This is a genomic window from Limnobacter sp. SAORIC-690, assembly GCF_002954425.1.
Classification (GTDB): Bacteria; Pseudomonadota; Gammaproteobacteria; order Burkholderiales; family Burkholderiaceae_B; genus Limnobacter; species Limnobacter profundi.
On the sequence record NZ_MQVZ01000001.1, the window covers coordinates 2411712 to 2468481 of the forward strand.

A 56770-nucleotide genomic window follows, 5' to 3' on the forward strand; every position below is an offset into this window, starting at 1 on the left:
TCCAGCATGATCCCGGCGAAGTACATCAGCAGGGTTAATGCGATCCAGCGGCGTAAATAAGCCAGCAAGTGGTGTCGGTTGGCTTTGTTGTGAGCGATTGCCGCAGATCGTTGATACAACTCTTTCACGCTGGCATCGCGAAACAGCCAGTGAAAGAAAAAGTAGCGAAACAGCACGCTGTCTTGGAAGCTGGTCATGCTGAAAACTCCGGTTGACGGTTTCAGTATGCAACGGCTGGCGCAAGAAAAAAGCCCCTGTGTTCAGGGGCTTTTTGATGTGCTGTGAGTCGTGTGTTTGACTGGTTGCCGCTTAGTTGCTGGGCGGCACATAACCGGCAGCTTGTTCGGCACCATCACCAAAGAAGTGCTTTTCCATTTGTTCCATCAGGTACTTGCGGGCGCGAGCATCCGCCAGGCTAAGGCGGTTTTCGTTCACCAACATGGTTTGGTGTTTCAACCAGTCTTGCCAGGCTTGTTTGGACACATTCTCAAAAATTTTCTTGCCCAACTCACCGGGTGCGGGAGGAAAATCCAAGCCTTCTGCCTCTTTACCCAATTTAATGCAGTTCACTGTGCGTGCCATTGTTTACTCCTTTTAACCCCTTGTCGGGATCAATTCTCGGGTTTAATTCTTCGCGGATTAATTGTCTACTTTTGCGTATTTTACAAAATCAAAGCCCCACGCGCGTTCCGGGGTGGCTGTATTGGTAATCCGTTCAACTTCCCTGAACAGCTGGCGATCCCATTGGGGAAAGCTGGCATCGCCTTCAAAGCTTTGATGTATCTCGGTCAGTATCAGTTCATCAACCAGGTTTTGGTCCAGGGCCTGCTGATACAAATTACTCCCACCAATCAAAAATACTTGTTCAAAATTTGAAAGCCAATTCAGTGCATTGGGCAAGTTCGTGGCTGTTGCAATTTGAGTGGCACCGCCCTCGGGTAGCGCTGCGGGGTATGCAATCACGCTGCGTGGCGTGCCGTCTTTGGCAGGTGCGGGTGCCCAGTGTACATTGCCCGACAACACCACATTCAGGCGCCCAGGCAGTGGGCGGTTGATGGATTCATAGGTTTTTCGGCCCATCAGCACCGGGCAGCCCAAAGTAGTCTGCTTAAAGAAAGCAAGGTCTTCTGGCAAGTGCCAAGGCAGGCTGTTGTTGATGCCAATAATGCCGTTTTTGGCCACTGCGGCCACAATGGATACTTTCATGCCTTATACCGCCACTGGCGCTTTGATGTGCGGGTGGCAAGTGTAATTCAGAATTTCGAAATCTTCGAACTTGTAATCGAAAATGCTTTCAGGTTTGCGTTTGATTTGCAGTGTAGGCAGCGGGTGCGGCTTGCGGCTTAGTTGCTCGGCCACCTGTTCCATGTGGTTGCTGTACAAATGGCAATCGCCACCTGTCCACACAAAGTCACCAACCTCAAGGTCGCATTGTTGCGCAACCATGTGGGTGAGCAGGGCATAGCTGGCAATGTTGAAAGGTACACCGAGGAAAATATCGGCACTGCGCTGGTACAGTTGGCAACTCAGTTTGCCGTCTGCCACATAAAACTGAAACAGCGCATGGCAGGGTGGCAGCTTCATGTTGTTGATTTCAGCCACGTTCCAGGCGCTCACAATGTGGCGGCGAGAATCGGGGTTGTTCTTGATTTGCTGCATCAACTGGGAAATTTGGTCAATGTGGCGGCCGTCGGCCGTGGGCCAGCTTCGCCACTGCACGCCATACACCGGGCCCAGGTTGCCATTCTCATCGGCCCACTCGTCCCAAATGCTGACGCCGTTTTCCTTCAGGTAACGAATGTTGCTGTCGCCCATCAAAAACCACAACAACTCGTGAATGATGGAACGGGTGTGCAGCTTCTTCGTGGTCACCATGGGGAAACCGTCTTGCAGATTAAAGCGCATTTGGTAACCAAACACGGAACGAGTGCCCGTGCCGGTGCGGTCCATTTTGTCGGTGCCGTGGTCCAGCACGTACTGCATCAAGTCAAGGTACTGTTGCATGTTGATTTCGCTGCAAATCCGGGGGGTCGTTAGTCTGTCAAGTTTACCTTGTTGGAAAGCCCAAACGTTGCGAACCCGGAAAATTCAAGCCATCACTTTCTGTGCATGCTCATTGATGAACTGAAGCGATGCCAACTTGGCATACAAACCTTGCCGCGCCATCAAATCCTTGTGGGTACCCATCTCCACAATTTTGCCTTCATTCATCACCACAATTCGGTCAGCAGCCATTACGGTAGCCAGGCGGTGGGCAATAATCAGGGTAGTTCGACCGTGTCGGCTTTTCTCGATTGCTTGCTGCACCAGTTGCTCGCTTTCTGCATCCAGGCTGGCGGTGGCTTCATCCAGCAAAAGCAAACCAGCGTCTCGCAGCACGGCGCGTGCAATAGACACCCGTTGGCGTTCCCCGCCACTCAGGCGCACCCCTTTTTCGCCCACATTGGTATTCAAACCCTCGGGCATTCGGCGCACAAAATTGGTGGCCGCTGCGTCGGCCAGTGCCTTGTCAACTTCCTCGGCGGTGGCGTTGGGTTTGCTGTACCTTACGTTGTCTTGCAGGCTGCCTGAGAAAATAACCGCTTCTTGAGCCACATAGGCGCAATTGGCTCGCCATTGCTCCAGGTGCAGGCTTTCCAGTGCCTTGCCTTCAATTAAAATCTGCCCCTGGTTTACGTCGTACCAGCGCAGCAGCAGGCTGAAAAGCGTCGATTTTCCTGCACCCGAGGGGCCAACCACGGCAAGGGTTTCGCCGCGCTGAATACTCAAGTTGAAATCTTGAAGAATGAATTTTTCCGGCGCTGATGGATAGGCAAAATCAACATGACTGAATTCGATCAAAAAGCCACCCTGTTTCGCGGGTGGGGGAAGGCCATGTTTGTGAATGGTCGTGTCGAGATTGAGCAGCTCAACCAGGCGCTCGGCCGCACCTGCTGCACGCTGAAATTCACCGAGTACCTCCGATAACGCAGCGAAACCGGCGCCCACAAAGGCCGCGTACATCACAAACTGGGCCAGTTCACCCGCGCTCATTTCGCCGCTGGCCACTGCCTTTGCGCCCATCCACAACACCACCACCAGGCCTGCGAACGCAAGGCCGATCGCAACAAACAACAAAGCGGAACGGTTCACGGTGCGCCTGCGCGCGGTTTGGTAAGTTTGCTCACTGGAGGTGGTGAATTTTGAAGCCTCGGTGTGCTCCTGATTGAAGGCTTGTACGGTGGTAATCTGGTTCAAAACCTCTTGTGCAATCGCGCTGCTGTCGGCCAGTTTGTCTTGGCTGGCCCGCGACAATTTGCGAACCCTGCGTGCCAATATCACCACCGGCACCATCACCACAACAACCAACAACAGCACAGCACCTGAAAGCAAGGGGCTTGTGAGCAGCAGCATCACCAAGCCGCCCAGTGTGGTCAGGCTGTTGCGCAAAAAGAATGACAGGCTGCTGCCAATCAGGGTTTGAATCAGCGTGGTGTCAGCGGTCAAGCGAGACAAAACTTCACCAACCTTTAAGGTTTCAAAAAACTCGGGGCGTTGCACCAGCAAGTGGCTGTAGACACGGTTGCGAAGATCGGCGGAAATTCGTTCGCCCAGTGTGGTTACCAAGTAAAACCGCACCGCACTGGCCATGGCCAGCACAAACACCAGCACCAGCAGGTATCCAAATGCACTGTTCAAACCCTCGGGGTTTTCACCCGCCAGAAAACCACTGTCGATCAGCCAGCGAAACATGACTGGCATGGTCAAGGACATGGCCGAGCCCAGCAGAAGGGCACCCAGGGCAGCAAACGCCCAGGCCTTGTGGGGGCTGACCAAGGAGGCCAGGGTTGACCCCAGCGTTTGAAGTTTGTTGGTGTTGCTCATGCGGTGAGTGGTAAGTGGCTCAAAGTTGCATGGGGCGATCATACCCTGTCATTTCAAGGTAGCCGCGCCCCCAGGGTGAAGCATTGGCGCTTTTCACGTGTATGGCGCCTTCCCAATACAGGGTGCCAGTGCTGGCGCGCGCGTCAAGTTCCTGATCATCAAACAAGGGGTGAAGTTCAAAGCGTTGATCGTCCAGCTTAAGCGTCTGGGACACCGGGTATTCAATGCCGGTTCGGCTTGACTTCCAGCGTTTCAACACCTCGAATTGAACCTGTTTGAAATTGCGCACTGTGCCGTCCGCCAGTCGAAGGGCTGCATGGGTCCACACAGGCGGTTTGGTGGTGTCGCGATCGCGAATTTGGAATGCCATCAAGGCTTCGCCTTGGCTGCCATGCAAACCCACCCAGTCCCAACCTTGGGCGTTCGGGGCCAGCACGGTGCTTGACCATTCATGGTCCATCCAGAAGGTGCCTTGCACTGGCAATGTTTTGTTCTCCACGCGAACTGTGCCGCTGCTGCGCATGTGGGGCAGGGTGATGTAATAACTCGATTGCTCCGCTTTGGGCCCTTTTTGCGAGTAGCCACCCTGGCCTTGCATCCACGGTGTTTGTGTTTGTTCCATGCGCAAGTCGATAGTCAATTGCGGGGTGTTAATTTTGCATTGCCACTGCTCGCCTTGCGCGGTTTGTAATTGCCAGCCTGGCATTTGGACGTTCAACACCTGTTGGTTTGTGCTTTGAATCAAGGCGCCGCCGCTGCCCGCACGCCGAATAATTTGATCGTGCTTCAACTTGCCTGCCGAAGGCATGGCCAAAGCAGCATGGGCGAACAACAATTGTTTGGGTGAAAAGGCGCTGGGGTTAAGCACATTCACATTGGGCGCAGACCGAAAAAATGTAATTTGCACACCCAAAGGTTCGCCCAATTCCGGGCTTTCAAACCAGCCTGTGAAGTACCACCATTCGGTTCGGAACGCTGGATGTGCGCCATGGTCACGGGGTAGGGTGGGCGGTATGTTTACATTGGGTTGGGCATACACCCGCTGCAAGCCTCGCTCGGCCAGCGCAAAGCCCATATGTGCGAATAGTGGCATGCCCAGCCCGGCTTTCAACAAATCCCGCCGCTTCATGCCCAGTCCTCTTTCAATTGCTCGACCAATCGAGTACCCAGTTTGTTGCGAAGGGCCAGCGTCACGGTGGCGCTGCTCATGGCAATCAGCACCAACACCATGGCGCCCAGGTCGCGCCACGGTGTGAACCATTCCATGGTCCAGTGAAAAGATTGCGGGTTCACCACAAAAATTAAAATGGCAGCAAATGCCAAACCAATCATCAAACCCACCAAAGCAGCCAGGGCCGATGCAATCAGGGCTTCACGTGCAATCAGTTTCAAGATCCAGTTTGGGCTGGCCCCCATGGCGCCCAGCAAGGCGAATTCGCGCTTGCGTTGCAGGGCCATGGCCGAAAACGTAGTGCCCACGCCAAACAGGCCGATCACTACGGCCGCAATTTCCAGCAGGTAGGTGACGGCAAAGCTGCGATCGAAAATATCCAGGCTTAATTGTCGAATTTCACCCGGCTCTGCAAAGTCAATTTTTTGCGCAACTGCTGTGCTGCTGGCAGCCTGTTCAATGCGTGCCACCATCTCTTTTACAGTTACATTCTCTTGTGGCCAAACAGCACCTTGTGTGTCTTTGAATTGCACATTAAATTGCTTGAGCAGTTCTGCCTTGGGCAGCACAATTGCGCCGTGTTGGCGGGTGTAGTCGCGCCACACGCCCATCACTGTGGTGGGTACAAGCACGCCTTGGTCCAGTTGCAGTTCAAGTGTGCTACCGGCTTGCAGGCCATACAAATCGGTCATGGGTTCACTGACCCACACGGGCAATGTGCCTGCTTTGGGCTCGTCGATTGTATTGCCGGTCATGGGTAGGCGCTGTGCAGCAGCCTGAACTGAAATGGGCCGGGCAATCAGTTCAACGGCGGGTCTTTTGGGATTGAGCACAATCGATTGTTGTCCCCAAAATTCAACCAGTTCCACGCCCGGCAGTTCAGCCACTTTTTGCTGAAAGGCATCGGGGAACACCGGGATGCTCGAGCTGCTCAGTTTTATATACAAGGGGGCGGGCAATACTTGCGTAAGCCAGTTGTCCAGCGAATGGCGAAAGCTGTAGATCATCACATGCATGGCCACCACCAAAGCAAAACTCGCAACCACGCCCGACAATCCCACAGCTAGTAAATTCGGAGTACTGGCCAAGCGCGATTTTGCGAGATCTGCCATTTGGGCCAGCTGCGCCGGCGGGCGTATAAAGCCGCGCACCACCAAGCCAATCATTGCGATGCCTCCGAACAAACCAAAAGCTACTGCCAGGTAACCACCCACCGGAATATTTCCGTAAGGGGGAATAAACAAGCAGGCAGCGGCTACCCCGCAAAGCAGCAAGCCAACCCAGTGCGCTTTGTTGGCAAACTGCAGGCCCGCCTCTTCGGTGCCTGCACGCAGGCGTTGGTGCAAAGCCATTTGACCAGTTTGCAAGGCAGGCGACAAACCGCCCAGCAAGGTGGCCACTACCCCAAAACCGGCAAAAAGCAAGGTATCCAAAGGGGGCAAAGCCACTGTGCTTTGCGTGGTTTGAAAGTAACCAGCACCCAAGTCAACACCCAGATAACGAACCACGGCCAGGGACAAACCCCAGCCCAAGGCCACGCCCAGCACACCACCCACCACACCGCAACACATTGATTCAAACAACACCTGCATGCGCAGTGCACCTGCCCGCGCACCCAAGGCCGCCAGCAGTGCCCATTGGCGTGAGCGTTGTGCCACTGCCAGCATTTGCGTAGAGAAGGTTAAAAAGCCACCCGTGAGCAATGCAACCATGGCCAGAATCGACAGGTTGGCACGGTAGGCCTGCGAGACACTGGCTCCTCGTGTGCCCTGTTCACTGGGCGTCTCAAGGCGGCCCAACTCTGAAAACTCATCGCCATATTGCCGTTGAAAACTGGCCGGGGTCACGCCCTCCTGAAGTTTTAAATCGATCCGGGAAATCTGCCCCAGCGTGCCCAAGCGCCATTGCACCGCTGCGATATCCGCCACGGCAAGCAGCTGCCCGCTACCGGCTGCGGGTACCGTGCCCGCAGCCTGCCATTCCTGGCTTGAGTTGTTGTGAAGTGTGGTCAGTGTGTTTTGTTCACCGGGTAGTTGTTCTTTCAGAGCCGGGCTTACAAAAACATAAGTGGAGCTCAGCAAAGGGATCTCGCCTTGTTGTGCGGTGTCGTTTGTTTCATCACTGCTTTGCCCAATCAAGTTGGGCGTGACCGCCGCAGCTGTGAACACATCCAACCCTAGCCAGCGCACCGGTTTGTCAAAACCCTGCATGGGTACGACGATATCGATGACTGGCGATGCCACTGCCACCTCGGGCAAGGCGGCAAGTTGTTCAAGAATTCTTTCAGGCAGCAGAGAACTGTGCGGCAACAACTGCAAATCAGCTTGTCCCGAGAACTGCCGCACGCCGTTGTTAAACTGATCAAGCGCCTGCTTGTGAATAAGATGCACGGCAAACCCCAGCCCCACACCCACTGCAATTGAAATGGTAGTAATTAGCCACTTCACCGGTTGATCACGCAAGGCGCCAGCAAACAGTTGCAGCTTTAAAGCCAGGCATGGTGGCAATGCCATGGTTCAGGCCTTGTTGGCTGCATGGGCAGCCAAATTTTCAACCGGGTTTAATTCAGCCGTAGGGTGCTCGGCCAAATGGTGGTCGGCCAAATTCAGGCGATGATTCAAATGGCTGGCAGCTTTTACAGAATGGGTCACCATGACCAAGGCGCAACCCTGCGCTGAACATGCGTCAAGCAACACTTGCAGCACCCGCTCGGCATTGTCTTCGTCCAGGTTACCAGTCGGTTCATCTGCAAGAATCAATGGCGGGTTTAAGGCCAAGGCGCGTGCAATTGCCACGCGCTGTTGTTCTCCACCCGACAATTCGCGCGGGTAGCTTTTGGATTTGTGACTAATTCCCACTTGATCCAGCAGTTGAATGCACCTTGAGTGGTTGGGTTTTTCGCCCGCCAGCAGAAACGGCAATTCAACGTTTTGTTGCGCGTTTAAGTGTGGCATCAGATAGTAGGCTTGAAACACCAAGCCAACATGCCGAAGCCGTCTGGCTGCAATTTGATTGGTGTTCAAGGTGTGAATTGCAGTGCCAGCCCAATACACCTCGCCAGTGTCGGGCCTGTCCAGCCCGGCCATTAAATGAATCAGGGTGGATTTACCTGACCCCGATTCACCGATCACGGCAAGAGACTGCCCCTGTTGCAATTGAAGACTGACGTCGGTGAACAGCTTAACGCCACCGAGGGTTTTTGAAACCCCCGCCACTGCGAGGGTTGTTGAACTTGTTTGCTGTTGGTTCACCCGAATTACCGCCTTGTGGTGAAACGTTTAAGGAATCGATTCCTTATTCTGCCATGCCGCCTACCACTGTGCTGTAGCCTGCATCCACATAGGTAATTTCAGCAGTAATGCCACGAGCCAAATCGGAAAGCATGAATGCGGCAGTGTTACCCACATCGTCAATCGTCACGTTTCGGCGCAGGGGTGCAGCTTCCTCAACGGCGTGCAAAATTTTGCTGAAACCTTTAATGCCTGCCGCAGCCAGGGTCTTGATTGGACCAGCTGAAATACCGTTCACGCGGATACCCTTTGGACCCAGTGATTCAGCCAGGTAGCGAACCGATGCTTCCAGCGATGCCTTGGCCAAGCCCATGGTGTTGTAGTTGGGCACCATGCGAACAGAGCCCAGATAGCTGAGTGTGAGCAAAGCGCCTTCGCGGCCTTGCATCATGGGATAGGCCGCTTTGGCCAGTGCCGGGAAACTGTAGGCTGAAATGTCGTGCGCAATGCGGAATGCTTCGCGCGAAATACCTTCCAGAAAGTCACCTGCAATGGCCTCGCGCGGGGCAAAGCCAATGGCGTGCACCAAACCGTCCAAACCATCCCAGTGCTTGGCCAGTTCAGTGAACAGGTTTTCAATTTGGGTGTCCTCGGCCACATCCAGCGGAAACACCAGCTTGGAGTTGAACTCGGCGGCCATGTCTGTAACACGGTCAATGAAACGCTCGGTTTGGTAAGTGAAGGCCAGTTCAGCACCCTGCGCGTGGCAGGCCTTGGCAATACCATAGGCGATTGAACGGTTTGACAAAAGGCCTGTGATAAGAATTTTTTTACCGGCTAGGAATCCCAATTTGTATTGCTCCTGAGAATGAGTTGTGAGTTTTCACTTAGTGCCTATCATTTAGGGCCTATTATAGGCAATTCACAGGGCAATCGACTTCAGGGGCGGTTAGACAAAGGCTTGGGGTTGGCCGACAGCTTCTTGGGCGCAGTGCTCGTCAACCCGATCGGGGCCAGGTAGCCCTGAAACTGTTCGGCACAATTTTCCCAGGTAAAAGTGCTGGCGTGCTTCAACGGTACATCGCGTTCAATTTTCAATGCGGCCATGGCAGCGGTTTTCAAGTTCCAGTCCAGCACGCCTGCACCGGAATTGCCAACCACGTCCAGCGGCCCGTTCACAGGGAACGCTGCCACGGGGCAGCCGCTGGCCATGGCTTCAAGCAGCACCAGCCCGAAGGTGTCAGTCATGCTGGGAAACACAAACACATCGGCACGTTTGTATAACTCTGAAAGCGCCGCGTGATTCAGCATGCCGAACCATTTGGCCTCTGGGTATTGTTTCTCGAGCGCCTTGCGTGCCGGGCCGTCGCCAGCAATCCATTTTTCGCCCGGCAGTTCAAGGCTCAAAAATGCGTCCAGATTCTTTTCCACGGCCACACGGCCTGCGTACAGAAACACCGGTTTTTCAATGCTACAGGCATTCAAGCGGTGCAGCAGCTCAACCTGTTGGGCATCGTCGGTAGGCAGGTCGCGGGGGCTGTAACTCATATGCTTGCTGGCTGCCGATTGTTCCGGATTGAAGCGTTTCAAGTCAACACCCCGTTGCCACAATACGCAATTGTTCAAGCCACGGCCTTGCAATGTTTTGATGACCGACAAAGTGGGCACCATTACTGCACGGGATGGTTTGTGAAACCAGCGCAGCAGCGCGGCAGTGAAGCGAATCGGAATGCCCGACCTTGCTTTGACATACTCGGGAAACTGGGTGTGGTAGGCCGTTGTAAATGGCAATTCGCGACCATGCGCCAGCAGCCGCATGGCCAAGCCAATGGGCCCTTCGGTCACAATGTGCACAGCCTGGGGTTTGAATCGGTCCAGCTCGTTGCGCAGGCGCGTGAAAGGCCACAAGGCCAGTCGAATTTCAGGGTAGGTTGGGCAGGGAATGGTTTTAAACAAGCCCGGATGAATCACCCGTACCTCGTGGCCCTGTGCGGTCAGTTGTGCCACCACCTGGCTAAGCGTTTGCACCACACCGTTGACTTGCGGTGCCCAGGCGTCGGTTGCAATCAGAATTCGCATGGTGGTTTACTCCGCTACCGTGTGCGCAAGCGCTTTTTGTTTGCGAACCGGCAGGTCACGGTGTGGCCAGTGAACAATGTCCAGTTTTCCGCAGGGATGCTCAACCAGCGCGGTCAGGCTTTCAACCCAATCGCCGTCGTTGCAGTAAAGCAAGCCGTCCACTTCTTTAATCTCGGCTTTGTGAATGTGGCCACATACCACACCGTCGTAGCCACGGTGTTTGGCCTCGTGAATTAGCGCGTGTTCAAACTCAAGAATGAAGTTCACGGCGTTTTTGACTTGCTGTTTCAAAAACTGCGACAGCGACCAATATGGGTAGCCCAGCTTGATTCGAATATTGTTCAACACCCGGTTCAAAGTCAGCGCAAAGTTGTACAGCGTGTCGCCCAGGTAGGCCAGCCACTTGGCATAGCGCACCACCTGGTCAAACTCATCACCGTGCACCACCCACAGGCGTTTGCCGTCTGCGGTCACGTGCACTGCGTTTTCCATAATCGGAATGTCGCCGAAGGTCATGCCAGCAAACTGGCGCGCGGCCTCGTCGTGGTTGCCGGGAATAAACACCACCTGTGTGCCTTGCGCGCCTTGCGCAACACCTTTTGAATGACATCGTTGTGGCTTTGCGGCCAAAACCAGCTTTTGCGCAGCTGCCAGCCATCGATAATGTCGCCCACCAGGTAAAGCGTGTCGCTTTCATTGTGTTTCAAGAAGTGGAGCAAGGCGTCTGCCTGGCAACCGGGTGTACCCAGGTGAATGTCTGAAATCCAGATGGTGCGGTATTTGTTGGACCCCTGCTCATCAGCGGCAGGATCAACTTCAGAAACATGCTGCTGAGCAGTTGGCTCAACGAGTGGTTCGGTGGTCGCTTTCGCAAACAGTTGTTCGGCAAGTTGCTGCTTGAAATTCAACTGGTTCGAGCGCATTTTTAATGTCCATGTTCTTGTCATGGCACCCATTAAACGCGCTCGATTTGACTACCTTGTGACAGTTATATGACTCTTTTTTGACAGAAAAGTCGATGCCCCGGAAGTTTTATGACTAGTTTTATTTCGCTTCCAGGCTTTTGGGCAGCCACCAAGTGAAGCCATACAGCAAGGTTTTTGACACCACCTCCATGGTTGGCAGGTTTTTGCCGCGCAATCGCAAGAAGGCAATCGGCAGTTCCAGCGTGTGTGCTACCAGCAACAACGCGGCCAGAACCAACAGGAAAGGCATCACAAGGCTGATCAACAAATAGGCTGGAACCACAATCCAGAAGCCGTTCATGACTTTGCGCATGGATTCAAACGATTGAGGGTTTACTTTAATGGCCATTTGTTTTCCTTGTGGGTGGGGGCATGCAAAATTGAATATGACAATAGTTCTTGTCAGAAGTCTTGTCAAGCGTGTTTGGACTTGCCCCCGCAGGCGCACTGGTGTATATTTCGCACTCTTCTTTAGGACCGTAGCTCAGCTGGTTAGAGCGCTGCCTTGACATGGCAGAGGTCGCTGGTTCGATTCCAGTCGGTCCTACCAACATTCCCCCTTGTCTTACAGTTTTGTCTGTGTTCGCCAGCGCACCGACTCAGGCTTGCCTTTTGCCTATGGTGGTGGATTAAACCGTCAAAAGGCAAATTGCAATGAAAATTGCTATCGCAAACCTAGCTTTACTGACCGGCGTTCTTGCCGCTTGCGCCACTGCGCCAACTCCACACAGTCGATCCTATGTAGAAGGGCAGGTTGCCGTATCCAATGCAGAAAACATGCCTGTCAATACCTACGGCAATCATGAATTAACCGTGGCCCGCCAGCGGTTGGAGGCCTCAAGAATAGCCTCTCAAAATGGACAGGCAGACTTGGCTGAAATGCTGGCCATCGAATCTATCGTGAGTTCAGACTTGGCCATTGCCAAAACAAAAGTTGGTGTTACTGCGGCAACCAATCGACAACTACAAAACCAAAGCAACGCCATGCAGCAGGAAATGTTGCGTAACAAAAAGGTGTCACCATGAATAAGTTACCCCAATACACCGCACTTAGCGTTTTGATGCTTGGTTTGCTGTCGGCCTGTGCATCAACCATGGTCAGCTCTGATCGTCAGGTTGAATTGCGCAACAAACTCACAACGCTTCAGGCAGACCCAGTTTTGAGCCGTTATGCACCCGAGGCACGTGCGGAAGCTGAGGTCGCAGTCAACAAAGTAGAGCAGCCGCAAATTAGCACGCAAGTAACCTATCACAACGATTTTGTGGCACACCGGAAAATTGAAATTGCAGAAGCCAAGGCACGCGAGGCTTATTTGTTGGAACAGCAGAAAACAATCAGCGGAAACACTGCTGATGCCAGGCTAGCCTCCCGAACCGCAGAGGCTGACGCGGCCAATCGCCGTGCGGCGCAACTTTCGGCTGAACTTGCCGCCTTGAATGCCAAACCATCACCACGCGGCATGGTTATTACTCTCAGTGATGTTTTGTTCGCCAACGGTCAGTCGAATTTGAACGCAGGTGCCGACAGCAATTTGACTAGACTATTTAACTTCATGAGTAACAATCCAGATCGCAAGTTGATGATCGAAGGACACACAGACAGCGTGGGTTCAGAACAAAGCAATCTGCAACTGTCACAGAGTCGCGCACAGTCGGTATTCAGTTACCTGATCAACCGCGGAATTTCTGCAAATCGGCTTGGTATGCAAGGTCTTGGTGAAACTTCGCCAGTATCCAGCAACCAGTCTGCCGCAGGCAGGCAGCAGAACCGCCGTGTTGAAATCACTGTTCTGAATTAAGTCGCAATAAAAAGCCCGCTACAGATTTGAAACTCTGTAGCGGGTTTTTTTACGTCTGAGTTATTTAAGACGCATGTCGTTTTTCACCGATTGAACACCGGTTACTCCACGGGTTACTTCAACAGCCCGGTTCATGTCTGAGCTGGAATTAACAAAGCCGCTTAGTTGCACCACAGCCTTGAATGTTTCCACGTTTATCTCGGCTGATTTCAAGGTAGGTTCATTAAAAATGGCAGCCTTCACCTTGGTGGTGATCACTGAGTCTTCAACATATTCGCTGGCCTGGGTTTGTTGCTGAGGTGTTACACATGCAGCCAGGAAAACGATTGATAGAAGACCAAAGCTTTTTAAAAGTCGTTGATTTGAAAACATAGTTTTAACTCCGATTGGGATGTTACTGTGTATTTAATGGACAGAAAATACCGATTCTTAAACAGTAGTCACTTACCGGATTTTTCACAGTGCGGTGGCGCACACATAAACAAATAGAGGCTTAAGTGAACTTGCGTACAGACATTTCGCTACGTGAGTGATATTCCTTTGCATTCAAGAAGTAAACAAAGGCCTTGTCGATGTCATTGAATGAGTTTGACCACACCTTGAATTTGAACCTGTTGCTCAAGGCCTTGCCCATGGATGTATTGCATCGAATGTTGTCAGGCCTGGAGCTTGTGGATTTGAAAATGGGCCAGGTGCTTTATGAAACATCGCAGCCGATTGGCTCAGTTTTCTTCCCCACTACCGCGGTGGTTTCCATGTTGTGTGTGCTGGAAAATAAAGACTCCGCAGAAATCGCAATTGTGGGTAACGAAGGTATGTTGGGTATTTTTCTGTTCATGAGCCAGCATGCATCGCCAAGTTCCACTGTGGTGCAGGCCACAGGTCAGGCTTATCGACTCGACGCAGATCGATTCAATTCCGAGTTCTATCGCGCAGGTTCACTGTTCAAATTGATACTGCGATACACCCAGGCCTTGATCACACAAATGACTCAAAATGCGGTGTGTAACCGCCACCACACCATTGACCAACAATTGTGTCGCTGGCTGTTGTTGAGCCTTGATCGAGCGCAGGACAATGAATTTGTCATGACCCATGAGCACATCTCAGAGATGTTGGGTGTAAGGCGGGCTGGGGTTACTGTTGCCGCGGGGAAGTTGCAGGCTGCAGGCTTGATTCAGTACCATCGCGGCAAAATTCATGTGCTCAGCAGGCAAGGTCTGGAGGCGCTGGTTTGTGAATGCTATCCGCTGGTTCGGTATGAATTTGAATGTTTGCTGGGCAGCCAGTCCATTCAATGATCACGCTCATTGCAAAAAGGCAGCAACCGCTCAAATTCGGTTTTCACTACCTTGTAGCATTCGCACACGTTTTGTTCCAGTCGAGGTCGGTCAAGCACCTCGATATGGCCACGGCTGTATTGAATCAAACCATCACGTTGAAGTCGCCCTGCAGCCTCGGTCACACCCTCTCTTCGCACGCCCAGCATGCTGGCAATCAAATCCTGGGTCATGTCCAGTGAATTGCCGGGCAAGCGGTCCAGGCTGAGCAATAGCCAGCGGCACAATTGCTGCTCTACCGAGTGGTGGCGATTGCACACCCCGGTCTGGGTCATTTGTGTAATCAGGGCTTGCGTATAACGCAGCAGCAGATTCTGGGTATGCCCGCCAAGCTGGAACTCCTCCAGCAAGTTGTCGGCTTTCAGTCGAAAGGATTGTCCTTTGCAGCGAACAATTGCGCGGCTTGGGGTGGTGTGTCCGCCCATGAAAAGCGCAATTCCCAACATGCCCTCATTGCCCACGACAGCGATTTCAACACTGGATCCGTCTTCCAAAACGTAAAGCAGTGAAATTATTGCGGTGGTCGGGAAATAGGCGTGGCGCATTTGATCGCCCGATTCATACAGTACATCACCCATATTCAGGGTGACAGTTTCAAGTTTCGGTTTGATGCGTTCGAAATCTGAAAGGGGTAGGGCGTTGAGCAGGTGATTAAGCGGTGGGGAATTCATTTTGCCTTCGGTGTGGTGAAGCGCCTGGCCAGACGATATTGAGCAGCATTGAGCACCTCACCCTCAGAGTGTAGTCCTGTCGGCGTTAACTTGTGTGCGCTACCGAACATACCTTCCTGCCGAACTCGAGGATTATTGGATTGCGGGCGGCTAATTGTATCGGTCTGCGAATTATTGGAGAAAACTCATGAGTCATGAGCAAAAAAGCAACAAAATGGACAAAAAGAAGGCTTTGAGCACGCCGAAGGAAAAGAAGGCAGCCAAGAAAGTGAAGAAAGACATCAAGGAAGGCATTCACAAACCCAAAATTGTTTGATTGAACAAGCTTTTGTCAGCAATCAACAGCTTTTTAGTGAACAGGCATCATTCAAAAGGCTAAAATAGAGGGTTGCAAAGAATTTTATATTTAAGCCCATTCAATCGTAAGGGAAGTACCTATGCCAGTAATCCGCCTGCCTGACGGATCCGAACGTGTTTTCGATCACCCTGTGACAGTCGCCCAAGTGGCGGCCAGCATTGGCCCTGGTTTGGCGAAAGCCGCCTTGGCCGGCACAGTGAACGGCACGCTGGTTGACACCTCTTACACCATTGAAAACGACGCCACCCTGTCTATCGTCACTGAAAAAGACGACGAAGGGCTGGACATGATCCGCCATTCCACAGCCCACTTACTTGCCTATGCCGTGAAGGAATTGTTCCCCTCTGCGCAGGTCACCATTGGCCCTGTGATCGAAGACGGGTTTTACTACGACTTTTCCTACGAGCGCCCCTTCACCCCTGAAGATCTGGAAGCGATCGAGAAAAAAATGACCGAGTTGGCCAGGCTCGATGAAGTAGTTACTCGCGAAGAATGGGTGCGCGATGATGCCGTGCAGTTTTTCAAAGACCAGGGCGAACACTACAAGGCCGAAATTATTGCCAGCATTCCAAGCAATGAAAACATTTCTCTGTACCGCGAAGGCAAGTTCATTGACCTGTGCCGTGGTCCACACGTGCCCAACACCGGCAAACTGAAACACTTCAAGCTCATGAAAGTGGCTGGTGCCTACTGGCGCGGCAATTCCAACAATGAAATGTTGCAGCGTATTTATGGCACAGCCTGGACCAAGAAAGAGGACCTGGCCGCTTACCTGCACCGCCTTGAAGAAGCTGAAAAGCGCGACCACCGCAAACTGGGCAAACAGCTGGACTTGTTCCACATGCAAGATGAAGCCCCCGGCCTGGTGTTTTGGCACCCCAAGGGTTGGGCTTTGTGGCAGCAGGTTGAGCAGTACATGCGCAAGGTGTACGTAGATGGTGGTTACCAGGAAATTCGTTGCCCTCAAATTTTGGACCGCAAGTTGTGGGAAAAATCTGGTCACTGGGACAACTACAAAGAGAACATGTTCACGACTGAATCGGAAAAGCGCGACTATGCGTTAAAGCCGATGAACTGTCCTGGTCACATTGAGGTGTTCAAGAGCGATTTGCGTTCTTACCGCGACCTGCCCATGCGTTATGGTGAATTTGGTGCGTGCCACCGAAATGAAAGCTCGGGTGCCTTGCACGGCATTATGCGTGTGCGCGGTTTCACGCAAGACGACGGCCATATTTTCTGCACTGAAGATCAAGTGCAAGAAGAGGTCACCCGCTTTAACCAGGTGGCCATGCAGGTATATGCCGACTTCGGTTTCAATGAAATCAATGTGAAGCTGGCCCTGCGCCCAGAGGCTCGCTTGGGCACCGATGAAACCTGGGACAAAGCCGAAGATTCCCTTCGCGCGGCCTTGAAAGCCTGCGGTGTTCAGTGGACCGAGCTGCCAGGCGAAGGCGCATTTTATGGCCCCAAAATTGAATACCACATGAAAGACTCGATTGGTCGTTCATGGCAGTGCGGCACCATTCAGGTGGACTTCCAGTTGCCCGGCCGCCTGGGCGCTGAGTATGTGGCCGAAGACAACAGCCGCCGCGTACCTGTCATGCTTCACCGCGCCATTGTGGGCTCTATGGAAAGATTCATCGGCATTTTGATTGAAAACCATGCAGGTGCCATGCCCTTGTGGCTGTCGCCCGTGCAAGTGGTGGTGGCCACCATCACCGAGGCGCACAATGAATACGCCCACAATGTGGTGCAAATGTTGAAAAAACAAGGCATTAGAGTGGAGGCGGATTTGCGTAATGAAAAGATCAATCGTAAAATCCGTGAGCACACGATGCAGAAAACCCCGTATATCGCTGTAATCGGCGATGCGGAACGTGATGCAAACCAAGTTGCCGTGCGCTTGCGCGGCAATGAAAACCTGGGCTCATTGCCTGTTGACCAATTCGTTCAGCGCCTGCTGGGTGAAATCAACAGCCGGGTCTGATTTTATTTAACCAGAAGAAAGAGGCTAGACATCGTAGCAGAAAAGAAAAATCGCATTAACGAGGAAATCCGTATCCCCGAAGTGCGCCTCATTGGAATTGAGGGTGAGCAGTTAGGCATCGTTAAAACACCAGACGCCCTGCGTATGGCTGAAGAAGGCGGTGTGGATTTGGTGGAAATTGCGCCTCAGGCAGTGCCCCCGGTGGCCAAGCTGATGGATTACGGCAAGTTCCGCTACCAAGAGCAAAAGAAAGCCGCGGAAGCCAAGTCCAAGCAAAAACAAGTTCAAATCAAGGAAATCAAGTTCCGCCCGGGAACAGACGACGGCGATTACAACGTGAAGTTGCGTAATTTGACCCGTTTTCTGGAAGACGGCGACAAGTGCAAGGTTACCTTGCGCTTTCGCGGACGCGAAATGGCTCACCAGGACATTGGGGCCCGCCTTTTGGAGCGTGTTCGCACCGATCTCGATGAGATCGGCGTTGTCGAGCAAATGCCCAAGATGGAAGGTCGCCAAATGGTCATGATGATTGCTCCTCGAAAGAAGTAAGCACTGAAGGCCTGAAGTTTTCCAAAAGTATTGCCCAGAACAGCAAACCCGCGTTATAATCGCGGGCTTGCTGCATTGTGCGTAAAACCACAAAGCAACAAATTGCCCACCAGGTCAGAAAAGTGCTTCGTCGAAGCCACCTGCAAGCATGTACAGGAGCACCAAGATGCCCAAGATGAAGACCAAAAAGAGCGCCGCAAAGCGTTTCTTGGTCCGTTCAAGCGGATCGATCAAGCGTGGCCACGCCTTTAAGCGCCACATCCTCACCAAGAAAACGACCAAAAGCAAGCGTCAACTGCGCGGCATGGAAACGATTCACAAATCAGACATCGGTCGCGTGCGCGACATGATGCCTTACGCATAACCGGGAGGAGTGACAAATGCCTAGAGTAAAACGTGGTGTAACGGCTCGCGCCCGTCACAAAAAAGTAATCGCCCAAGCCAAAGGCTTCCGCGGTCGTCGTAACAATGTATTCCGCGTTGCCAAGCAAGCGGTAATGCGTGCTGGTCAGTACGCATACCGTGACCGTCGCAACAAGAAGCGCGTATTCCGCGCCCTGTGGATCACCCGAATCAACGCCGCAGTGCGTGAACACGGCATGACCTACAGCGTGTTTATCAATGGCTTGAAGAAAGCTGCCATTGGCCTTGACCGCAAGGTATTGGCTGACCTGGCAGTGACCGACAAAGCAGCGTTTGCTGCCATCGTGGGTCAAGTGCGCGCAGCGCAGGCTTAATTCACCAGCCAAGTCAAATATTTGTCACAAGTGTAGCCCCTGAGGTTTTTCACTTAAGTTGGCGAAAAGACTAAACAAAACGGAGCTCTCGGGCTCCGTTTTTGTTTTCAGGCGGTACAATTCAGGGCTGTACTCAAAGCCGTTCCAATCTCAAAAAGAATCGACCCAATACCCATGGATGCTTCGCTTTTAGCCATTCTTACCGAGGCCGAACAGGCCATGTCCTCGGCAACCGACCCAGCCAGTCTTGAAAACATCAAGGCCCAGTTTTTGGGCAAGCAAGGCAAAGTCACCGAGCTGCTCAAAGGCATGGCTGCGCTGTCGCCCGAAGAAAAGAAAACCCTTGGCGCGGAAATCAATCAATTGAAACAGCAGGTTGAAGCTGTGTTGAATGCCAAGCGCCAGGCGCTGGCCGATTCCGCCATGCAAGCCAAGTTGCATGCGCAGGCAATCGATGTCACCAAGCCAGGCCGTATGCGTGGAACTGGCGGTTTGCACCCAGCCATGCGCACACTTGAACGCATTGAAGAAATTTTTACCACCATTGGTTTTGATTTGGCCGATGGTCCTGAAATTGAAACCGACTTTCACAACTTCACTGCATTGAACACGCCCGAGAATCACCCCGCGCGTTCCATGCACGACACCTTCTATGTAGAAGGCACTGGCGGTAACCTGCTGCGTACGCACACTTCGCCCATGCAGGTGCGTTACATGCAAACCAACAAACCGCCCATTCGCATTATTGCGCCGGGCCGTGTGTATCGCGTGGACAGCGATGCCACCCACTCGCCCATGTTTCACCAGGTTGAAGGTTTGTGGATTGACCAGGGTGTCAGCTTTGCTGATTTGAAAGCGGTGTTCATGGATTTCCTGAAAACCTTTTTCGAAACCGACGACATCACCATTCGGTTTCGCCCTTCGTTCTTCCCGTTCACGGAACCCTCTGCGGAAATTGACATGGCGTTTACCAGCGGCCCCAACAAGGGCAAGTGGCTGGAAATTGCTGGTTGCGGGCAAGTGCACCCCAATGTATTGCGCCACGTGGGCATCGACCCTGAAACCTACACCGGATTCGCGTTTGGTGTGGGCCCCGATCGCTTGACCATGCTGCGTTACGGCATTAACGATTTGCGCCTGTTCTACGAAAACGACATTCGTTTTCTGCAGCAATTCAATTAAGTTTAATTCGGTTTAAACAAGCCAGTTTTGGATATTAAAAGATGCAATTCACAGAATCCTGGTTGAAGTCACTCGTCAACACACCATTGAACACCCAAGAGTTGGGCGACAAGCTCACCATGGCGGGTTTGGAAGTGGAAGAACTGGAACCGCTCGCCCCGGAATTTTCGGGTGTGGTGGTGGGTTTGGTTCTTAAAAAAGACAAGCACCCCGATGCGGATCGCTTAAGTGTGTGCCAAGTACAAGTGGCTGAAGGCGATGTGCGTCAAATTGTGTGCGGAGCCCCCAATGTGGCCGAAGGGCTGAAGGTGCCATGCGCTTTGCCCGGCGCGGAATTGCCAGGTGGTTTTAAAATTAAACCCACCAAAATGCGCGGCGTTGAAAGCGGTGGCATGTTGTGCTCTGGCAAAGAGTTGGGTGTACCGAGTGATGTAGATGGCCTGCATATTTTGAGCGAAGAATTCCCCGTGGGCGGCAATGTGCGTGAACTGCTCGGCCTGAACGAGATGAAGTTCACCCTGAAAATGACGCCCAACCGTGCGGATTGCTTGAGTGTTTGGGGCGTAGCCCGTGAAGTGGCGGCACTGACCGGTGCAACTTTGAATGCACCTTCATTTGTGCCCGTGGCCGCCACCATCAACGATACGTTGAAAGTTACTGTGGAAAACACCGAACTTTGCGGCCGCTTTGCCGGGCGTGTTATTCGCGGTGTGAACAACCATGCAAAAACGCCTCAGTGGATGGTTGATCGCCTGGAAGGCGCAGGCCAGCGCAGCTTGAACGCATTGGTGGATATTTCCAACTACGTGATGCTTGAACTGGGCCGCCCCAGCCATGTGTTCGACCTGGACAAAGTGCAGGGCGATCTCACCGTGCGTTGGGCACGCGAAGGCGAAAAGCTGAAGCTGCTGAACGAGATGGAAGTGGCCTTGAAGCCGCACATGGGCGTGATTTGCGATGCCAATGGCCCGGAAGCGCTGGCTGGCATTATGGGTGGTGACCACACTGCGGTGAATGAAGGCACTACCAATATCTTTGTTGAAGCTGCGTTTTGGCACCCCGACGCCATTGTGGGCCGTGCACGTGAATTCAATTTCTCGTCGGATGCCTCACACCGCTTCGAACGTGGCGTGGACTTCCAAACCATTCCAGAACATATTGAACGTATCACAGCCTTGATTCTGGAAATTTGCGGTGGCCAGGCTGGCACTGTTGTGGACCAGGAGTTGAACCTGCCCGCGCGCAAGCCTGTAACCTTGCGCCACGCACGTGCGGAAATGGTCATTGGCATGCCATTTACCGTTGAACAAGTAAAAGACGTGTTCACCAAGCTAGGCTTTGAATTCACCGCGGAGGGGCAGGGCGCTGAAACGCGTTATGTGGTCAACCCGCCGAGCTACCGTTTCGACATCAACATCGAAGAAGACCTGATCGAGGAAGTGATTCGTGTGGTGGGCTACGACAGTCTGCCTTTGCGCGCACCCATGGGCAAACTGAAAATGTTGCCTGCCGCTGAAGGCAAAATTGGCCGCCATGCCATTCGCCGTCAAGTGGCTGCGCTGGGTTACCAGGAAGTAGTTAGCTACAGCTTCACGCCCGAACAGTGGGAAGCCGATTTCAACGCCAACACCAACCCGGTTCGTTTGTTAAACCCGATTGCCAGCCACCTTAGCGTAATGCGCTCTACCTTGATTGGCAGCCTGACTGGTGTATTGAAACACAATCTGGGTCACCGTGTAGACCGCCTGCGTGTGTTTGAAGTGGCCCGCGTTTTCGAGAAAGACGACAAGGTGCAAGACGGTGCACAAACTGTAGCTGGCTTCAAACAAACCTGGAAAGTGGGTGGTTTGGCGTATGGCTTGGCTGACCAATTGCAATGGGCTGCCGGCAACAATCGCGCACTCGACTTTTTTGATGTGAAAGGCGATGTAGAACAACTGCTGCACGGTCGCAAGGTGGATTTCGAGGTGTTTGAAGTTGCAAACCCGCACCCAGCTTTACACCCAGGCCGTAGCGCCCGTGTGCTGGTGAACAAACAGCCCATTGGTTTTGTTGGTGAACTGCACCCCAGGTTGGCTCAGGAATACGATTTGCCACAGGCACCGATTGTGTTCGAATTGTTGCTGGATGGCTTGAATACGTGCAAATTGCCAGCTTTCAAAGAAGTTTCGAAGCAGCCAGTTGTGGTTCGAGACCTGGCATTTGTGGTAGAGCAAAATATTGCTGCTGCGCAACTTAAAAAAGCATTCACGGAAGTGAAAGATGACAACCTTGCTTGGCTGAAATCGGTTATCCTTTTCGATGAATTCGTACCGAAAGAAGAAGGTAAGGGCCTGAATCTAAATGAGAAAAGTTTGGCGTTCAGACTGACTCTCCAGGCCAGCGACCGCAGCCTGACTGACGCAGACATCGAGCCTTTGTTGAAAAAAATGATTGACCAGGCAGGCCAGCGTTGTGCGGCCCGCTTGCGATAAATATTGATAAATAGGTAGAACTCACTGTGGATCAATTTGTGTTGAACGACGACCGAAGCAACGAAACTACTGCCCGCACGGACCGCATGGACCTGATTGAAGATGGTCTGGCCTCGGGCTCCCTGACCAAGGCTGAATTGGCTGAAATGTTGTTTGATAGCCTGGGCCTGAACAAACGCGAAGCCAAAGACTTCGTGGATGCGTTTTTCGATGAAATTCGAACCACGCTTGAAGGCGGCGACTCTGTGAAATTGTCGGGTTTTGGCAATTTCCAGCTGCGTGACAAACCCCAACGCCCCGGTAGAAACCCAAAAACTGGCGAAGAGATTCCCATTGCGGCGCGTAGAGTGGTAACCTTTCATCCCAGCCAGAAACTTAAAGCTTTGGTTGAATAATTTTCACTAAATTATTTAAGTACAAGCCAATTACTCAATGCAAAAAACCGTAAACGCAGACGGAGCGCCACCCACAGCCAGCTTGCCGCCCATTCCGGCCAAGCGCTACTTCACCATTGGTGAGGTCAGCGAGCTGTGCGGCGTAAAAACCCACGTGCTTCGTTATTGGGAGCAAGAATTCACGCAATTGAAGTCGATTACCCGACGTGGCAATCGTCGTTACTACCAGCACCACGAAGTGCTGTTCATTCGCAGATTCGTGAACTGCTGTACGAACACGGCTTCACCATCAACGGTGCACGCAACCGTTTGGATCAGGAAAAAAATGGCCCGGCAGGCGACGCGCCGCTGCCCATTTTGATCGATCGGGAAGTTTTGAAAGAACAATTGCTAAATTTGCGCGAAGCCCTGAAAGCCTGAGCGTTTCATGTATAATCCAGCCTTCTCGGAATGTAGCGCAGCCTGGTAGCGCACTTGCATGGGGTGCAAGGGGTCGGAGGTTCGAATCCTCTCATTCCGACCAAAATTAAAGAAAGCCTGGGTTTAACAGCCCGGGCTTTTTTGTTTTTGAGTCGCCTTAATTCACTTGCTTGAATTGTTCGGCTCGTTCAATATTGCCCAGCAGCAGGTCCATCAACACCTTCTCGGGCAAATCCACATGCAAAAAGAAGCCTCACAAATTCAACAAGAGGTTCAGCACCTGTTTTCCCCCAATCCTTTGCCCAAGCCTTTGGCCGATCCCCTCAATTTGCTTCGCCCTGTTGTTGCATTTTTAATTGCAATTCAACTGCTCCTAGGGATTGGTTTGCTTGTTTTCGGCTTGGCGCAAGGCACAGTAGAGTTGTTGATTCAAGCGGGTGTACTTTTTGTAGCGCCCGCCTTTTTGGTCGTTGTGTACGCTTTGGCGTTGCCGAAGCAAACCACAAATATTTTCTATCTGCGAAGTTTCAAGAAAGATGCAAGCAGCTACAGAATTCGAGAACTACTCGAGGTGGTTTTGGGGCGCGGATACAGGCTTTCTGGAATTCGTGACCCGAGAAAGCGCGTACCGCATTTTCTAAAACCACTTTTTCTTGTACCCATGATGTTGGCCTATGCGGGTTCAAAATATTTGAACCTGGAGGCCAAAGAGGACTGGAAGGCAAGGCTGTGGCGATCTCTTGCAGATGCCAAGGGAGTGGTACTCGACCTTCGTGACCTTACCGAGTTTGTGATCGAGGAAATTGAATTGGTGTTGGTGAGCATGCAGCCAGATCGAATTTTATTCATCGTTCAAAACGAGCATGAGTTTGCACAGCTTAAAAACCGCCTGGCCAACAAGGGAGTGGCTGTTGCACCGCTCAGTCATGTGGTGGTTTGGGATGAAGCAATACCGGGTAATGAGGAACAATTTGCCTCTCGGTGTCAAACATACTGCCAACAACTACCTGGCCATGTTGCAGGTTTGGCGGTATCGGCTGCCCCGCTGATTCAAGCTTTTGTAAAAAGTACCCATGCCTTGAGGCTTGAGACAGCAAGTGCCTGGGCACAATACGCTGTGGGCATTGCCATGTTGTTTGCACTGTCGTCTGTGTCTGGTGAAACAGATCGGCTTGGTGAATGGCCTTGGTTGGGTTTTGTACTTGGAACACTGGTGGTGTTGCAGTTGGCCCTTTTGCTAAATCACTTTGTTGGTGTGGTTAAAAAAATGCGCATGGCCCGCCGTTTCAACCCAGCGTACAAGCTTCACCTTCGGGCTGATTTGATGAAAGGCTTGGGGCTTGGGCTTCTGCTGATTGTGATGGCAGCAGGTTTGGTGTTTGCGGGGATTCGCCATATTTACACTGGCTATTTGGACAGGGCAGAGCAAGTTCGGTTTGAAACAAGCTATCGAACACTTGAATTGATCACAATGGATGCATTTTTGAGTGGTGGCCCAGCCATTGTTGATGCACAAACCCTTCTAGAGGCACTGGGGCCTTCCTCGGCCAGTCCATTCAAACTGAATGGTGCAAATTTGGACATGGTGAATTCACCCGGCAGCATTTGGGTGGCGGTACCTCAAACTGAAACTGAAAAAGCGACACTGGGTTTTAGTTGGGCCGGGATGGAAATTGCACCGCGCTGCACACCTGAAACCTTGAGCAAACTGGAACAGGAATTTGAAGCAGATTCATGGGTTTATGAAAACTGCTTGATGAATGGCCATTAGGATTTAGGAATTGTGGACTTTTTTACACCTCATTTTCTGTTGTTCAGGGAACTGCTTTAATTTTGCTAAAAATTCAACGTGTTCTTTTGAGACGAGTGCCCAAATTGGCTGACTGGTCTTTCGGTTTCACGGGGCTTGTCTGGTGTTGGGTTAATCAGGATTTTCTTCCCAACTATAGCTCCCCTGTTGATAAGTCAACACGCCTCCGGCGGCTTCGGTAGTCAACTGCACGCCATAGTCGCCATTTGGCAGTTCAATGTTTTGCCAAAGGCCTTGGCCTTCGCGCTGTTGCTGAAAAATTAAAATACCAGAATCACCAGTAGGCCCCTTGTTGCTAAGTAAATGGCCTGTACCCAGTTTTTGATTCGTTGAGCACTCAGCAACTAGCAATGCGCGTTGGCTATCGTTAAGGACTTGTACAGGCCAATAGAATGCCTGTATATCGCAATTGTGTTGTTGACAGGCTTGCAAGGCATTTCTAACCAGCACTGCGTACACACAGCGTTCTGCGGAGTCGCCGACCTTTCTGCCGATGAACAATTGTGTGGGCTGCACATTGCTCAATATTGAAATTGATGTGTCGGTTTTGTTTGACGACTTCTGGCAAGCGGCCAATGTAAATACAGCGCAAGCAAGGCCAATTTTTCCAATTCGCTGCCCTGCCTCTACTACGGAACCAGTCTTCGGAATTCCATCGTGTGATATTTCACCATAGCGCACCACTCCAAGTGCCCCATGGTCAATTGTGACTTGAAAAGTACCCAAATAGAAATCGCGCGACTCCACTACCCGGCCTGCTGTTATTGCCAGCACGGGAGAACCTAATGGTGCGTATAAATCGCAACCAGCGTGTGTGCGTCCGCTGCCCGTTTTGCGCCAAAGCTTCGTGGCGTTTGCTTGTAAGAGTAGGTTGAGATCCACTCTGGAACAGGCCAGAATTTATTCATCGTTTAGTTTTAGTAAAAAAATTGAGCGTAGAGGCGTTATCGAGAGATGTCAAAAATGAGTATGGCTGTGAGGAGGGGAGCGCATGCTGGGTAGTCCATCGGTGCAGCTTGCAAAACTTAACACTATTTCGTTAAACCACCTTTACGATCACCCACATTAAAAATCCCACCACGCCAACTCCCACCAGCCCGGTAACAATCCCTGCAATAATTGCCAGGCCGTCTCGCGCCATTAGGCCAAGGCCAATCAAAATGAGTGCAATAGCGGGTGTGCCGTTGCCGCCGGGTATTGGCAGGAAAATGATGAATCCCATCAGGGCGATGAAGGGCACCAGCCAGCCGCGGTGGGTGGGGCTGCTCAGCGATCCTAGTCGTGGGGCGCAAATGCGGTCGGCTTTGGTATATATCCAGCCCAGAATTTTGATGAGCCGCGTTGCGGATGCTTTGGACAATTTTACGCGGCATACTCTTTCAGGCAGGCCGTGGCCACTGTCGTTGATCCACATCATGTGGGCAACAGACCATATTCCAAACGAGAACAAAAAGCCGGAAAAGGGAATTGGCAGCAGGGTGAGTACGGCCAGAAAAAGCAGCAGTGCGCCGTGGGCAGACTCGCCATGCATGTCGGCAAGAAAGCGAACAGAAACCTGGTCTTCGTGGGGGTGTTCAACGGCCAGTTTAAGGCGCAGCAGTAAATCATTCATGCTGTGAGTATACCGCTGCGGCATTGCACCGCTTATCGATAGCCTCCATCGGCCATGACAACTTGCCCCATCAAGTAGGGCATGGTGAGCAAGTGCAGTGCACATTGCGCCATTTCATCGGGTTCGGCCCAGCGCTTCATCCAGATTTTTGAAGATTCTTTTTCGCGCACATCGGGGGGCAGGGTGGCGTTCAAGTCGGTGTTGATCCAGCCGGGGGCCAGGCCGTTGATACAAATTTGGTCTTCGGATAATTTTTCCGCGGCCACGCGCACAAACAAATTGTTGGCGGCCTTGGAGGCATCGTAATGGGCAGAAACAGGGTCCCAACTGTTGATGCCGTTGGTGGATGTAACCAATACAATACGCCCCCGAAAGTCGCCATGCAGCAGGTTGTGTTTCATTTGCAGTGCTGCGTATTTGGTGACCAAAAAGCTGCCAGTGGCATTGGTGTTTTGAACCTGGTCCCATTCGGCCTGGGTTTGGTCAAAAAATTCAGTGTTGGGTGATATGCCCGCGCTGTGGATCAAATGATCAAGGGCAATGCCCTCGCGTGCAATGGCTTCAAAAAATGCAGCAACCGATGTTTCTTGCCCTACTTCACAAGGAAATGCTTTGGCCTGAATCTTGGGGTTGACTTGCTGAATTTGCAGCAAGGCGGCTTGCGTTTTTTCAGGTTTTCGGCTGGCAGATATGATGACGTTTCCGCCTGATTTTGCAACTTCGAGTGCACAGGTGAGGCCAATACCGCTGGCGCCGCCGGTGATCACTGTCCAGGTATTGGAAAAATCAAAATGCGCTGCAGCCATGGTGTGCCTCCAGATGTTGTTGGACTTTTAGTGTGGCACAGCGCTTCATTTTTGATGAGACCTAATTGAGGGTAAGTTTAGGTCTAGTTCTACACGTAACCTTTGACGCCCAGTTTGTGGCAAGTTTACGGTGCCTGCGCCGATTGATTCACTGCCATACTTTTTCAAATGCGGAACAAACCCTTTCTGAGAAGAATTCGCTTATTCAATTGCAGCAGCGATTAGAATCGGGTGATGATCGTTACATGGCGTCACATTGAAGCTCTGCTGCTATTGGACCAATTGAATTCATGAAATCAACCACTTTGTTGTCCAGTACTTTGGGCCTCGCCTTGTGGGCCGTCCTGATGTTCGTGCTGGCCTACCCCCACGACTGGGTCACGCTTGCCAACGCGCCTGTGGTGCTTATTCTGGTCTCATCGATTTATTCCCTGTTGTTGCCCTTGTCACTTTCACTTGCGCTTAGCGCGCTTGCTGTGCTTATGTTCAACTACCAAATGGTGCCACCCGTGCACACTTTTCATGTTGACCTTCACGAGCATGGCATTTTGCTGATCACGATGATGGGTGTGTCGTGGTTGATTACCTATTTATTGCGTCGGCAAAAGCAAATTGCGGCGCTTGAACGGCAGCAGGCGCAGCGCACTTGGCAGTTAATGCAGTGGAGCGAAAAACTGCGCGAGCTTGATAATCCGCAACAACTGCTTTCCGATTTGCAGCGGTTGTTGTTGGGTCTGGCTGAGGGCTCTACCCAAGTGTTGGTGGGGTTTACTTCTTCTGAGCTTGAATCGCTGAACGCCACGCAAATTAAAGCCTTTGATGCTTGCTTGCAAGAGAACAAAGCATTGGGAAAAAGCACTGGGCGATATGACAATTTGGAAGACTTGTACCTGCCCATGCGTGGAAAATCGAAAGCGTACGGAGTGTGCGTGTGTGTCGGCGGTGATATTGATTTTAACGAGGCTTTGTGGGTTCGTGATGCGCAGGCATTGCTGGATCAGATGGGCCTGGCCTGCGATCGGCGAGACAATGCGCTGCGTGCCCAAAGTGCACGAGAATCGGCACAAACACAGAAAACCCGCAGCCTGTTTTTAACATCGATTGCGCACGATCAGCGAACGCCGCTGGCCAGCATCATGACTTCCGCTTCGGCGATTCTTGAGCAGACAGATCGCTTGAGCAAAGACGAGATTCGGCATTACGCCGAGTTGATACAAGAGGAAACCCAGCAGGTTGCGCGCCTGACCGACAACACACTGACCTTGGCACGGTTAAGTGGTGAACAAGTACAGGTGCCTATGCAACTGGAATCGGTGGAAGACATGGTGGCGGCTGTGCTGCAACGCCTTAGAAAACGAAAAACCATGTATTTACCCACTGTGAAAGTTGCTTCGGGCTTGCCGCTGCTGAATTGCAACATGGTGCTGGTGGAGCAGGTGTTGGATAATTTGATCGACAATGCAATCAAACATTCGGGGGCACCTGGTTCAGTTGAACTGAATGTTTTGCAACAGCAAGGTGGGGTGGTGTTTCAGGTGTCTGATCGTGGTGTAGGCATGCAAGGCCAGCACAAATTGCAGGGTGATGAATCCCGGGGCATGGGCATTGGCCTACAGCTATGCCATGCCGTGGCGCAAGTTCACGCAGGGTGTTTGAGTTTTTCTACACCTGCAATTGCAGGACAAGGTGTGTTGGCCATATTCACATTGCCCTTGGCTGAGGCACAGGAACAAGGCGCATGAGCATTCGTATTTTGTTGATTGAAGACGACCGGGAGCTGGGCAAGGCCCTGCGCAACAGCTTGAGCACAGAAGGGCATTCAGTGGTCACAGCAGCCAGTTTGTCAGAAGCCAAGGCCTTGTTGGCGAATCAGCCTGCAGGGCAGGCGTTTGATTTGTATTTACTCGATTTGGGTTTGCCCGATGGCGATGGGAAAAGTTTTCTGGAGCTGGCCCGCAGGGCAGGCAGTGCACCTGTGATTGTGATTTCGGCGCGCCCGCACGAGGAGAGCAAAATTGAGTTGCTTGACGCAGGGGCCGATGATTATCTGGTGAAGCCATTCAGCGTGGGGGAGTTGTTGGCTCGCATTCGTGTCGCCTTGCGCCACCGAGGTAATTTGGCGCAGCCAGCCACTCTGCTGTATCAGCGTGATGGTTTGAATGTTGATTTGCTGAAGCGTGAAATTACCTTGCATGGTGCTGAAATTAAGTTAACGCCCACTGAGTATGAACTGCTGGCGCGCCTGGTGCGAAGTGCTGGGCAGGCGGTAAGCCACCGGCAATTGCTGGCTGATGTGTGGGGCCCCGAGTACCTGGAGTACACACAATACACCCGTCTGTATGTAGGCCAGCTGCGTGCGAAAATCGAGAAAAACCCGGCAGACCCACACTTTATTTTGACGGAAACTGGTGTGGGTTACCGCATGTTGGCAGGCACCTAGGTTCCCTCCCGGGTTTCCTTATAACTTCCTTATATGTTGCAGCGCATGATGCAGGCTGTTTACACAGTGTAAGTGCGTTACAACCATGAACAAACCAGAATCAACAGATAAAACCAAGGCCGGCCTGGCTGCACTCACCTTGGGTGCGATTGGCGTGGTGTACGGCGACATCGGCACCAGCCCCCTCTACACAGTCAAAGAAGTATTTGGTGAAAACAGCGGGGTACCCCTGAATCCCGAGAACCTGACGGGTGCTATTTCCGTGATTTTCTGGGCATTGATGTTGGTGGTCACCTTGAAGTATGTGATCCTGATTTTGAAGGCCGACAACAATGGCGAGGGTGGTGGCCTGGCGCTGACCGCATTGGCCTCGGAAGCGGTTCGAAAAAACCCGAAACTGAAAACTGTGTTGCTGTTGATTGGTGTGTTTGGTGCCACTTTGTTTTACGGTGACAGTGTCATTACCCCTGCCATTTCAGTGTTGGGTGCCATGGAAGGGCTTACGTTGATCACACCCACCTTAACGCCCTACATTATTCCGCTCAGTGTGTTGATCCTGATTGGCCTTTTTGCTGTGCAGCGTTACGGAACCTCCGTGGTGGGGCGCTTCTTCGGACCGATTATTGTGCTGTGGTTTGCCACTTTGGGCGCAGTAGGTGTGGTCAATATTGCGAGTGCACCTGAAATTCTGCATGCCCTGAATCCTGTACACGGCATTCAATTCATTCTGGATCGGGGTTGGGGTTTGTTTGCCGCATTTGGCGCAATTGTGTTGGCTTTGACTGGTGCAGAGGCGCTGTACGCTGACATGGGCCATTTTGGTAAAAAACCGATTCGCCTGGCCTGGACGTTTTTGGTGTTTCCTTGTTTGGCCTTGAATTATTTGGGGCAGGGCGCGTTGCTGATTGCCGACCCGGGCGCCATTGAAAATCCGTTCTACCGTTCTTTCCCCGATGCCTGGGTAATCCCCGTGCTTTGCCTGGCCACCATGGCCGCCATTATTGCATCACAGGCTGTTATCTCAGGTGCTTATTCCATGAGCAAGCAAGCCATTCAACTGGGCTTTTTGCCGCGCATGAAAATTCAATACACATCGGCGAAAGAGTCAGGCCAAATTTACATGCCTGCTGTGAACTGGCTGTTGTTGGCAGGTGTGTTATTGGCGGTGTTGATGTTCAAAACTTCGTCTAACCTGGCGGGTGCGTATGGCATTGCAGTCACCTTGACCATGTTGATCACCACCACGCTGACCTATTTTGTGATTCGCCACAGCTGGGGTTTGCCAGCCTGGTTGTCAGTGGGAGCAACCATTTTCTTTGTTTTGATCGACATACTGCTGGTGGTCAGCTGCGCTTTCAAGTTATTCGATGGTGGCTGGTTCCCCATTGTGTTGGGCTTGGCTTTGTTTGTGGTGATGTCTACCTGGTGGCGAGGCCGTAAATTGCTGATGAAAAGTATTCAGAAAGACGGCATTGATTTGGACGATTTTTTGCCCACGCTAAATGTGGATCAAATTAACCGCGCTTACCGCACTGCGGTATACCCGGTGGCTGACCCTGACAAAGTACCCATGGCTCTTCTTCACAACTTGAAACACAACCAGGTGCTGCATGCATCGAACGTGATATTGACGGTGGTGTTTGAAAGTGTGCCCTGGGTTGGCAATTTGAACCGGGTTGAAGTGAAATCGCTAAGCCGTGGTTTCTGGCAAGTGACTGTGCGCTATGGCTTCATGAATACGCCCGATATTCCCAAGGCGCTTGAGTTGACTGATGAAGTGGGCCTCAAAATTTCGTTGTTTGAAACCACTTACTTTCTAAGCCGCGAGACTGTTGTCCCCACGCGAGGTTCGGGCATGGCCAAGTGGCGCGAGCAATTGTTTGCAACAATGAGCCGCAATGCGGGTGGCGTGGTGGATTTCTTCAGGTTGCCTTCAAACGCGGTGGTAGAGCTAGGGACAAGGGTTCAAATTTGATGCAACGGTGCTGCTGCTCCCAATCGACAGTTTTTCAGAAATGTCGATTGGGTCAGTGGGCAACTATGTCTATGCAGCTGGCATTGCGCGCGCGATAGGTGGGTTCACTCGCACCGTAAATGGCATGGTGATCTCATACACTACACCACCTTGGCCAAATGAAACTGTTTCGCCGTTTCGAAGCGCGCGTTGATTGGACACATAAAGCCGGCGTCCATCTGGTGAGAACGCCGGGCCTGTTACCTCGGTTCCACCTGCATCCCCTGGCAAGCGAAGCAGTGGAATGGTGCTGCGGTCAGGCAGAAGTACCATGGCGCGCATGTCGCCTCCGTCCTCCACCACAATCATTTCGCCGTCGAGTGTCATCGACAGATTATCTACACCCATCATCTTGGGTTCAGCCGGGTCTGCGGGCGAGCCGATTGGTCCGTCAGTGGGATCGTAAATGCTTTCAATGGTGCCGTTGGCCACGTCGATGGCCCACACATTGCTATCCACTTTGGTTGAGAAGTATATAAATCCATTGACGAACCACACACCTTCATTGCCTGCGAAAATTGTGGATTCCGGCAGGTAAACATCTGCCTGCGGTCGTCCGTCGTCAATCGCATCCAGCCAAACAATCGGTGTCGGTCCTTGGCGTGCGGCGTCGATGCCTGCAGGCACAGACAGTACCTGTAGTTTGCCGCGTGTCAGGTCAGGGCGGCCGTTGCTGGGCCATTCGTTTTCAGTGTAAACATTTCGATAAAAGCGGTCCTCGCCAGTGATGTCTTCGGTGTGATAAATCGCTCGGCGCTCTACATCAAAAGCCACTTGCTCATGCGCTTTGCGGCCGAATCTGTCCAGGCGGATGGGTTCACCGCCGTCACGAAGTGGGCTGCATTCGAACATATAGCCATCGAGAATTTCCTCACCATTAATCCAGGTACCCCAGGGGGTAGCAGCGCCAGAGCAGTTGGTGGAGGTGTTGCGTTGCACTGGGTAGGCGTCCATTAAATTGCCACTTTGATCAAACCGCAGTGCACTGGCACCCCCGGCAAACGGCAGCAGCAAAGGTATGCCGCCTGGCAGCAATGTATTCACCAAACCGCTTATGGCGTTGGTGATCGGGCTGAGTGCCATCAGCGAATCGCGGCTGGCCAGTCGGCGAATTGCCGATAGCTCTGCAGGTATTTGACCAAATGCTGTTGTGGCGTCTCGGGCTTCGGAATTTGATACATAAATCCAGCCACCATCTTCAGTTGCAAACACGGCACCACCATCGGGGTCTGAATGCCAACGGAAATCGGGCTGGGAGGGTAAAGGGGGCTCGTTAAAAACGGCAACCACCCGAGATGTGAAACCAGCGGGTAATTGAATGCCGTTGGCATCGGGTGGCAGCAGGGGGCCCATGGATGCAAACGGGCTAGTTCGGGGGGCACCCGATCCACTCGGAGCTACGCCTGAGGAGCTCGTACCTGAAGATCCTCCGCCGCAAGCTGTTAGCCATTGTGCGGCAGAAATACTGCCTGCTGTCAGCAGCATGTTTCTAAGAAACACCCGCCGCGATAAGCCCTGCCGCTCGATTGCCCTGAGTTCATTGTGAATACCAGCCATTACCAACTCCGTTTACTTCTGATGCTACAAGTTAGTAATACTCGCTCGAGCAGTGAAAGGATTCAGTGGGCACACCCTAAGTAACAAGTCATGAACCTGTCACAATGGGGTCTGTGGGGTGGATGCTTTATAATTGAGAGCACACATACTGAATATCTACTCAAGCAGCTCACCAACTGAAAGCCGCAGGCTATGTTTCAAAACTCGAATACAACGGTGGCCATAGTGGGTGGCGGCCCTGCAGGCCTGATGGCCGCAGAAGTGCTTAGCAATGCGGGCGTGCAAGTGGATGTGTTTGATGCAATGCCATCGTTTGGCCGCAAGTTTTTGCTTGCCGGTATTGGTGGTTTGAACATTACCCACAGCGAAGACTATGCAAAGTTTTGCACCCGCTATGCGGACAGGCTTCCCCATTTACAAACCACACTTGATTTACTGCCGCCCGAGCGATTGTGCGAATGGGTGCATGAACTGGGCATTGAAACATTTGTGGGTACTTCTGGCAGGGTGTTTCCTAAAGAAATGAAAGCAGCGCCTTTGTTGCGTGCCTGGCTGCACCGCTTGAGAGGCAAGGGCGTGCGCATGCATGTTCGCCACAGGTGGCAAGGCTGGAATGAGAAGGGGCAATTGCAGTTTTCAACACCAAATGGTTTTGTTGAACATTTACCCAGGGCCACAGTGCTTGCCTTGGGTGGAGCCAGTTGGCCCAAGTTGGGTTCTGATGGGGCCTGGGTGCCTTGGCTGCGCAATTCAGGGGTTGAAGTTGCTGAGCTTGAAAGTGCAAATTGCGGCTTTGAGGTGAGCTGGAGTGATTACCTGCGCGAAAAATTTGCAGGCGCACCGTTGAAGTCGGTCGCATTGAAATTTACCAGCCTGCAGGGCCAGGTAATTGAGCGACAGGGTGAAATGGTGATTGGTCAGCATGGTGTAGAAGGCAGCCTTGTTTACACCTTCAGTCGGGAAATTCGCCAACGCTTGAATGCGCAGGGCGATGCAACTTTTGCGCTCGATTTATTGCCTGGGCGCAGCCTTGACCGTGTTCGAGCAGAATTGGCGGGGTGGGCACGCAGCAGTCAGTCAATGTCCAGCTATTTCAAAAATAAACTGGGTATTGCCGGTGTGAAGTTGGCTTTGCTGCATGAAGTACTTGGCAAAGACGAGTTCAAGAATTTGGAAAAACTGGTTTCAACCATCAAGGCACTGCCGATCACCGTTCACGCAGTGCGGCCAATTGATGAAGCCATTAGCACGGCAGGCGGTGTGCGCTTCGAAAGCATGAACAACAATTACATGCTGACCAACAAGCCCGGTACTTTTGTCGCAGGTGAAATGCTGGACTGGGAGGCACCCACAGGTGGTTATTTGCTCACCGCCTGTTTTGCAACAGGAATGGCTGCCGGGCAAGGCGTGTTGCGCTGGTTGAATGAATCAACTACGGATTGATGAAAGTTATCATGTTCTGCCAGCTGAGGCTTTCGGCTTTCTCGTATTTCAGCCCAAGGTCTTCCGCTTCTTTTTGAACCTGCGCCACGCTCATGGTGTGCAATGGTTTGATAGGCACATCCGGGTCAAAGGCGCGGTATTCCACAAACACGATTTTTCCGCCTTTTTTAACAGCTTTCATCAGTGATTGAAGCGTTTCACGTGGGTACTCAAGCTCGTGATACACATCCACCATAATCGCCACATCCAGAATTCGGTCGGGCAGGTTCAGGTTTTTCTCGCTGGACTGCCGAATTTGCATTCGGCCTTTGGGCAAACCCTCTGCCTTCTTTTGCAGCATTTTGATCATTTGCGGTTGAATATCCACAACCCACGCTACACCGTTGGGGCCAATTTTCTCAGCCATCATTTGCGCAATGTGCCCGGTACCAGCGCCAATGTCGCCCACCACCATGCCGGGTTTTAAATTCAATTTTTGGATCAGTAAATCAGTGCGCTCTTCTTGAAGGCGCTGCGGCCGCTCAAGCCAAGGCGCGCCTTGCCAACCCATCACCTTCGAAATTTGGCGTTCGCAATAGGATTTGCCGATGCCATCGGGGTGGGGATTGGGTATGGTGGCGTAGGCGCAGGTAGCCCAGCTTGACGGGCCAAGCAGCAAGCCTGTGAGGAGAATAAATACCCGGAGACTGGAGTTGGTGTGTTTCATTCCCAAATTGCAACATGATTTTCCGTTCTTGAAAAGAGTTCGTCGTGTCGGTGCCATATAACGGCCAGACTTGGGCAATAATCGAAAGGTCTATTACTGCTACAGCAAAGCGCGCCATGATTGTTCGACCCCGCCCCCGTGCGTATCAACTTCTATTCATTCTTCGTGGCTCCGTGGTTCGTCACATTGCCTGGAAAGTGGTGGCCATTGCATTGTTGTCATGCCTTGTGGTGTGGTGGTCCCATGGAGAACCCATAGAGTTTTTGAACGCTGGCCTGGGTACCTTTTCCATTTTGGGTTTGGCTTTATCCGTGTTTTTAGGTTTCAGAAACAATGCCTGCTACGATCGTTGGTGGGAGGCACGCAAGCATTGGGGCGATTTGATCGTGCATTCCCGAAATTTGGCCCGGGAGCTTGCAGCACTGTTTCCAAATGTGGCCCAGCGCGAAGTTTTGGTCAGTTTGTTGATTGGATTTTCCCATGCTTTGGCCGCCCGTCTTCGTGATCAAGATGAAGCACAGGCGGCTTCGAAATGGCTGAATGAATCTGACAAAACGTCGATCCAGATGTCCCGCAATGTGCCCAATGGAGTTCTGCAGTTATTTGATGCACGCTTGGCGGGCTTGTACCGTCAAGGTTTGATTTCTGACATCGTGTATCAAATACTGAGCCAGAAGGTGAGTGCGCTGGCCGCTGTGCAGGGGGCGTGCGAACGCATAAAAACTACGCCAACACCCTTTGCATATTCCCTGTTGTTAAGGCGTACCGCATGGTTGTTCTGTTTGCTGCTTCCTTTTTCACTGGCACCCAGCCTAAATTTTTTGACCCCCTTGATTGTGGCCACCATTGCATACACCTTTTTTGGTCTTGATTACCTGGGCGATGAATTGGAGGAACCGTTTGGACTGCTCGACAACGACTTGCCTTTGAATGCACTGGTTCGTGTCATTGAAGTGGACTTGCTGGAAAGCCTGAACAAAAAGGATTTGCCTCCCAATTTAACTCCGGTGAATTATCTGCTGCAGTAACTGTGTGGATCGCTTGGCAGGTCTATGATTAAAACGAAAAGCAATTTGGAGACAACAAACAATGAACAACTTCAACGGCAAAACCGCCGTGATCACCGGGGCGGCCAGCGGTATTGGTTTTGCATTGGCCAAACACGCCGCTGCACAAGGCATGAGCCTGGTGTTGGCCGATATCGATGAGGCTGCACTTCAAGCCGCAGCAGAACAACTGAGTCTTCCCGCTGATCGTGTACTGGCTTTGCGTACCGATGTGCGTCATGCGGCAGAAATCAAGGCATTGGCTGATGCGGCTTATGGCAAATTCAACCGGGTTCATTTGTTGTTCAACAATGCAGGTGTTGCTTTGGCTCGCACCACGTGGGAACACACCGTGGCCGATTGGGAATGGATTTTGCAGGTGAATTTGTGGAGTGTTGTTCACGGTATTTCGGAGTTCCTGCCCCGTATGCAGCTCAAGGTAGCCCGGCGCACATTGTGAATACGGCATCGGTTGCGGGCCTTGTGTCCAACCCGGGCATGGCGGCCTACAACGTCAGCAAGCATGGCGTGGTCACATTGAGCGAAACCTTGAGTCTTGAGCTGCAAATGACCCAATCGCCCATCGGCGTTTCTTTGTTGTGCCCGGCTTGGGTGCCCACTGGTATTGGAAATTCTGAACGCAACCGGCCCAGTGATGTGGCACAAACCAAGCCGATTGAAGGTTTGACGGCGCAGTTGAACAAACGCATTGGCAAAGCCATTGCTAGCGGGCAATTGACTGCCGATGACATGGCAGTAGAAACGTTCAATGCGATTTCTGAAAAGCGCTTCTATGTGATTCCGCACAGCTACATGTTCCCGGTGATTGAAACCCGGATGAAAGAAATTCTGAATCAGCAAAACCCGACGCTGCCCAAATAAAAAAGTAAAGAGGAGACAAAACAATGAAAGCATTGATGTGCAACAGCCTGGGTTTGCCCAACACCTTGGTGTTCCAGGAAACAGCCGACCCGCAGCCGGGGCCTGGCCAAGTGGTGGTGGACATGAAAGCAGCCGGTGTCAATTTTCCGGATGCGCTGATTATTCAGGGCAAGTACCAGTTCAAACCTGCGTTGCCGTTTGCGCCAGGCGCTGAATTGGCAGGTGTGGTGGCTGCGCTCGGTGAGGGCGTAAAGAATGTGAAAGTGGGTGATCGCGTGATAGCCATGTGTACTCATGGTGCCTTCGCCGAGAAGGTGCTGGTGCAGGCCAAGCAGATCATTCCCATGCCGCCCGCAATCAGTTTCGAAACGGCTGCATCCTTCACTCTGGCCTATGGTACTTCCTACCATGCACTGAAGGGCCGCGCCCAATTGAAAGAGGGCGAAACCCTGTTGGTGTTGGGTGCTGCGGGTGGTGTAGGCCTGGCGGCGATTCAAATTGCCAAAGCCTTGGGTGCCAAAGTGATTGCTGCGGTATCCAGTGCTGAAAAACTGGCCATTTGCAAAGAAAACGGTGCAGATGATTTAATCAATTACAGCACTGAGGATTTGCGCGAACGTGTGAAAGAACTCACTGCCGGGAAAGGCCCAAATGTAATTTTTGATCCTGTGGGTGGCAAGTTTGCCGAGCCTGCATTTCGAAGCATCGGCTGGAATGGACGCTACCTGGTGATTGGTTTTGCAGACGGTGAAATTCCAAGCATTCCACTGAATTTGCCTTTGCTGAAAGGGGCGTCAATTGTGGGTGTGTTTTGGGGCGAGTTTGTGAATCGGCAGTTGTTTGATTTTATTAAAGACCTTGGCGAGATGTTTGCCCTGATTGAACAAGGCAAACTGAAACCGCTGGTGTCCAAAGTGTATTCACTTGAACAGGGCGCTCTGGCCCTGCAAGATTTACTGGATCGGAAAGTGGTGGGCAAAGTTGTAATTACGATTTAAGCAAACCCTGGGCGGCCAAAGTATCGTCAATCAACTCCAGCCGCAGTAGAGGGTTGTCCAATGCCAGCAATTGCAGCTTGGTGGGTTTGTCCAAGGGCAACAGTTCGCACCAGCGATTGGCCACCCAGCCGCAGTCCATCAGCTTGTATGGTTTGCGAAATGGTAACTGTTCCTCAGCAATTTCATTTTCATCGATCGAGTTGATCAACCGTGCCAGGGCATTTGCACTGCCTTGGAGGTAGTCTGGGATTTCCACGACTGGGTCGGAGGGCAGCGTTTGAATCTCACCCATCCACAAACCGTTTTTCTCTTGCGAGGCGTTGAGCAACTTGAAGCGCTGGCTGCCCACTGTTGAAATTTCTATCAGCGTGGGAGTCACAAACTCGTGTTTTTCAATGTTGACCAGTGTGCCAATCTTGGCCAGTTGAATTTTCTCGTCGGGGCGGCGCACCTCATTGCCGTCCAGCAGGCTGACCACACCAAATGGTGTGTTGTCGCGCAGGCATTTTTTCATCAAGTCGAGATAACGAACCTCGAAAATTTGAAGATTTAAAACACCTTGTGGGAACAACACCGTGGTGAGCGGAAACAGTGGCATGGCCGCTTGTGACATGATCAAATTCCTTGGCTGATACTTCTACAACAAACCAAGCATATCAACCCATGGCTTGTATTGCCATCTCGGCACTCAATGCAAGCAAAGTAATTCCCATCAGCAGGCGCTGTGCCAAGAGCCACGCGGGTTTTCGGGCCAGGAAATTGGCCATGCTGCCCGAGAATATCGCCATGCATGCATTGACGCCTGCAAACATCGCGGTGAGTAAACCACCGTAAAACAGCGATTGTTGCAAAACCTCGCCTTGTTTTTCGTCGATGAACTGAGGCAGTAAGGTCAGGAAAATCAGCGCCAGTTTGGGGTTAAGCAGGCTGGTTGTGGCCCCCATGGCAAACAATTTACCAGCATGTTCGCGCGGTAACTGTTCACGAATTTCAAGCGGGGAGCGCCCCCCGGGGCGAATCGCATTCCAGCCCAGCCAAGCCATGTACACCGCACCACAAGCACTCAGAATCCGGGCGGCGTGTTGTTGTGTTTGAAAAAATGCGGTGATTCCGAATGCTGCACCAAACATGTAAAACAGATAACCCACCACAACGCCGCCCAGAGAAGTCAGCCCGGCGCGTCGCCCTTGCGTAATAGAGCGCGAGATCACATAGATCATGTTGGGGCCTGGCGTAATGGACAGCAAACCGCCCACCACCAGAAAGGCATACAGCGAACTCAAGTCTTGCACTTCAAATAGTCCTATTTGGATAACTGGCGAGGTGGATTATTCAATGCTGGATAAATTTCGTAAAACGAATTAAATTGAACTAATTAATCAGAAAAACTGATGAAATGAAAAAACTGGATTTGGATGTATTGAGCATGCTGGTGGCGGTGGCGGATTCAGGCAGCTTTGCTGCGGGCGCAGCATTGGTGCATCGTTCGCCGTCGGCGGTCAGCATGCAAATCAAGGGGCTTGAAGGCCTGCTGGGCAAGGCCTTGTTTTTGCGGGATACACGCAATCTGGAGTTGACCGCGGAGGGCCACACCTTGCTCGGCTATGCCCGACAAATGCTCGCCTTGCGCGATGAAGCCTTTGCAGAATTAACCCGGCCAGCTGTGACTGGGCGTGTCAGTATCGGTGTACCTGATGATTATGCGTCGTCTTTGCTCCCCCCTGTGCTGCGCAAGTTTTCTGCCACCTATCCCCGTGTGGAAATACAAGTGGTTGGGCGACCCAGTCCGCACATTGCAAAAATGGTCAAAGACAATGAAGTGGATCTGGCTGTAATTACACGCACCAGGGGTTGCCCCGGTGTTTTGTTGCGCATGGAGCCCCTGGTGTGGGCAGGGTCCACAAGCAACAGAAACATATGGAAAGAACGTCCCTTGCCGATTGCGGTGTTTGGTGAAGGCAGCACTGCGCGTGCCCATGCGCTTAAAGCATTGCAGCAAGCAAAAATTCCTTATCGCATGTCGTATGAAAGCCCGGCAGTACAAGGCTTGGTCAGCATGGTGGATGCGGGCCTAGCAATCGCACCGCTGGCGCAGTGTGGCATGCCAGCCCACTTGGTTCGATTGGGTGCACTCGAGGGTTTGCCACCTTTGCAGCCTGTGGAGGTGGTGTTGTCACGGAGCCTGAAATCAAAACGCCCGCCTTGTGACTATTTTGCAGAATTGCTGGTTCAAGAGCTCAGCAACTGAGTGGGCAAATCAGAACTTGCGTGCATTATTCAGGTGTTGCAACTTAAACTAAACCTACTCTAACTACACGGAACCTTGCTCATGAAAATTCACCACATGAATTGCGGCACCATGTGCCCGATTTGCAAACGTTTGATCAATGGCAGTGGTGGTTTTTTTGAAAGGGCGAATATGGTGTGCCATTGTTTGCTGGTGGAGAGTGAGCAGGGGCTGATTTTGGTGGACACGGGCGTAGGCACAGGTGATGTGCTGGAGCCCAACCGACGCTTGGGTGCTGGCTTTGTAGCCATGTTGGCGCCGCAACTGAAAATGGAAGAAACGGCAATCGAACAGGTGAAGGGTTTGGGGTTCAATGCCAGCGATGTCAAACACATTGTGCCCACGCATCTCGACCTGGACCATGCCGGTGGTTTAAGCGATTTTCCAGAGGCCAAAGTACATGTGTTTGAGCCCGAGCATCGCCATGCGATCAAGCCGAGCCTTCGTGATTCCCTGCGTTTCAGAAAAGCGCAGTTCGAGCATGGGCCCAAGTGGGTTATTCATTCAAAGCCTGCGGAAACCTGGTTTGGCTTTCAAGCCATTCGCCCCATCGCCGGGATAGAGCTGTTGATGGTGCCCTTGATTGGCCACACGCGCGGCCATGTTGGCGTGGCGGTCAAGAACGGCAACAAGTGGCTTTTACATTGTGGCGATGCTTACTTTCACCGAAGTGAGGTGGCCTTGAAGCACGAAGACCCCATGCCCGCAGGCGTCGCATTCTTTGAAAAACTGGTGCAAACGTTACCGGCAGAGCGGGTGGCCACACAGGCACGTTTGCGTGAGCTGGTCAAAAGCAGTGGCGATGAAGTTGAGCTGTTTTGCGCGCATGACCCCGTGGAGTATGCGCGCTACAGTTGAACGGGATTAACTTTTTGCTTTTCGTGCTGCAGCCAATTGCGCTTGCAGCGCATCGATGCGCTGGTGGTTGTCCTCGGAACCAATGTAACTTCTGAACAACCATTCCTGCGTGCGCATGGACATGTCCAAATCCTGGTTCAACACCACATTGGACAGTCGTTTCGTTTCAGCCAGACAGGCGCGGTCGTATTGCGCCATTTCACGCGCAATTTGCGCAACGGAGCTAAGCAATTCGCCTTCTGGAAACACCTTGCTGACATAGCCCATGCGCTCGGCTTCTGCCGCATCGTAAATACGACCTGTTAGCGCCACTTCCTTGGCACGTCCCATGCCAATGATGCGCCACAGCGGATCCATGATGGGGGTCAGTGACAGCACAATTTCGCGTTGTCCAAACTTGGCACGAGTTGAGGCATAGCGGATGTCGCACATCATGGTCAAATCAAAGCCGCCAGCAATTGCTGCACCACCCACGGCGCATATTACGGGCTGCTCACAAAACAGGATGGCGCGGTAGGCGCGGTGAAACAAAGCGGTGTAAGCCTCGTTGCTAACCTTCTCCAGCTTGCGAATTTCATTCAAATCAAAGCCTGCTGAAAAGTAGCGCTCACCCCCGGTGAACACAATCACATTCACATCCTGGCGCATACCCAGCGCATTGAACATGTGGGTCACTTCCTCCAGTACATCGGGGGCCAGTGCATTGCCTTTGTCTGGGCGGTTGATGGTGACTGTGGCCACGCGTTCGGCCACATCCAGCGTCAAATATTCAAAATTCATTTGTTTTGTTCCGGTTATTTTTATTTCCAGGCGCCATTCGTCACTTTAACCACATAGAAGCCTTGGTAGCCGTCGGTGTACCAGATTTCCTTGCGTTCCGGCACGAATGCCGGACTGGACATGGCCCAGTTGCTGGCTGGTGCGGGCAACGTTAGCACACGCGGTTTCACTGGCGCATTGAAGTAAGCCACTTCGACAGGGTTGGCAGGGTCTCGAATGTCGAAAATCCGCAAGCCTGACAAAATCATGCTGCATGCCACGATGGTGGGGTTCACGCGCGTAGGCATGTTGCAGTAGTGCCCAGCGTACCCGCCTGTGGGGTTCTGTGCGCCGGGGTCACTGGCAATTTCTTCGCGATTGGCGATGTTGTGCACATCGAGTCGCAAGTTCGAAATCACCTTGGGTTTTGATTCATCTGAAATGTCAATAATTCGCGCAGCACCTACATTGGGACCGTTTGCACCCACAGGCAAGGGTCCGTTGTTGCCACCGGAATACTCATCCACCTCCATCACATATTGCTTGCCGTTTCGAGTAAACGGGATGGCGTTTTGTGGAATGGTTACAGTGTCCCAAGTCAGTCGTGAAACTTCACGCACCTGCGGATTGGGCTTGCGGGCCTGAATTTCCGAAATATCCAGAATCAGCATGCCGGCCGGGTCGCCGATGCTGGCGACATAAGCGCGGTTGCCGTCAGGGCTGATCGACAATCCATGTGATGAATATTGCCCGGCCCACAATGGGCGCGGCAGGCTGGGATTGGAAATGTCGAGCGCCACCAGTGTGGAGGTGGAGGGTGAACCCGAGAAGAATGTTTTTCCATCGGGTGAAATACCGCTTTCATGGCCAAACAAACCCAAAGGCGTGGACGATTTCAACACGGGGTTGCGACAGTCTTCTGACACATCGTAAATATCCACAATGCCTGGGCCAAATGCGGGGTTACCCAACACGGCTGCCAACACACCACCTTCCTGGCTGACCACCAGCGATTCATGCGGCGACAGCATGGCAGGCGTAACAAGGCGGGCAGTACGCACAGGCCTGGTGGGGTCGCTCATGTCGAACACATTCACGCCCAGTTCCATGTCTAGAATATTGGTGGGGAACAGCAAGGTGCTGTCGGCAAATGCACAGTCGCGGCCTGCTTTGTCACGGTAGCGTTCCACCTTGAAGCCGCCCACAGTACCTATCACTCGTTCGGGCGCGAAAGAGCCTACCATTTGTGTGTTGCACGAAAAACCGGCAGCAGCCAGACCGGCATCGTGATCAGCTTGTGAAACGCGACCCTGCATGCCTGTTTCAGGCTTTGCGCCCGGACCACATTGACCTTGCGGGGTGGCAGTTACATTCAAACCATCTACCACTTGGTTTGGGTTTGTTCGCCCGCCGCTTGTTGAACTGCTGCTGTCTGAACCACCCAGACAACCTGCTACCAGTGTAGGTAACAACAAGGCAGCCAGTACCACTTGTGTCGGTTTTTTCAACATGATGGGGAATGTCTCCAGTTCAGGATTTTTTGAGTTGTTGTAATTTCAATTGGATCCAGCCAATTTCCATGCCTTGGTCGCGAATCATGGCGCTGGCCAGGGCTTTGACCAGGCTTGTTTCACCGTTGCGGTTTGCAAACCAGGCCATGGGAATTGCGGCGCGGTGGTGGGCCAGCATCAGCTCCAAAAACAAAACTTCTTTCTCAATGCCACTGGCGTTTTTGAGTTGTTCAAGTTGTTCGGGTGTGGCCACACCGGCCATGGCACCGCCATCGGCCTTGCATTGGGCCTGATAAAGCTGATCGTCCAGGTGGCGCACGTTGGTGGCATTTTCAACCCAGGCCATGGGTGGGCCATCCACCATCACGGGTTCGTTCCAGGCTGTTAGCCAGCCTTCCATTACACCCATTTCACGGGTTTGTTTCATGATGATGGATTGCGCCAAAGCCTGAATTTCAGGTGAAGCGGCACCGCGCATCATCATCGACATTTGAATGGCCTGCGCGTGGTGCAGCAGCATGCTTCTTGCGAATCCCGAGTCGATCGGGTTGACTGTGTTGGCCGATTTTTCCGAGAGTTTGTAAGCGTAAAAACCAAAGGCCGCCAGTACAATGGCGGCGCACAATACAAACAGGGCGCGTTTGCGCCTTGAGGCCTGAAAGGGGTGGTGCATGTCTCGCGGATATTATTGGATGTATATGCTATTTATACTTCCAAAAATCCCTTTTGGATGCAGGACTTAGCTGGTTTATTCCTGGTCTAAAATCCCTGCGCGAGCTCGTGGGTAATCATCGCAGCGCTCGCATTTTTGCATTCACTGGCATTTTGCCCGGCCCACAGGGGCGAAAAGTCGCCTGATCCCATGCTTTCTGCCTTGGCCCGCAGTGGCGCAATACCGGGTGTGGCCAATGGAAATTCGGGTGGGAATTCAGACAGGGCACCCAGTTCACGCATCACCCGGTTCACAATGCCGCGTGCAGGCCTGCCACTGAACAGGTTGGTCAATGCCGTGTGGCGTGCAGCCTCACTTTGCAATGCTTTTCTGTGAATGGCGCTGGTGCTGCATTCCGGTGCCAGCAGGTAGGCGGTACCCACTTGCACTGCACCTGCACCCAAAGCCATGGCTGCGGTTACGCCCTTTGAACTGGCAATTCCTCCAGCGGCTATCACGGGTACATTTACAGCTTTGACGATTTGCGGCAACAGCGCAAATGTGCCCATTTGCAGGTTTAAATCATGGTTCAGAAAGTGCCCGCGGTGTCCGCCAGCTTCCAAACCTTGGGCGATGATGAAGTCGCAACCTTGGGCTTGAAGCCAAAGTGCCTCGTCCACCGTGGTCGCGGACGAAATAATTTGTGCACCCATGGCTTTCACGCGCTTCAGCAATTCAGGTTTGGGCAAACCAAAATGAAAGCTGACGTAGGGCGGCTTGAATTCCTCGAGCAGTTCAGCTGATTCCGCATTGAACGGTGTTCGGCCCTGGCCACTTGGAAACTCTTCAATGTTCAAGCCCATTTCACTGTAATAAGGTGCCAGTGCGTTTTTCCATTTCAGGTTGCGCGCCGCGTCTATTTCCGGTGGAGTATGGGCAAAAAAATTAACGTTGTAAGGCCTCTTGGTGCCTTCCTGGATGGCCAGTAATTCGGTGCGAAGTTGGCTGGCAGTGAGCATGGCGCAGGGCAGGGAGCCCAAGCCGCCGGCATTGCTGACCGCAATGCACAGCGCACTGGTTTGCACACCCGCCATGGGCGCCTGCACAAGCGGGTATTGCGTGTTGAAAATCATATTACTTTCAGCTTTAGTCTTTCAGTTCAAGTGCACGGTTCAGGCTAAGCGCAGCCAGTGAGCCCACAGCGCCTGAAAGCAGGTAAAGGCTGACGTATTCCAAACCGAAATGCGCGGCCAAACCCAAGGCCACCACTGGCGCAAAACCCGCGCCCACCAGCCAGGCCAAATCGGAGGTAAGCGCAGCACCCATGTAGCGGTACTTGGCCTTGAAGTTGGCAGTTACTGCACCAGCAGCCTGGCCATAAGACAAACCCAGCAGAACGAAGCCGATCAGGATAAATGCCGTTTGCCCGTTGTCGCCACCGCCCATCATGTGGGGCACGAAGAAGCTGAACAAAGCAATCAAAATTGCCAGGAAGCCCAGGGTGTTCCTGCGACCCAGTTTGTCGGCGATCACGCCACTGAGTACCACAGCACCGGCAGCCAACACCGCGCCTGCAATTTGAATCACCAGGAATTCAGAAATGGAGCGCTCGGAGTGCAGGGCAATCCAGGACAGCGGGAACACGGTAACCACATGGAACAGCGCGTAACTGGCCAATGCAGCCAAAGCACCCACCAAAATATTGTGGCCTTGCGAGCCACAATTTCAGTGACTTTCACGGGTTGTAGTTCGCGCTCTTCGAGCAAGCGTGCGTATTCACTGGTGGCCACCAAGCGCAGGCGTGCAAACAGGGCTACCACGTTGATGGCAAATGCCACGTAAAAGGGGTAGCGCCAGCCCCAGTCCAGGAAGTCGGCTGTCGATAACGCAGACAACAGATAGGCAAACAAACCAGCCGCGATGATGAAGCCGATGGGTGCTCCCAGTTGGCCCAACATGGCGTACCAGCCACGTTTGTTTTCAGGGGCATTCAAGGCCAAGAGTGAAGGCAAACCATCCCATGAACCGCCAAACGCGAGGCCTTGGCCAATTCGAAGCACGGCCAGTAACACAATGGCAGCAGCGCCCAGCGAAGCATAGCTGGGCAAGAAAGCAATACCCGCCGTGGAAATGCCCAGCATGAACAGGGCCACGGTCAATTTGGTTTCTCGCCCGAATTTTTGTTGCACCATCATCAAGGCCACAGTGCCCAAAGGGCGGGCGACGAAGGCAAAAGAGAAAATCAAGAAAGAGTAGAGCGTGCCGGTGAGCGGATCTTCAAACGGGAAAAACACCGCAGGAAATACCAACACCGAGGCAATCGCGTACACAAAAAAGTCGAAATATTCAGAAGCCCGTCCTATCACCACACCAATGGCAATTTCGCCAGGTGTGACGTTGCTGTTGCTGCCATGGTGGCCCGGTGTGACGCCTTGTTCCGCGTGAATTGTACTTGTGCCGGACATTTGAAGTTCTCCTCGAATCTTTGCTTGCGACAATATTATTTTTATTTTCAATGGGTTGAAAGTGGAATTTGCCGACTGGGACAATATGTCCAATGCCCAGCGCCACCCCATGTCAGTAAATTAGCATGAAATCATTTCCTAACTGTGCTGGGTATTATGTTCAAGCCACTGAAACGTAGTCTTTTGTTGCTGGTGCCGCTTTTCCTGCTTGCAGGTTGTAACACCATTGTGATGAACCCCAAGGGGGATATCGCATCGCAACAGGCCGATTTGATCGTGCTTTCCACAGTGTTGATGCTGATCATCATTGTGCCGGTTATTTTCCTCACTTGCTTTTTTGCATGGAAGTATCGCAAGGCCAACTCGCAAGCTGAGTACGATCCTGAATGGGACCACTCCACCAAGCTGGAGCTGGTTATTTGGGGCGCGCCTTTGCTGATCATCATTATTCTGGGCTTGGTCACTTGGGTAAGTACCCACAAACTCGACCCCTATCGCCCATTGGATCGGATTGACGCGAGCACACCGCTGCCAGCCGACCACAAACCACTGGTGGTTCAAGTGACATCGCTGGACTGGAAGTGGTTGTTCATTTACCCCGAGCAAGGAATTGCGACCGTGAATGAGCTGGTAACCCCAGTGAATGTGCCCGTGCGCTTCAAGATTACTTCCAGCACCGTCATGAATTCGTTCTACATTCCTGCGCTGGCCGGTCAAATTTACTCCATGCCTGGCATGGAAACTACTTTGAATGCGGTGATCAACGAGCAAGGCGAGTGGGAAGGTTTTTCGGCCAATTACAGTGGTGCCGGTTTTTCACACATGCGCTTCAAATACCGCGGCGTTAGTCAGGATGAGTTCGACAATTGGGTAGCGCGCAACAAATCGTATGGCAAAGAGCTGGACCGTGCAGCCTACCTTGAACTCGAGAAGCCCACCACCAAGCACCCCGTGGAGTACTACGGCAAGGTGGAGCAAAACCTGTTTCACGCCATTGTGAACCGTTGCGTAGTCGAAGGCACGGTGTGTATGGACACACAAATGATGGCGGATTCCATGCGCAATCGCACCAATTTGTCAGCCGACGAACTGGCAATCCTGATCAATGAAGCCATGTGCACCATTGCACCCAACGCGGACGCGCTTCCACTCATTACTTCATCCAAGAAGAACGGCTATGACTCAGTATCCAATTGAAACAAGCCCGATTTTCGGGCGGCTTACACTCAATGCCATTCCTTACTATGACCCAATTATCATGGGTACGCTGGCGGTAACCATTCTGATTGGTATCACCTTGCTGGCCTTGATTCACAAGAATCGTTTGTGGGGTACGTTGTGGAACGACTGGTTCACCAGCATTGACCACAAAAAAATCGGCATCATGTACATGATTTTGGGTTTGGTCATGATGTTGCGTGGCTTTGCAGACGCCATTATGATGCGTGCCCAACAAGCCATTGCCTTCAACGGCAATGAAGCTTTTTGCCACCGCATCACTACGATCAAATTTTCACGGCCCACGGCGTGATCATGATTTTCTTTGTGGCCATGCCTTTGATCACGGGCCTGATGAACTACCTGATCCCCTTGCAAATTGGTGCACGCGATGTTGCGTTCCCGTTCCTGAACAACTTCAGTTTCTGGATGACGGCCATGGGTGCGGCGCTGATCATGGCATCCCTGTTCGTGGGCGAGTTCGCAATGACCGGCTGGTTGGCCTACCCACCTTTGTCTGGAATTTTCCAGAGTCCGTATGTGGGGGTTGACTATTACATCTGGGCCCTACAAATCGCGGGGGTTGGTACCTTGCTGTCGGGTGTTAACCTGATCGTGACCATCGTGAAAATGCGTGCCCCTGGCATGAGCCTGATGAAAATGCCGATTTTCACCTGGACATCGCTGTGTGCCAACGTGTTGATTGTTGCTGCCTTCCCTGTATTGACTGCCGTATTGGGCATGTTGACCATGGACCGTTATTTGGGCACCAACTTCTTCACGAACGACCTGGGCGGCAACTCCATGATGTACGTGAACCTGATCTGGATTTGGGGCCACCCCGAGGTTTACATTCTGATTCTGCCGCTGTTTGGCGTGTTCTCTGAAGTGGTGTCCACTTTCAGCCGCAAGCGCCTGTTTGGTTATAGCTCCATGGTGTACGCCACGGTCGTAATTACCATTCTTTCCTACCTGGTGTGGTTGCACCACTTCTTCACCATGGGCAGCGGCGCCAGTGTTAACGCCTTCTTCGGCATTACCACCATGATTATTTCCATCCCGACGGGTGCGAAAATATTCAACTGGCTGTTCACCATGTACAAAGGAAAAATCAGTTTCGAGTTGCCCATGATGTGGACCATTGCGTTCATGATTACTTTCGTAATCGGTGGCATGACAGGTGTGTTGCTGGCTGTACCGCCCGCTGATTTTGTGCTGCACAACAGCCTGTTCCTGATTGCTCACTTCCACAATGTGATTATTGGTGGCGTGTTGTTTGGCCTGTTCGCAGCCATCAACTTCTGGGCACCCAAAGCGCTGGGCGTAAAGCTCAATGAATTCTGGGGCAAGGTGTCCTTCTGGTTCTGGGTCATTGGTTTCTACTTCGCCTTCATGCCACTGTATGTGTTGGGCCTCATGGGTGTTACACGTCGCATGAGCCAGTTTGAAGATCCGTCCCTGCAAATCTGGTTCCAGATTGCAGCCCTGGGTGCAGCCATGATTGCAGTGGGTATCGCCGCCATGATCATGCAGTTCTATGCCACATACCGTGATCGCGCCAAGTTGCGCGACACCACCGGTGACCCCTGGGGTGGTCGTACGCTGGAGTGGGCAACTTCAAGCCCGCCCGCAGAGTACAACTTTGCGTTTACTCCCGTGGTGTACGACACCGATGCGTGGGCTGACATGAAAAAGAATGGCTACAAGCGCCCAACAAATGGTTTTGTTGATATTCACATGCCCAAGAACACCGCTGCAGGCTTCATTATTTCTGCAATCAGTGCGGTCATTGGTTTTGCCCTGATCTGGCACATTTGGTGGCTGGCCGCAGGTGGTTCAGTGGCCTTGTTGGTGGCTGTGATTGCACACACATTCAATTACAAACGCGACTTCTATATCAGGGCCGACGAAGTGGCCCGCACGGAAGACGCGCGCACGAAACTGGAGCAAGCCCATGTCTGATTTAGTGATGAATTCAGCGATGAATGCAGCCGGGACTGCATCGGCTGATCCAAGTTCACGTTATTACGTGAAAGATCACCACCCGAAAAACGGTTCCTCGCTGGGTTTCTGGATTTACCTGATGAGCGACTGCCTTATTTTCGCTTGTCTGTTTGCAACCTACGCGGTCATTGGTCGCAACTACGCCGGTGGCCCCACTGGTGCAGAAATTTTCGATCTGAATTTGGTGGCCCTGAACACAGCGTTTTTGTTGCTCAGTTCAATCACCTACGGCGTGGCCATGGTGGGCATGCAAAACCGCAATTTGAAGAAAACCATCCAGTGGCTGGCCATTACGGGTGTGCTTGGTCTGGCGTTTCTGGCTGTTGAAATCTACGAATTTTGGCATTTCATCAGCATTGGTGCCACACCGCAAACCAGTGGTTTCCTGACCGCCTTCTTTGCACTGGTGGGTACCCATGGTTTGCACGTGTTCTTCGGCATCATCTGGCTGGTGGTGTTGTTGTTCCAATTGAACAAGCACGGTCTTATTGTTGAAAACCGCCGCCGCGTGATGTGTCTTTCCATGTTCTGGCACTTCCTCGACGTGATCTGGATCGGTGTGTTTACCTTCGTTTATTTGATGGGAGTATTGCCATGAGCGCACATCCACACAACTCCAACGACCATCACGATCATCACGATGATGAAGATGAAGTGCATGTCAGCATGCGCGATTACACCATCGGCTTCGTGCTTGCTGTCATTTTGACGGTGATTCCGTTCGCCTTGGTCATGGGCGGGGTATTTGAAAGTTCAACCACCACGGCTTTGGTGATTCTGGCGCTGGGTGCTGTTCAAATGGTGGTGCACATGGTTTACTTCCTGCACATGAACAGCAAATCGGAAGGTGGCTGGACCATGCTGGCCTTGATGTTCACCCTGATTATTGTGGTGATCACGCTGGTGGGTTCAATTTGGGTGATGTACCACTTGAACACCAATATGATGCCGGGCATGAATCACGAGGCCATTGAGTCGATTCAACAGTTGAAGTGAAGGAGTGTGGTGCGGGATGAATGATGTGTCAAAGCCCCATTCAGTGCATGCATCCAGTTCAATCAAAAGGCTGCTGGGCTTTGCCCTAGCGGCCTTTTTTTTCACCGTATTCCTTTCGCTCGGCACCTGGCAGGTTTTCAGGCTTGACTACAAACTCGACCTGATTGAGCGGGTTGAAAACCGGGTGCATGCTCCGCCTGTTGATGCACCGAGAGCAGTTGAATGGCCGGCCGTAAACCGCGATACCCATGAATATTTGAACGTGAAACTGCAAGGCGCCTTGCTGCCCCAGTACACCACTCGTGTGCAGGCCACCACCGCATTGGGGGCTGGGCACTGGTTACTCACGCCCCTGCGCCAGGCCAACGGCGAGATTGTGTGGATTAATCGGGGGTACATTCCGGTGAATGAAGCCGACCCCATGACAGTTGATAATACCCAGGGTCAGTTCGAAGTGCGCGGCTTGCTAAGACTCAGCGAAACGGGTGGCGCATTTTTGCGAGAGAACGACCCGGCCGGCAATCGCTGGTACTCACGTGACATTGACGCGCTTTCAAAGCATCACAATTTGAAGTCTGTTGCCCCATACTTCATTGATGCGGGCACGCCACGCAACCTTGGAGAAGAAATTACGGGATTTACCCCCAAAACTTATCCAGTGGATGGATTAACCGTCATCAAGTTTCACAACAGCCATTTGGTGTACGCCTTCACTTGGTATGCTTTGGCCTTGATGGTGGCGGGTATCACCGTGTGGCTGAATCGCAAGCAAGCTACTCAGGCCTAAGCCCGCTTTTTCAGGTTCCCCAGCAGGATTCGTATTTCAATGGCCATTAATTCCGACATTGTTTCCATTCGCCAAGGCGCCAGCGCATTTGATGAAACAAACGTATTGAATGAAACCGGCCACAAAAACATGTTGCATTTGATTCACCTGCGCTGGCTGGCTGTGGGTGGTCAAATCGCCACTATCTTGGTCGCCACCTGGGGCTTTGGCATACAGTTGCCCCTGTTTAACATGTTGGCCGTGATGGTGTGCCTGATCGCGTTCAATATTGGCAGCCATCTTCGCTGGCACGAGGAACGCGTGGTCAGCAATCGCGAATTGTTTTTGGCCATGCTGGTGGATATCGCCAGCCTGACAGCACAGCTTTATTTCACCGGCGGTATTAACAATCCCTTTGTATTTCTGTTTTTGTTGCAGGTTATTTTAAGTGCGGTGTTGTTGCGCGCAGAGTCGACCTGGCTGGTGGTGGCCATTACCACGCTGTGTCTGGCTTTTTTGTCGATTGTTAACAAGCCACTGGTGTGGCCGCTGAACAGCACTTACAAACTTGCCGATTTGTATGCCACAGGCCTGGTCATTTGCTTCGTACTGAACGCGGCTTTGTTGGTTATTTTCATTACACGAATTGGGCGCAACTTGCGCGCTGGTGACGCCGCTTTGGCCAGCCTGCGGCAGCGCGCCGCGGAGGAAGAGCACATTGTGCGAATGGGCCTGTTGGCCAGTGGTGCCGCACATGAACTGGGTACGCCCTTGGCCACCATGTCTGTGGTGTTGGGCGACTGGAAACGCATGCCCCAATTTTCAAAAGACCCGGCCATGCTGGAAGAAATCGAGGAAATTGAAGGGCAACTGCTTCGTTGTAAAAGCATTGTCAGTGGCATTTTATTGTCGGCAGGCGAAACGCGTGGGGAGTCTTCTTCAAAAACCAGCCTGAACGAGTTTTTCGAAAGCCTGGTGGAAGAGTGGGAAAGCAGCCGCCCAGCCCAGTACTTTGAATACACCAACAGCATTGACGAAGAATTCACCGTTGCGTTTGATTCAACTGTGAAGCAAATGGTGTTCAATGTACTGGACAACGCACTGGAAGTGTCACCGAACTGGTTGCGATTTGAAGTGTCCAAGAATCAGGAACAATTGTTTTTAGCCGTCGCCGATCAAGGCCCGGGTTTCAGGGCCGACATTCTTGAACAGGTGGGCACGCCCTACAATTCGAGCAAGGGTCGCCCGGGTGGTGGTCTTGGTTTGTTTCTGGTCATGAATGTGGCGCGCACATTGGGCGGCACACTCACGGTGAACAATCGCAAAGAGGGCGGTGCAGAAGTGGTGATTGCCTTGCCGTTAAATGCCATGATTTTGCAGGAGAACAAATCGCCATGAGCCAAGGTAGCAGTATGGAAAGGCTTTTGTTGCTGGTTGAAGACGACGAGGCATTTGCCCGCGTGTTAAAGCGTTCATTTGAGCGGCGTGATTACAAAGTGCTTCACGCCAGCAGCCAGGAAGAAATGCAAGCGGTACTTTTGAAGCAAACGCCAACCCATGCAGTGGTCGATTTAAAGCTAAGCGGCAATTCTTCAGGCCTGAATTGCGTTCAGGCCCTGCATGCACACAACCCAGCCATGTTGATCGTGGTGTTAACTGGCTTTGCGAGTATTAACACCGCAGTTGAGGCTATTAAACTGGGGGCCTGCCAGTACTTGGCCAAACCCTCGAACACCGACGACATCGAAGCAGCTTTCGGCCATGTGGCGGGTAGCGAACCCGTTGAACTCACCAACCGGACCACTTCGATCAAAAACTTGGAATGGGAACGAATCCACGAGGTCCTGGTGGAAACCGATTTCAATATTTCGGAAACGGCGCGCCGGCTGGGCATGCACCGACGCACGCTGGCCCGCAAACTCGAAAAGCGCCGTGTGAAATAAGCGGCACTGATGGCCGCTGGGGTCAGTTCAATTCTTCTTCACTGGGCAGCACAGGCAGGGCGATTACTTCAATGCCCTCATCACGCAGCTCTTCAAATTCCTCGGGGCTGGCCTGTCCGCGAATGGCGCGAATGGGGGCTTCTTCATAATGAATTTTGCGAGCCTCTTCCGCAAAGCGGTCACCCACGTCTTCCGAGTGATTAATCAAGGCCTGAATGGCCTGGCGGGCCATGACAAAGGCAGTGGCCACATCTACTGAGTTGGGCTTTTGCGCTGCGGGTGCGGCTGGCACATCGGCGCTTTTCGCCTCCCCACCTTTGGACCCAACAGGTGCCTTTCCGCCAATGTTGATCCTGGAGGGCACTTTGCGAATGGCAGATGTGCCACACTCGGGGCAGGTCAGCAGTTTTTGTTCGCGTTGGTCATCAAAATCCTCGTTGGATCGAAACCAGCCTTCGAAGCGGTGGGAGTATTCACACTCCAGGTCGTAAATAATAATTGCCACAATGTTTGAATCTGTCTCTGAATTTGGTTATTTTACAGTGGAATGGTTTGCCTACCGCTGAATTCGAATCTCTTCTAGAATTCGATCAACAACAATCAAGGCCCAAAGAGGTTTGTATGTCCCGAAAAAAGTCACTTGAACCGCATTTGCGAGGCATCGTTGACTTGGTATCTGCCACGCTTGACGAAGGCACGCGTCAGGTTGAGGGTGTGCATCGCCGAATTGCAGACATTCCGTTTTCAGTGTTGAAGAAGATTCGTCCAATTGCGCCAATTTCATCGGCTGTGCACATGGTGGAGAAGAAAATTACCCACTCAGCCTACGACACGGTGCGCCTTGTGGCCAAGGTGGGTGCACAGGCTGTACACAATGTGTTGCCCACAGACCCCAGCAGCCAGGGCATCTCCAAACCCGACTACAAAATCGACCACGACAGCCTGAGAAAGCGGAAAACTGAGCAAAAGGCCGGGCAAAAGACTAAGAAGAAACCCTAGCGTCAAACTGCTTGCACAAGTGAAGTTTAGAGCGTAAATTCTAGATATGAGCATATGCGCATATAAATATTAAGTACGAGGCGCAATGTGGCAACAATGATCATATCCAGGAGACATTTGTGTCGTTTGACATTCCTTCAGGCACTCCGTTGGGCCAAATTCGACGAGCCCCGGAAAATTTTGTCAGTCGCGGTGACATTGCTTTCGTCAACCGTGCCAGCGACACAGACCGCCGTGGTTTTTTCAAGAAAGCATTTGCCGCAGCGGTGGCCAGCAGTGCAGCAGGTGCTATGGTGGCCACGCCCCGGTTTGCCATGGCAGCGCAGGGCGACCCGGCCATTCTGAATTTGCCTGAACACAGCAAAGGGTTGGGGCAACCCGTGGCCACCATGCCTTATGGCATGCCTTCGCAATACGAGAAGAATCTGCAACGTCGTGAGTCCCCGGGCCTGACCCGTGTGGGTGGCTCCTCTGTTTCATTTTGCCCCTTGCAGGGCTTGTTCGGAATCATTACGCCATCAGGGCTTCATTTTGAGCGTCACCACCAAGGTTGGTGGGACATCGACCCCACCCAGCACCGCTTGATGATCAACGGCTTGGTGAAAAGGCAAATGGTGTTCACGGTGGATGAACTCATGCGCATGGAATCGGTTTCCCGGGTTCATTTCATTGAGTGCGGCGCCAATTCGGGTATGGAATGGGCCAATGTTGCGGTGCCCACCGTTCAGTACACGCACGGCATGTTGAGTTGTTCGGAATTTACAGGTGTGCCGCTGATCAAGGTGCTGGAATACTGTGGTGTGGATCTGAAGAAGGGACGCTTCATTTTGGCCGAAGGTGCCGATGGTTCCTCCATGACCCGCACCATTCCCATGGAGTTGGTTGAAAGTGGTGAAGTGTTGCTGGCCTATGGCCAAAATGGAGAAATGCTGCGCCCCGAAAACGGCTACCCCCTGCGTTTGGTCGTACCGGGCGTGCAAGGCGTAAGCTGGGTGAAGTACTTGCGGCGAATCGAAGTGGGTGACAAACCCTACGCGACCAAAGACGAGGCCATTCACTATGTTGACTTGATGCCAGATGGCACGCATCGCCAGTACACCTCGATCCAGGAATGCAAATCGGTAATCACCACGCCTTCCGGTGGTCAACAGTTACTCGGCCCTGGTTTTTACAACATCACGGGGCTGGCCTGGAGTGGCCGGGGAAAAATTACAGCGGTTGATGTTTCAACTGACGGCGGGAAAAGCTGGAAAACAGCCAAATTGCAAGGCCCGGTTCATGACAAATCGCTGACCCGTTTCAACCTGCCTTGGGTGTGGGACGGCAAAGGTGAGGTTTTGTTGCAAAGCAGGGCAGTGGACAGCACTGGTTACGTGCAGCCCAGCTACCGAACTCTTCGCGAAAAACGCGATGACAAAAGCATTTACCACAACAACGCAATTCAAAGTTGGCGCGTGGATGCCGCTGGTGAAGTGCACAACGTGCATGTGGGGTGAAAATGAACAAAATGGAGAACAGGACCAAATTAGTCGGCTTGCTCAGCCATGCTGCGGTGGCTGTGTTGCTGTGTTCGCTGCTTTGGAAAACAGGAGCTGCCCAGGCGTTTGACGGTTTGGGGCGTGTGGCCACTCCCGATGAAGTCAAAGCCTGGGACATTGATGTCCGTCCTGATTTTGTCGGTTTGCCCAAAGGCAGCGGCAGTGTGGCCAAGGGCATGGAAGTGTGGGATGCGCAATGCGCCTCTTGCCACGGCGTGTTTGGCGAAAGCAATGAAATC

At 52.4% G+C, this 56770-nt stretch carries 54 protein-coding genes, 2 tRNA genes and 6 pseudogenes (1 of these 62 running past the window's edge); 35 read left to right on the plus strand and 27 right to left on the minus strand.

Annotated elements, in window-relative coordinates; genetic code table 11:
• The 12 genes and pseudogenes from BSZ31_RS16915 to BSZ31_RS11535 form a co-directional block, all read right to left on the minus strand.
• Positions 1 to 197, minus strand: a pseudogene (locus BSZ31_RS16915) (hypothetical protein); the annotation flags it as partial.
• Positions 198 to 309: 112 nt separating this feature from the next.
• Positions 310 to 582, minus strand: coding sequence for an oxidative damage protection protein (locus tag BSZ31_RS11485; protein WP_008249931.1), 273 nt, complete (start codon positions 580 to 582; stop codon positions 310 to 312).
• Between the two features lie 57 nt (positions 583 to 639).
• Positions 640 to 1206 carry a dihydrofolate reductase gene (locus tag BSZ31_RS11490; protein ID WP_105028869.1) on the minus strand — a complete coding sequence of 189 codons (567 nt, stop codon included), beginning with the start codon at positions 1204 to 1206 and terminating at the stop codon, positions 640 to 642.
• A gap of 3 nt (positions 1207 to 1209) precedes the next feature.
• Positions 1210 to 2004, minus strand: a complete 795-nt coding sequence (gene thyA / locus BSZ31_RS11495) for a thymidylate synthase (RefSeq protein ID WP_105028870.1) — start codon at positions 2002 to 2004, stop codon at positions 1210 to 1212.
• A gap of 84 nt (positions 2005 to 2088) precedes the next feature.
• Positions 2089 to 3864, minus strand: a complete 1776-nt coding sequence (locus BSZ31_RS11500) for an ABC transporter transmembrane domain-containing protein (protein WP_105029853.1) — start codon at positions 3862 to 3864, stop codon at positions 2089 to 2091.
• Between the two features lie 19 nt (positions 3865 to 3883).
• Entirely contained in the window at positions 3884 to 4993 is a 1110-nt protein-coding gene (locus BSZ31_RS11505) for a lipocalin-like domain-containing protein (RefSeq protein WP_168426953.1), read from the minus strand.
• Positions 4990 to 7548, minus strand: a complete 2559-nt coding sequence (locus BSZ31_RS11510; protein ID WP_105028872.1) for an ABC transporter permease — start codon at positions 7546 to 7548, stop codon at positions 4990 to 4992. The genes BSZ31_RS11505 and BSZ31_RS11510 overlap by 4 nt, the downstream gene beginning before the upstream one ends.
• Positions 7549 to 7551: 3 nt before the next feature.
• Positions 7552 to 8286, minus strand: coding sequence for an ABC transporter ATP-binding protein (locus BSZ31_RS11515; RefSeq protein WP_240605699.1), 735 nt, complete (start codon positions 8284 to 8286; stop codon positions 7552 to 7554).
• Positions 8287 to 8329: 43 nt separating this feature from the next.
• Positions 8330 to 9115 carry an enoyl-ACP reductase FabI gene (gene fabI, locus BSZ31_RS11520; protein WP_105028873.1) on the minus strand — a complete coding sequence of 262 codons (786 nt, stop codon included), beginning with the start codon at positions 9113 to 9115 and terminating at the stop codon, positions 8330 to 8332.
• An 89-nt stretch (positions 9116 to 9204) separates the two neighbouring features.
• A complete protein-coding gene (locus BSZ31_RS11525) occupies positions 9205 to 10344 on the minus strand; it encodes a glycosyltransferase family 1 protein (protein ID WP_105028874.1) in 1140 nt (379 codons plus the stop codon).
• A gap of 6 nt (positions 10345 to 10350) precedes the next feature.
• A pseudogene (locus tag BSZ31_RS11530) lies at positions 10351 to 11267 on the minus strand (UDP-2,3-diacylglucosamine diphosphatase).
• Positions 11268 to 11388: 121 nt separating this feature from the next.
• Positions 11389 to 11658 carry a hypothetical protein gene (locus BSZ31_RS11535; RefSeq protein ID WP_105028875.1) on the minus strand — a complete coding sequence of 90 codons (270 nt, stop codon included), beginning with the start codon at positions 11656 to 11658 and terminating at the stop codon, positions 11389 to 11391.
• 124 nt (positions 11659 to 11782) lie between these two features.
• On the opposite strand from BSZ31_RS11535, the gene BSZ31_RS11540 reads away from it, so the two are divergent.
• The 3 genes from BSZ31_RS11540 (at position 11783) to BSZ31_RS11550 (ending at position 13108) form a co-directional block, all read left to right on the plus strand.
• A tRNA-Val gene (locus BSZ31_RS11540) sits at positions 11783 to 11859 on the plus strand.
• A 104-nt stretch (positions 11860 to 11963) separates the two neighbouring features.
• Positions 11964 to 12335 carry a DUF4398 domain-containing protein gene (locus tag BSZ31_RS11545; RefSeq protein WP_105028876.1) on the plus strand — a complete coding sequence of 124 codons (372 nt, stop codon included), beginning with the start codon at positions 11964 to 11966 and terminating at the stop codon, positions 12333 to 12335.
• Complete coding sequence (locus tag BSZ31_RS11550) at positions 12332 to 13108, plus strand: OmpA family protein (RefSeq protein WP_105028877.1); 777 nt, start codon at positions 12332 to 12334, stop codon at positions 13106 to 13108. Before BSZ31_RS11545 ends, BSZ31_RS11550 begins: the two co-directional genes overlap by 4 nt.
• Before the next feature lie 60 nt (positions 13109 to 13168).
• On the opposite strand, the gene BSZ31_RS11555 is transcribed toward BSZ31_RS11550, so the two are convergent.
• Complete coding sequence (locus BSZ31_RS11555; RefSeq protein ID WP_105028878.1) at positions 13169 to 13480, minus strand: BON domain-containing protein; 312 nt, start codon at positions 13478 to 13480, stop codon at positions 13169 to 13171.
• A gap of 200 nt (positions 13481 to 13680) precedes the next feature.
• Between BSZ31_RS11555 and BSZ31_RS11560 the strand changes: the two genes are divergently transcribed.
• Positions 13681 to 14409, plus strand: a complete 729-nt coding sequence (locus BSZ31_RS11560) for a Crp/Fnr family transcriptional regulator (RefSeq protein WP_105028879.1) — start codon at positions 13681 to 13683, stop codon at positions 14407 to 14409.
• On the opposite strand, the gene BSZ31_RS11565 is transcribed toward BSZ31_RS11560, so the two are convergent.
• Complete coding sequence (locus BSZ31_RS11565; RefSeq protein ID WP_105028880.1) at positions 14403 to 15119, minus strand: Crp/Fnr family transcriptional regulator; 717 nt, start codon at positions 15117 to 15119, stop codon at positions 14403 to 14405. The genes BSZ31_RS11560 and BSZ31_RS11565 overlap by 7 nt on opposite strands.
• Before the next feature lie 187 nt (positions 15120 to 15306).
• Between BSZ31_RS11565 and BSZ31_RS17600 the strand changes: the two genes are divergently transcribed.
• The 11 genes and pseudogenes from BSZ31_RS17600 (at position 15307) to BSZ31_RS11615 (ending at position 24992) form a co-directional block, all read left to right on the plus strand.
• Complete coding sequence (locus tag BSZ31_RS17600; protein WP_255411428.1) at positions 15307 to 15435, plus strand: hypothetical protein; 129 nt, start codon at positions 15307 to 15309, stop codon at positions 15433 to 15435.
• A gap of 121 nt (positions 15436 to 15556) precedes the next feature.
• Positions 15557 to 17464: a threonine--tRNA ligase gene (gene thrS / locus BSZ31_RS11570; RefSeq protein WP_105028881.1), complete on the plus strand. Its 1908-nt coding sequence runs from the start codon at positions 15557 to 15559 to the stop codon at positions 17462 to 17464.
• Positions 17465 to 17494: 30 nt separating this feature from the next.
• The gene (gene infC, locus BSZ31_RS11575; RefSeq protein WP_105028882.1) at positions 17495 to 18013 is read left to right on the plus strand and encodes a translation initiation factor IF-3; all 519 of its coding nucleotides are present in this window, start codon (positions 17495 to 17497) and stop codon (positions 18011 to 18013) included.
• A gap of 166 nt (positions 18014 to 18179) precedes the next feature.
• Complete coding sequence (gene rpmI, locus BSZ31_RS11580) at positions 18180 to 18377, plus strand: 50S ribosomal protein L35 (protein ID WP_105029855.1); 198 nt, start codon at positions 18180 to 18182, stop codon at positions 18375 to 18377.
• Between the two features lie 16 nt (positions 18378 to 18393).
• A complete protein-coding gene (gene rplT, locus BSZ31_RS11585) occupies positions 18394 to 18750 on the plus strand; it encodes a 50S ribosomal protein L20 (RefSeq protein ID WP_008249959.1) in 357 nt (118 codons plus the stop codon).
• Between the two features lie 219 nt (positions 18751 to 18969).
• The gene (pheS, locus tag BSZ31_RS11590) at positions 18970 to 19932 is read left to right on the plus strand and encodes a phenylalanine--tRNA ligase subunit alpha (protein ID WP_369907291.1); all 963 of its coding nucleotides are present in this window, start codon (positions 18970 to 18972) and stop codon (positions 19930 to 19932) included.
• Between the two features lie 41 nt (positions 19933 to 19973).
• Entirely contained in the window at positions 19974 to 22406 is a 2433-nt protein-coding gene (gene pheT, locus BSZ31_RS11595) for a phenylalanine--tRNA ligase subunit beta (protein ID WP_105028884.1), read from the plus strand.
• Between the two features lie 86 nt (positions 22407 to 22492).
• Positions 22493 to 22801, plus strand: a complete 309-nt coding sequence (locus BSZ31_RS11600) for an integration host factor subunit alpha (protein ID WP_335618416.1) — start codon at positions 22493 to 22495, stop codon at positions 22799 to 22801.
• 37 nt (positions 22802 to 22838) lie between these two features.
• A pseudogene (locus BSZ31_RS11605) lies at positions 22839 to 23221 on the plus strand (MerR family transcriptional regulator).
• Between the two features lie 26 nt (positions 23222 to 23247).
• Positions 23248 to 23324 (plus strand) — tRNA-Pro (locus BSZ31_RS11610).
• Between the two features lie 135 nt (positions 23325 to 23459).
• Positions 23460 to 24992, plus strand: coding sequence for a hypothetical protein (locus BSZ31_RS11615; protein WP_105028886.1), 1533 nt, complete (start codon positions 23460 to 23462; stop codon positions 24990 to 24992).
• Positions 24993 to 25142: 150 nt separating this feature from the next.
• Here the strand turns inward: BSZ31_RS11615 and BSZ31_RS11620 are convergent, their stop codons facing one another.
• From BSZ31_RS11620 to BSZ31_RS11630, 3 genes are all read right to left on the minus strand, one after another.
• Positions 25143 to 25913, minus strand: coding sequence for a M23 family metallopeptidase (locus BSZ31_RS11620; protein WP_168426954.1), 771 nt, complete (start codon positions 25911 to 25913; stop codon positions 25143 to 25145).
• Between the two features lie 157 nt (positions 25914 to 26070).
• Entirely contained in the window at positions 26071 to 26643 is a 573-nt protein-coding gene (locus BSZ31_RS11625) for an exopolysaccharide biosynthesis protein (protein ID WP_168426955.1), read from the minus strand.
• Between the two features lie 32 nt (positions 26644 to 26675).
• A complete protein-coding gene (locus BSZ31_RS11630) occupies positions 26676 to 27449 on the minus strand; it encodes an SDR family NAD(P)-dependent oxidoreductase (RefSeq protein ID WP_105028889.1) in 774 nt (257 codons plus the stop codon).
• Positions 27450 to 27739: 290 nt separating this feature from the next.
• On the opposite strand from BSZ31_RS11630, the gene BSZ31_RS11635 reads away from it, so the two are divergent.
• The 3 genes from BSZ31_RS11635 to BSZ31_RS11645 all read left to right on the plus strand — a co-directional run bounded on the left by BSZ31_RS11635 (position 27740) and on the right by BSZ31_RS11645 (position 31864).
• Positions 27740 to 29191 (plus strand): ATP-binding protein, encoded by a 1452-nt coding sequence (locus tag BSZ31_RS11635; protein ID WP_105028890.1) that lies wholly within the window; start codon positions 27740 to 27742, stop codon positions 29189 to 29191.
• A complete protein-coding gene (locus tag BSZ31_RS11640; protein WP_105028891.1) occupies positions 29188 to 29889 on the plus strand; it encodes a response regulator in 702 nt (233 codons plus the stop codon). The genes BSZ31_RS11635 and BSZ31_RS11640 overlap by 4 nt, the downstream gene beginning before the upstream one ends.
• An 85-nt stretch (positions 29890 to 29974) precedes the next feature.
• A complete protein-coding gene (locus tag BSZ31_RS11645; protein WP_105028892.1) occupies positions 29975 to 31864 on the plus strand; it encodes a potassium transporter Kup in 1890 nt (629 codons plus the stop codon).
• 69 nt (positions 31865 to 31933) lie between these two features.
• Here the strand turns inward: BSZ31_RS11645 and BSZ31_RS11650 are convergent, their stop codons facing one another.
• Positions 31934 to 33460 carry an alkaline phosphatase PhoX gene (locus BSZ31_RS11650; RefSeq protein ID WP_146106676.1) on the minus strand — a complete coding sequence of 509 codons (1527 nt, stop codon included), beginning with the start codon at positions 33458 to 33460 and terminating at the stop codon, positions 31934 to 31936.
• Positions 33461 to 33652: 192 nt separating this feature from the next.
• Here BSZ31_RS11650 and BSZ31_RS11655 point away from each other — a divergent pair, with 192 nt between their 5' ends.
• The gene (locus BSZ31_RS11655) at positions 33653 to 34903 is read left to right on the plus strand and encodes a TIGR03862 family flavoprotein (protein ID WP_105028894.1); all 1251 of its coding nucleotides are present in this window, start codon (positions 33653 to 33655) and stop codon (positions 34901 to 34903) included.
• On the opposite strand, the gene BSZ31_RS11660 is transcribed toward BSZ31_RS11655, so the two are convergent.
• Positions 34893 to 35609: a class I SAM-dependent methyltransferase gene (locus BSZ31_RS11660; RefSeq protein WP_240605700.1), complete on the minus strand. Its 717-nt coding sequence runs from the start codon at positions 35607 to 35609 to the stop codon at positions 34893 to 34895. The two genes, BSZ31_RS11655 and BSZ31_RS11660, sit on opposite strands and share 11 nt — an antisense overlap.
• A gap of 116 nt (positions 35610 to 35725) precedes the next feature.
• Here BSZ31_RS11660 and BSZ31_RS11665 point away from each other — a divergent pair, with 116 nt between their 5' ends.
• From BSZ31_RS11665 to BSZ31_RS11675, 4 genes are all read left to right on the plus strand, one after another.
• On the plus strand, positions 35726 to 36637 hold the full coding sequence (locus BSZ31_RS11665; protein ID WP_105028895.1) for a bestrophin family protein: 912 nt from the start codon (positions 35726 to 35728) through the stop codon (positions 36635 to 36637).
• 61 nt (positions 36638 to 36698) lie between these two features.
• Positions 36699 to 37115: an SDR family NAD(P)-dependent oxidoreductase gene (locus BSZ31_RS17605; RefSeq protein ID WP_255411429.1), complete on the plus strand. Its 417-nt coding sequence runs from the start codon at positions 36699 to 36701 to the stop codon at positions 37113 to 37115.
• Positions 37112 to 37537 carry an SDR family NAD(P)-dependent oxidoreductase gene (locus tag BSZ31_RS17610; protein WP_255411430.1) on the plus strand — a complete coding sequence of 142 codons (426 nt, stop codon included), beginning with the start codon at positions 37112 to 37114 and terminating at the stop codon, positions 37535 to 37537. The genes BSZ31_RS17605 and BSZ31_RS17610 overlap by 4 nt, the downstream gene beginning before the upstream one ends.
• 23 nt (positions 37538 to 37560) lie before the next feature.
• Positions 37561 to 38535 (plus strand): NADPH:quinone oxidoreductase family protein, encoded by a 975-nt coding sequence (locus BSZ31_RS11675; protein ID WP_105028896.1) that lies wholly within the window; start codon positions 37561 to 37563, stop codon positions 38533 to 38535.
• Here the strand turns inward: BSZ31_RS11675 and BSZ31_RS11680 are convergent.
• Together BSZ31_RS11680 and BSZ31_RS11685 are read right to left on the minus strand one after the other, a co-directional pair.
• On the minus strand, positions 38525 to 39148 hold the full coding sequence (locus BSZ31_RS11680) for an LON peptidase substrate-binding domain-containing protein (protein WP_105028897.1): 624 nt from the start codon (positions 39146 to 39148) through the stop codon (positions 38525 to 38527). The genes BSZ31_RS11675 and BSZ31_RS11680 overlap by 11 nt on opposite strands.
• Positions 39149 to 39191: 43 nt before the next feature.
• Complete coding sequence (locus BSZ31_RS11685) at positions 39192 to 39827, minus strand: LysE family translocator (RefSeq protein WP_105028898.1); 636 nt, start codon at positions 39825 to 39827, stop codon at positions 39192 to 39194.
• 104 nt (positions 39828 to 39931) lie between these two features.
• Between BSZ31_RS11685 and BSZ31_RS11690 the strand changes: the two genes are divergently transcribed.
• Both BSZ31_RS11690 and BSZ31_RS11695 read left to right on the plus strand, forming a co-directional pair.
• A complete protein-coding gene (locus BSZ31_RS11690; protein WP_105028899.1) occupies positions 39932 to 40783 on the plus strand; it encodes a LysR substrate-binding domain-containing protein in 852 nt (283 codons plus the stop codon).
• Positions 40784 to 40864: 81 nt separating this feature from the next.
• Complete coding sequence (locus BSZ31_RS11695; protein WP_105028900.1) at positions 40865 to 41680, plus strand: MBL fold metallo-hydrolase; 816 nt, start codon at positions 40865 to 40867, stop codon at positions 41678 to 41680.
• Between the two features lie 6 nt (positions 41681 to 41686).
• Here the strand turns inward: BSZ31_RS11695 and BSZ31_RS11700 are convergent, their stop codons facing one another.
• The 5 genes and pseudogenes from BSZ31_RS11700 to BSZ31_RS11720 form a co-directional block, all read right to left on the minus strand.
• Positions 41687 to 42460 (minus strand): enoyl-CoA hydratase/isomerase family protein, encoded by a 774-nt coding sequence (locus tag BSZ31_RS11700; protein WP_105028901.1) that lies wholly within the window; start codon positions 42458 to 42460, stop codon positions 41687 to 41689.
• A 20-nt stretch (positions 42461 to 42480) separates the two neighbouring features.
• The gene (locus BSZ31_RS11705; protein WP_105028902.1) at positions 42481 to 43950 is read right to left on the minus strand and encodes an LVIVD repeat-containing protein; all 1470 of its coding nucleotides are present in this window, start codon (positions 43948 to 43950) and stop codon (positions 42481 to 42483) included.
• 19 nt (positions 43951 to 43969) lie between these two features.
• Entirely contained in the window at positions 43970 to 44623 is a 654-nt protein-coding gene (locus tag BSZ31_RS11710; protein ID WP_105028903.1) for a DUF305 domain-containing protein, read from the minus strand.
• A gap of 86 nt (positions 44624 to 44709) precedes the next feature.
• Positions 44710 to 45735 (minus strand): nitronate monooxygenase family protein, encoded by a 1026-nt coding sequence (locus tag BSZ31_RS11715; protein ID WP_105028904.1) that lies wholly within the window; start codon positions 45733 to 45735, stop codon positions 44710 to 44712.
• Positions 45736 to 45748: 13 nt separating this feature from the next.
• Positions 45749 to 47067, minus strand: a pseudogene (locus BSZ31_RS11720) (MFS transporter).
• A gap of 156 nt (positions 47068 to 47223) precedes the next feature.
• Here BSZ31_RS11720 and cyoA point away from each other — a divergent pair.
• From cyoA to BSZ31_RS11755, 7 genes and pseudogenes are all read left to right on the plus strand, one after another.
• A complete protein-coding gene (gene cyoA, locus BSZ31_RS11725) occupies positions 47224 to 48264 on the plus strand; it encodes a ubiquinol oxidase subunit II (RefSeq protein ID WP_105028905.1) in 1041 nt (346 codons plus the stop codon).
• Positions 48245 to 50247: pseudogene (gene cyoB, locus BSZ31_RS11730) on the plus strand (cytochrome o ubiquinol oxidase subunit I). Before cyoA ends, cyoB begins: the two are co-directional and overlap by 20 nt.
• Entirely contained in the window at positions 50240 to 50887 is a 648-nt protein-coding gene (gene cyoC, locus BSZ31_RS11735) for a cytochrome o ubiquinol oxidase subunit III (RefSeq protein WP_105028906.1), read from the plus strand. The pseudogene cyoB and the gene cyoC overlap by 8 nt, the downstream one beginning before the upstream one ends.
• Complete coding sequence (gene cyoD / locus BSZ31_RS11740; protein WP_105028907.1) at positions 50884 to 51285, plus strand: cytochrome o ubiquinol oxidase subunit IV; 402 nt, start codon at positions 50884 to 50886, stop codon at positions 51283 to 51285. Before cyoC ends, cyoD begins: the two co-directional genes overlap by 4 nt.
• Positions 51286 to 51301: 16 nt before the next feature.
• Positions 51302 to 52072, plus strand: coding sequence for an SURF1 family protein (locus BSZ31_RS11745; RefSeq protein ID WP_105028908.1), 771 nt, complete (start codon positions 51302 to 51304; stop codon positions 52070 to 52072).
• Between the two features lie 39 nt (positions 52073 to 52111).
• Positions 52112 to 53449 (plus strand): ATP-binding protein, encoded by a 1338-nt coding sequence (locus tag BSZ31_RS11750; protein ID WP_105028909.1) that lies wholly within the window; start codon positions 52112 to 52114, stop codon positions 53447 to 53449.
• Complete coding sequence (locus BSZ31_RS11755) at positions 53446 to 53994, plus strand: response regulator transcription factor (RefSeq protein ID WP_105028910.1); 549 nt, start codon at positions 53446 to 53448, stop codon at positions 53992 to 53994. The genes BSZ31_RS11750 and BSZ31_RS11755 overlap by 4 nt, the downstream gene beginning before the upstream one ends.
• Positions 53995 to 54016: 22 nt before the next feature.
• On the opposite strand, the gene BSZ31_RS11760 is transcribed toward BSZ31_RS11755, so the two are convergent.
• Positions 54017 to 54499 (minus strand): DUF1178 family protein, encoded by a 483-nt coding sequence (locus tag BSZ31_RS11760; protein ID WP_240605701.1) that lies wholly within the window; start codon positions 54497 to 54499, stop codon positions 54017 to 54019.
• A gap of 116 nt (positions 54500 to 54615) precedes the next feature.
• Between BSZ31_RS11760 and BSZ31_RS11765 the strand changes: the two genes are divergently transcribed.
• The 3 genes and pseudogenes from BSZ31_RS11765 to BSZ31_RS11775 form a co-directional block, all read left to right on the plus strand.
• The gene (locus tag BSZ31_RS11765; RefSeq protein WP_105028912.1) at positions 54616 to 54993 is read left to right on the plus strand and encodes a hypothetical protein; all 378 of its coding nucleotides are present in this window, start codon (positions 54616 to 54618) and stop codon (positions 54991 to 54993) included.
• A 119-nt stretch (positions 54994 to 55112) separates the two neighbouring features.
• Complete coding sequence (gene soxC / locus BSZ31_RS11770; RefSeq protein ID WP_105028913.1) at positions 55113 to 56489, plus strand: sulfite dehydrogenase; 1377 nt, start codon at positions 55113 to 55115, stop codon at positions 56487 to 56489.
• Between the two features lie 11 nt (positions 56490 to 56500).
• Positions 56501 to 56770: pseudogene (locus tag BSZ31_RS11775) on the plus strand (c-type cytochrome) (its annotated part continues 492 nt past the right edge of the window); the annotation flags it as partial.

Coding starts and splice junctions, on each gene's coding strand:
- BSZ31_RS11485 (WP_008249931.1), bottom strand. CDS start 582: ATGGCACGCACAGTGAACTGCATTAAATTGGGTAAAGAGGCAGAAGGC.
- BSZ31_RS11490 (WP_105028869.1), bottom strand. CDS start 1,206: ATGAAAGTATCCATTGTGGCCGCAGTGGCCAAAAACGGCATTATTGGC.
- thyA (WP_105028870.1), bottom strand. CDS start 2,004: ATGCAACAGTACCTTGACTTGATGCAGTACGTGCTGGACCACGGCACC.
- BSZ31_RS11500 (WP_105029853.1), bottom strand. CDS start 3,864: ATGAGCAACACCAACAAACTTCAAACGCTGGGGTCAACCCTGGCCTCC.
- BSZ31_RS11505 (WP_168426953.1), bottom strand. CDS start 4,993: ATGAAGCGGCGGGATTTGTTGAAAGCCGGGCTGGGCATGCCACTATTC.
- BSZ31_RS11510 (WP_105028872.1), bottom strand. CDS start 7,548: ATGGCATTGCCACCATGCCTGGCTTTAAAGCTGCAACTGTTTGCTGGC.
- BSZ31_RS11525 (WP_105028874.1), bottom strand. CDS start 10,344: ATGCGAATTCTGATTGCAACCGACGCCTGGGCACCGCAAGTCAACGGT.
- BSZ31_RS11535 (WP_105028875.1), bottom strand. CDS start 11,658: ATGGCCATTAAAGTAAACCCTCAATCGTTTGAATCCATGCGCAAAGTC.
- BSZ31_RS11545 (WP_105028876.1), top strand. CDS start 11,964: ATGAAAATTGCTATCGCAAACCTAGCTTTACTGACCGGCGTTCTTGCC.
- BSZ31_RS11550 (WP_105028877.1), top strand. CDS start 12,332: ATGAATAAGTTACCCCAATACACCGCACTTAGCGTTTTGATGCTTGGT.
- BSZ31_RS11555 (WP_105028878.1), bottom strand. CDS start 13,480: ATGTTTTCAAATCAACGACTTTTAAAAAGCTTTGGTCTTCTATCAATC.
- BSZ31_RS11560 (WP_105028879.1), top strand. CDS start 13,681: ATGTCATTGAATGAGTTTGACCACACCTTGAATTTGAACCTGTTGCTC.
- BSZ31_RS11565 (WP_105028880.1), bottom strand. CDS start 15,119: ATGAATTCCCCACCGCTTAATCACCTGCTCAACGCCCTACCCCTTTCA.
- BSZ31_RS17600 (WP_255411428.1), top strand. CDS start 15,307: ATGAGTCATGAGCAAAAAAGCAACAAAATGGACAAAAAGAAGGCTTTG.
- thrS (WP_105028881.1), top strand. CDS start 15,557: ATGCCAGTAATCCGCCTGCCTGACGGATCCGAACGTGTTTTCGATCAC.
- rpmI (WP_105029855.1), top strand. CDS start 18,180: ATGCCCAAGATGAAGACCAAAAAGAGCGCCGCAAAGCGTTTCTTGGTC.
- rplT (WP_008249959.1), top strand. CDS start 18,394: ATGCCTAGAGTAAAACGTGGTGTAACGGCTCGCGCCCGTCACAAAAAA.
- pheS (WP_369907291.1), top strand. CDS start 18,970: ATGTCCTCGGCAACCGACCCAGCCAGTCTTGAAAACATCAAGGCCCAG.
- pheT (WP_105028884.1), top strand. CDS start 19,974: ATGCAATTCACAGAATCCTGGTTGAAGTCACTCGTCAACACACCATTG.
- BSZ31_RS11600 (WP_335618416.1), top strand. CDS start 22,493: ATGGACCTGATTGAAGATGGTCTGGCCTCGGGCTCCCTGACCAAGGCT.
- BSZ31_RS11615 (WP_105028886.1), top strand. CDS start 23,460: ATGCAAAAAGAAGCCTCACAAATTCAACAAGAGGTTCAGCACCTGTTT.
- BSZ31_RS11625 (WP_168426955.1), bottom strand. CDS start 26,643: ATGAATGATTTACTGCTGCGCCTTAAACTGGCCGTTGAACACCCCCAC.
- BSZ31_RS11630 (WP_105028889.1), bottom strand. CDS start 27,449: ATGGCTGCAGCGCATTTTGATTTTTCCAATACCTGGACAGTGATCACC.
- BSZ31_RS11635 (WP_105028890.1), top strand. CDS start 27,740: ATGAAATCAACCACTTTGTTGTCCAGTACTTTGGGCCTCGCCTTGTGG.
- BSZ31_RS11640 (WP_105028891.1), top strand. CDS start 29,188: ATGAGCATTCGTATTTTGTTGATTGAAGACGACCGGGAGCTGGGCAAG.
- BSZ31_RS11645 (WP_105028892.1), top strand. CDS start 29,975: ATGAACAAACCAGAATCAACAGATAAAACCAAGGCCGGCCTGGCTGCA.
- BSZ31_RS11650 (WP_146106676.1), bottom strand. CDS start 33,460: ATGGCTGGTATTCACAATGAACTCAGGGCAATCGAGCGGCAGGGCTTA.
- BSZ31_RS11655 (WP_105028894.1), top strand. CDS start 33,653: ATGTTTCAAAACTCGAATACAACGGTGGCCATAGTGGGTGGCGGCCCT.
- BSZ31_RS11660 (WP_240605700.1), bottom strand. CDS start 35,609: ATGAAACACACCAACTCCAGTCTCCGGGTATTTATTCTCCTCACAGGC.
- BSZ31_RS11665 (WP_105028895.1), top strand. CDS start 35,726: ATGATTGTTCGACCCCGCCCCCGTGCGTATCAACTTCTATTCATTCTT.
- BSZ31_RS17605 (WP_255411429.1), top strand. CDS start 36,699: ATGAACAACTTCAACGGCAAAACCGCCGTGATCACCGGGGCGGCCAGC.
- BSZ31_RS11675 (WP_105028896.1), top strand. CDS start 37,561: ATGAAAGCATTGATGTGCAACAGCCTGGGTTTGCCCAACACCTTGGTG.
- BSZ31_RS11680 (WP_105028897.1), bottom strand. CDS start 39,148: ATGTCACAAGCGGCCATGCCACTGTTTCCGCTCACCACGGTGTTGTTC.
- BSZ31_RS11690 (WP_105028899.1), top strand. CDS start 39,932: ATGAAAAAACTGGATTTGGATGTATTGAGCATGCTGGTGGCGGTGGCG.
- BSZ31_RS11695 (WP_105028900.1), top strand. CDS start 40,865: ATGAAAATTCACCACATGAATTGCGGCACCATGTGCCCGATTTGCAAA.
- BSZ31_RS11700 (WP_105028901.1), bottom strand. CDS start 42,460: ATGAATTTTGAATATTTGACGCTGGATGTGGCCGAACGCGTGGCCACA.
- BSZ31_RS11705 (WP_105028902.1), bottom strand. CDS start 43,950: ATGTTGAAAAAACCGACACAAGTGGTACTGGCTGCCTTGTTGTTACCT.
- BSZ31_RS11710 (WP_105028903.1), bottom strand. CDS start 44,623: ATGCACCACCCCTTTCAGGCCTCAAGGCGCAAACGCGCCCTGTTTGTA.
- BSZ31_RS11715 (WP_105028904.1), bottom strand. CDS start 45,735: ATGATTTTCAACACGCAATACCCGCTTGTGCAGGCGCCCATGGCGGGT.
- cyoA (WP_105028905.1), top strand. CDS start 47,224: ATGTTCAAGCCACTGAAACGTAGTCTTTTGTTGCTGGTGCCGCTTTTC.
- cyoC (WP_105028906.1), top strand. CDS start 50,240: ATGTCTGATTTAGTGATGAATTCAGCGATGAATGCAGCCGGGACTGCA.
- cyoD (WP_105028907.1), top strand. CDS start 50,884: ATGAGCGCACATCCACACAACTCCAACGACCATCACGATCATCACGAT.
- BSZ31_RS11745 (WP_105028908.1), top strand. CDS start 51,302: ATGAATGATGTGTCAAAGCCCCATTCAGTGCATGCATCCAGTTCAATC.
- BSZ31_RS11750 (WP_105028909.1), top strand. CDS start 52,112: ATGGCCATTAATTCCGACATTGTTTCCATTCGCCAAGGCGCCAGCGCA.
- BSZ31_RS11755 (WP_105028910.1), top strand. CDS start 53,446: ATGAGCCAAGGTAGCAGTATGGAAAGGCTTTTGTTGCTGGTTGAAGAC.
- BSZ31_RS11765 (WP_105028912.1), top strand. CDS start 54,616: ATGTCCCGAAAAAAGTCACTTGAACCGCATTTGCGAGGCATCGTTGAC.